This window comes from Myxococcus sp. CA033 (assembly GCF_013336625.1).
Lineage (GTDB): Bacteria > Myxococcota > Myxococcia > Myxococcales > Myxococcaceae > Myxococcus > Myxococcus llanfairpwllgwyngyllgogerychwyrndrobwllllantysiliogogogochensis.
In genome coordinates this window covers 171,481-228,349 of sequence record NZ_JABUMU010000008.1, presented here as the reverse complement: position 1 = coordinate 228,349, position 56,869 = coordinate 171,481, and the positions used below count along the sequence as shown (strand labels likewise).

The 56,869-nt window shown below is 69.6% G+C and carries 51 protein-coding genes (2 of these 51 running past the window's edge); 20 read left to right on the top strand and 31 right to left on the bottom strand.

Annotated features, from left to right (window positions below):
- The 7 genes from HUA78_RS21675 to HUA78_RS21645 all read right to left on the bottom strand — a co-directional run.
- Positions 1 to 465: the 5' end (the start) of a DEAD/DEAH box helicase gene (locus HUA78_RS21675; protein WP_174477054.1), read on the bottom strand. Its footprint begins 1,029 nt before the window's first position; only the first 465 of its 1,494 coding nucleotides appear in the window; the start codon lies at positions 463 to 465; its stop codon lies beyond the left edge, outside the window.
- A gap of 303 nt (positions 466 to 768) precedes the next feature.
- Positions 769 to 2,874, bottom strand: coding sequence for an elongation factor G (fusA, locus tag HUA78_RS21670; RefSeq protein WP_174477053.1), 2,106 nt, complete (start codon positions 2,872 to 2,874; stop codon positions 769 to 771).
- Between the two features lie 479 nt (positions 2,875 to 3,353).
- On the bottom strand, positions 3,354 to 4,109 hold the full coding sequence (locus HUA78_RS21665; RefSeq protein WP_217442549.1) for a hypothetical protein: 756 nt from the start codon (positions 4,107 to 4,109) through the stop codon (positions 3,354 to 3,356).
- Complete coding sequence (locus tag HUA78_RS21660; RefSeq protein ID WP_254623828.1) at positions 4,106 to 4,879, bottom strand: hypothetical protein; 774 nt, start codon at positions 4,877 to 4,879, stop codon at positions 4,106 to 4,108. Before HUA78_RS21660 ends, HUA78_RS21665 begins: the two co-directional genes overlap by 4 nt.
- A 2-nt stretch (positions 4,880 to 4,881) precedes the next feature.
- Positions 4,882 to 5,361 (bottom strand): hypothetical protein, encoded by a 480-nt coding sequence (locus HUA78_RS21655; RefSeq protein ID WP_174464227.1) that lies wholly within the window; start codon positions 5,359 to 5,361, stop codon positions 4,882 to 4,884.
- A gap of 104 nt (positions 5,362 to 5,465) precedes the next feature.
- Positions 5,466 to 6,662 (bottom strand): cyclic nucleotide-binding domain-containing protein, encoded by a 1,197-nt coding sequence (locus HUA78_RS21650; protein WP_174464228.1) that lies wholly within the window; start codon positions 6,660 to 6,662, stop codon positions 5,466 to 5,468.
- A 156-nt stretch (positions 6,663 to 6,818) separates the two neighbouring features.
- Entirely contained in the window at positions 6,819 to 7,307 is a 489-nt protein-coding gene (locus HUA78_RS21645; protein ID WP_174466377.1) for an FKBP-type peptidyl-prolyl cis-trans isomerase, read from the bottom strand.
- Between the two features lie 169 nt (positions 7,308 to 7,476).
- Between HUA78_RS21645 and HUA78_RS21640 the strand changes: the two genes are divergently transcribed.
- The 8 genes from HUA78_RS21640 (at position 7,477) to HUA78_RS21605 (ending at position 14,449) form a co-directional block, all read left to right on the top strand.
- Positions 7,477 to 8,670: a metallophosphoesterase gene (locus HUA78_RS21640; protein ID WP_174477052.1), complete on the top strand. Its 1,194-nt coding sequence runs from the start codon at positions 7,477 to 7,479 to the stop codon at positions 8,668 to 8,670.
- A 115-nt stretch (positions 8,671 to 8,785) separates the two neighbouring features.
- Positions 8,786 to 9,328, top strand: a complete 543-nt coding sequence (locus HUA78_RS21635; protein ID WP_174456855.1) for an RNA polymerase sigma factor — start codon at positions 8,786 to 8,788, stop codon at positions 9,326 to 9,328.
- Positions 9,328 to 9,993 carry a DUF1109 domain-containing protein gene (locus HUA78_RS21630; RefSeq protein ID WP_174477051.1) on the top strand — a complete coding sequence of 222 codons (666 nt, stop codon included), beginning with the start codon at positions 9,328 to 9,330 and terminating at the stop codon, positions 9,991 to 9,993. Before HUA78_RS21635 ends, HUA78_RS21630 begins: the two co-directional genes overlap by 1 nt.
- Positions 9,990 to 10,319 carry a Carotenogenesis protein CarS gene (locus HUA78_RS21625; RefSeq protein ID WP_174464231.1) on the top strand — a complete coding sequence of 110 codons (330 nt, stop codon included), beginning with the start codon at positions 9,990 to 9,992 and terminating at the stop codon, positions 10,317 to 10,319. Before HUA78_RS21630 ends, HUA78_RS21625 begins: the two co-directional genes overlap by 4 nt.
- Before the next feature lie 158 nt (positions 10,320 to 10,477).
- Positions 10,478 to 11,641 carry a hypothetical protein gene (locus HUA78_RS21620; RefSeq protein WP_174468427.1) on the top strand — a complete coding sequence of 388 codons (1,164 nt, stop codon included), beginning with the start codon at positions 10,478 to 10,480 and terminating at the stop codon, positions 11,639 to 11,641.
- Between the two features lie 29 nt (positions 11,642 to 11,670).
- Positions 11,671 to 12,429, top strand: a complete 759-nt coding sequence (locus tag HUA78_RS21615) for an RNA ligase family protein (RefSeq protein WP_174468428.1) — start codon at positions 11,671 to 11,673, stop codon at positions 12,427 to 12,429.
- Positions 12,426 to 13,622: a non-canonical purine NTP pyrophosphatase gene (locus HUA78_RS21610; protein WP_174468429.1), complete on the top strand. Its 1,197-nt coding sequence runs from the start codon at positions 12,426 to 12,428 to the stop codon at positions 13,620 to 13,622. Before HUA78_RS21615 ends, HUA78_RS21610 begins: the two co-directional genes overlap by 4 nt.
- Positions 13,619 to 14,449: a nucleotidyl transferase AbiEii/AbiGii toxin family protein gene (locus HUA78_RS21605; RefSeq protein ID WP_174468430.1), complete on the top strand. Its 831-nt coding sequence runs from the start codon at positions 13,619 to 13,621 to the stop codon at positions 14,447 to 14,449. Before HUA78_RS21610 ends, HUA78_RS21605 begins: the two co-directional genes overlap by 4 nt.
- Here HUA78_RS21605 and HUA78_RS46570 read toward each other — a convergent pair.
- Both HUA78_RS46570 and HUA78_RS21595 read right to left on the bottom strand, forming a co-directional pair.
- Positions 14,433 to 16,208: a hypothetical protein gene (locus HUA78_RS46570; protein ID WP_254623827.1), complete on the bottom strand. Its 1,776-nt coding sequence runs from the start codon at positions 16,206 to 16,208 to the stop codon at positions 14,433 to 14,435. The genes HUA78_RS21605 and HUA78_RS46570 overlap by 17 nt on opposite strands.
- A gap of 59 nt (positions 16,209 to 16,267) precedes the next feature.
- Positions 16,268 to 17,419 (bottom strand): AI-2E family transporter, encoded by a 1,152-nt coding sequence (locus HUA78_RS21595; protein ID WP_174468431.1) that lies wholly within the window; start codon positions 17,417 to 17,419, stop codon positions 16,268 to 16,270.
- A 153-nt stretch (positions 17,420 to 17,572) separates the two neighbouring features.
- Here HUA78_RS21595 and HUA78_RS21590 point away from each other — a divergent pair, with 153 nt between their 5' ends.
- Positions 17,573 to 18,010, top strand: a complete 438-nt coding sequence (locus HUA78_RS21590; RefSeq protein ID WP_141649536.1) for a hypothetical protein — start codon at positions 17,573 to 17,575, stop codon at positions 18,008 to 18,010.
- A 28-nt stretch (positions 18,011 to 18,038) separates the two neighbouring features.
- Here HUA78_RS21590 and HUA78_RS21585 read toward each other — a convergent pair whose 3' ends face one another.
- The 7 genes from HUA78_RS21585 to HUA78_RS21555 all read right to left on the bottom strand — a co-directional run bounded on the left by HUA78_RS21585 (position 18,039) and on the right by HUA78_RS21555 (position 24,423).
- The gene (locus tag HUA78_RS21585; RefSeq protein ID WP_141649535.1) at positions 18,039 to 18,155 is read right to left on the bottom strand and encodes an aminopeptidase; all 117 of its coding nucleotides are present in this window, start codon (positions 18,153 to 18,155) and stop codon (positions 18,039 to 18,041) included.
- Between the two features lie 43 nt (positions 18,156 to 18,198).
- On the bottom strand, positions 18,199 to 19,578 hold the full coding sequence (locus tag HUA78_RS21580) for a P1 family peptidase (RefSeq protein WP_174477050.1): 1,380 nt from the start codon (positions 19,576 to 19,578) through the stop codon (positions 18,199 to 18,201).
- 160 nt (positions 19,579 to 19,738) lie between these two features.
- Entirely contained in the window at positions 19,739 to 21,985 is a 2,247-nt protein-coding gene (locus HUA78_RS21575) for an ATP-grasp domain-containing protein (RefSeq protein ID WP_141647264.1), read from the bottom strand.
- The gene (locus HUA78_RS21570) at positions 21,970 to 22,584 is read right to left on the bottom strand and encodes an RDD family protein (RefSeq protein WP_141647270.1); all 615 of its coding nucleotides are present in this window, start codon (positions 22,582 to 22,584) and stop codon (positions 21,970 to 21,972) included. The genes HUA78_RS21575 and HUA78_RS21570 overlap by 16 nt, the downstream gene beginning before the upstream one ends.
- Positions 22,585 to 22,607: 23 nt before the next feature.
- Positions 22,608 to 23,006, bottom strand: coding sequence for a hypothetical protein (locus HUA78_RS21565; protein WP_246137646.1), 399 nt, complete (start codon positions 23,004 to 23,006; stop codon positions 22,608 to 22,610).
- A gap of 174 nt (positions 23,007 to 23,180) precedes the next feature.
- The gene (hemB, locus tag HUA78_RS21560; RefSeq protein ID WP_254623826.1) at positions 23,181 to 24,149 is read right to left on the bottom strand and encodes a porphobilinogen synthase; all 969 of its coding nucleotides are present in this window, start codon (positions 24,147 to 24,149) and stop codon (positions 23,181 to 23,183) included.
- Between the two features lie 64 nt (positions 24,150 to 24,213).
- Entirely contained in the window at positions 24,214 to 24,423 is a 210-nt protein-coding gene (locus HUA78_RS21555; RefSeq protein WP_141647261.1) for a hypothetical protein, read from the bottom strand.
- 238 nt (positions 24,424 to 24,661) lie between these two features.
- On the opposite strand from HUA78_RS21555, the gene HUA78_RS21550 reads away from it, so the two are divergent.
- The 4 genes from HUA78_RS21550 (at position 24,662) to HUA78_RS21535 (ending at position 31,040) form a co-directional block, all read left to right on the top strand.
- Positions 24,662 to 25,612, top strand: a complete 951-nt coding sequence (locus HUA78_RS21550) for an ABC transporter ATP-binding protein (RefSeq protein ID WP_371745626.1) — start codon at positions 24,662 to 24,664, stop codon at positions 25,610 to 25,612.
- Entirely contained in the window at positions 25,609 to 26,445 is an 837-nt protein-coding gene (locus HUA78_RS21545) for a hypothetical protein (RefSeq protein ID WP_174456654.1), read from the top strand. Before HUA78_RS21550 ends, HUA78_RS21545 begins: the two co-directional genes overlap by 4 nt.
- 1 nt (position 26,446) lies before the next feature.
- Positions 26,447 to 27,619 carry a hypothetical protein gene (locus HUA78_RS21540; RefSeq protein ID WP_254623825.1) on the top strand — a complete coding sequence of 391 codons (1,173 nt, stop codon included), beginning with the start codon at positions 26,447 to 26,449 and terminating at the stop codon, positions 27,617 to 27,619.
- A gap of 172 nt (positions 27,620 to 27,791) precedes the next feature.
- A complete protein-coding gene (locus HUA78_RS21535; protein WP_174477048.1) occupies positions 27,792 to 31,040 on the top strand; it encodes a fused MFS/spermidine synthase in 3,249 nt (1,082 codons plus the stop codon).
- Between the two features lie 168 nt (positions 31,041 to 31,208).
- Here the strand turns inward: HUA78_RS21535 and HUA78_RS21530 are convergent, their stop codons facing one another.
- Together HUA78_RS21530 and HUA78_RS21525 are read right to left on the bottom strand one after the other, a co-directional pair.
- A complete protein-coding gene (locus HUA78_RS21530; protein WP_174477047.1) occupies positions 31,209 to 32,354 on the bottom strand; it encodes a DUF1015 family protein in 1,146 nt (381 codons plus the stop codon).
- A gap of 67 nt (positions 32,355 to 32,421) precedes the next feature.
- Positions 32,422 to 33,657: a hypothetical protein gene (locus HUA78_RS21525; RefSeq protein ID WP_246137641.1), complete on the bottom strand. Its 1,236-nt coding sequence runs from the start codon at positions 33,655 to 33,657 to the stop codon at positions 32,422 to 32,424.
- Between the two features lie 192 nt (positions 33,658 to 33,849).
- On the opposite strand from HUA78_RS21525, the gene HUA78_RS21520 reads away from it, so the two are divergent.
- Together HUA78_RS21520 and HUA78_RS21515 are read left to right on the top strand one after the other, a co-directional pair.
- Entirely contained in the window at positions 33,850 to 35,316 is a 1,467-nt protein-coding gene (locus HUA78_RS21520; RefSeq protein ID WP_174477089.1) for a deoxyribodipyrimidine photo-lyase, read from the top strand.
- Positions 35,317 to 35,420: 104 nt separating this feature from the next.
- Positions 35,421 to 35,741 carry a polyhydroxyalkanoic acid system family protein gene (locus HUA78_RS21515; RefSeq protein ID WP_141647258.1) on the top strand — a complete coding sequence of 107 codons (321 nt, stop codon included), beginning with the start codon at positions 35,421 to 35,423 and terminating at the stop codon, positions 35,739 to 35,741.
- A gap of 12 nt (positions 35,742 to 35,753) precedes the next feature.
- Here HUA78_RS21515 and HUA78_RS21510 read toward each other — a convergent pair whose 3' ends face one another.
- The 6 genes from HUA78_RS21510 to HUA78_RS21485 are packed head-to-tail and all read right to left on the bottom strand — an operon-like array spanning position 35,754 to position 42,990.
- A complete protein-coding gene (locus HUA78_RS21510) occupies positions 35,754 to 37,547 on the bottom strand; it encodes a CheR family methyltransferase (RefSeq protein WP_174456657.1) in 1,794 nt (597 codons plus the stop codon).
- Entirely contained in the window at positions 37,541 to 38,539 is a 999-nt protein-coding gene (locus HUA78_RS21505; protein WP_174456859.1) for a chemotaxis protein CheB, read from the bottom strand. Before HUA78_RS21505 ends, HUA78_RS21510 begins: the two co-directional genes overlap by 7 nt.
- A gap of 34 nt (positions 38,540 to 38,573) precedes the next feature.
- On the bottom strand, positions 38,574 to 40,832 hold the full coding sequence (locus tag HUA78_RS21500) for a hybrid sensor histidine kinase/response regulator (protein WP_174456658.1): 2,259 nt from the start codon (positions 40,830 to 40,832) through the stop codon (positions 38,574 to 38,576).
- A 39-nt stretch (positions 40,833 to 40,871) separates the two neighbouring features.
- Positions 40,872 to 42,119 carry a methyl-accepting chemotaxis protein gene (locus HUA78_RS21495; protein WP_174477046.1) on the bottom strand — a complete coding sequence of 416 codons (1,248 nt, stop codon included), beginning with the start codon at positions 42,117 to 42,119 and terminating at the stop codon, positions 40,872 to 40,874.
- Between the two features lie 5 nt (positions 42,120 to 42,124).
- Positions 42,125 to 42,511 (bottom strand): Frizzy aggregation protein FrzB, encoded by a 387-nt coding sequence (locus HUA78_RS21490; protein ID WP_141649263.1) that lies wholly within the window; start codon positions 42,509 to 42,511, stop codon positions 42,125 to 42,127.
- Positions 42,508 to 42,990, bottom strand: a complete 483-nt coding sequence (locus HUA78_RS21485) for a chemotaxis protein CheW (RefSeq protein ID WP_141649264.1) — start codon at positions 42,988 to 42,990, stop codon at positions 42,508 to 42,510. The genes HUA78_RS21490 and HUA78_RS21485 overlap by 4 nt, the downstream gene beginning before the upstream one ends.
- 170 nt (positions 42,991 to 43,160) lie before the next feature.
- Between HUA78_RS21485 and HUA78_RS21480 the strand changes: the two genes are divergently transcribed.
- A complete protein-coding gene (locus tag HUA78_RS21480; RefSeq protein WP_174477045.1) occupies positions 43,161 to 44,027 on the top strand; it encodes a response regulator in 867 nt (288 codons plus the stop codon).
- A gap of 110 nt (positions 44,028 to 44,137) precedes the next feature.
- On the opposite strand, the gene HUA78_RS21475 is transcribed toward HUA78_RS21480, so the two are convergent.
- Positions 44,138 to 45,439: a radical SAM protein gene (locus tag HUA78_RS21475; protein WP_174456659.1), complete on the bottom strand. Its 1,302-nt coding sequence runs from the start codon at positions 45,437 to 45,439 to the stop codon at positions 44,138 to 44,140.
- A 200-nt stretch (positions 45,440 to 45,639) separates the two neighbouring features.
- Between HUA78_RS21475 and ald the strand changes: the two genes are divergently transcribed.
- The 4 genes from ald (at position 45,640) to HUA78_RS21455 (ending at position 50,534) form a co-directional block, all read left to right on the top strand.
- On the top strand, positions 45,640 to 46,764 hold the full coding sequence (ald, locus tag HUA78_RS21470; protein ID WP_141648080.1) for an alanine dehydrogenase: 1,125 nt from the start codon (positions 45,640 to 45,642) through the stop codon (positions 46,762 to 46,764).
- 244 nt (positions 46,765 to 47,008) lie between these two features.
- On the top strand, positions 47,009 to 47,650 hold the full coding sequence (locus tag HUA78_RS21465) for a sigma-70 family RNA polymerase sigma factor (protein WP_141648079.1): 642 nt from the start codon (positions 47,009 to 47,011) through the stop codon (positions 47,648 to 47,650).
- 23 nt (positions 47,651 to 47,673) lie between these two features.
- On the top strand, positions 47,674 to 48,555 hold the full coding sequence (locus HUA78_RS21460) for an anti-sigma factor (protein ID WP_141648078.1): 882 nt from the start codon (positions 47,674 to 47,676) through the stop codon (positions 48,553 to 48,555).
- A gap of 212 nt (positions 48,556 to 48,767) precedes the next feature.
- The gene (locus HUA78_RS21455) at positions 48,768 to 50,534 is read left to right on the top strand and encodes a response regulator (protein WP_174477044.1); all 1,767 of its coding nucleotides are present in this window, start codon (positions 48,768 to 48,770) and stop codon (positions 50,532 to 50,534) included.
- Positions 50,535 to 50,618: 84 nt separating this feature from the next.
- On the opposite strand, the gene HUA78_RS21450 is transcribed toward HUA78_RS21455, so the two are convergent.
- The 6 genes from HUA78_RS21450 to HUA78_RS21425 all read right to left on the bottom strand — a co-directional run.
- Positions 50,619 to 51,761, bottom strand: coding sequence for a hypothetical protein (locus HUA78_RS21450; RefSeq protein ID WP_174477043.1), 1,143 nt, complete (start codon positions 51,759 to 51,761; stop codon positions 50,619 to 50,621).
- Entirely contained in the window at positions 51,758 to 52,528 is a 771-nt protein-coding gene (locus HUA78_RS21445; RefSeq protein ID WP_141648083.1) for a type III pantothenate kinase, read from the bottom strand. Before HUA78_RS21445 ends, HUA78_RS21450 begins: the two co-directional genes overlap by 4 nt.
- Positions 52,529 to 52,583: 55 nt before the next feature.
- Positions 52,584 to 53,603 carry a biotin--[acetyl-CoA-carboxylase] ligase gene (locus tag HUA78_RS21440; RefSeq protein ID WP_174477042.1) on the bottom strand — a complete coding sequence of 340 codons (1,020 nt, stop codon included), beginning with the start codon at positions 53,601 to 53,603 and terminating at the stop codon, positions 52,584 to 52,586.
- A gap of 98 nt (positions 53,604 to 53,701) precedes the next feature.
- The gene (locus HUA78_RS21435; protein WP_371745625.1) at positions 53,702 to 54,352 is read right to left on the bottom strand and encodes a hypothetical protein; all 651 of its coding nucleotides are present in this window, start codon (positions 54,350 to 54,352) and stop codon (positions 53,702 to 53,704) included.
- A complete protein-coding gene (locus tag HUA78_RS21430; RefSeq protein WP_174477041.1) occupies positions 54,330 to 55,244 on the bottom strand; it encodes a HEAT repeat domain-containing protein in 915 nt (304 codons plus the stop codon). The genes HUA78_RS21435 and HUA78_RS21430 overlap by 23 nt, the downstream gene beginning before the upstream one ends.
- 67 nt (positions 55,245 to 55,311) lie before the next feature.
- On the bottom strand, positions 55,312 to 56,869 hold the 3' portion of the coding sequence (locus HUA78_RS21425; RefSeq protein ID WP_254623824.1) for an HTH domain-containing protein. It continues 608 nt past the right edge of the window; 1,558 of the gene's 2,166 nt are visible here — the last part of the coding sequence; the start codon falls outside the window, past its right edge; it ends in the stop codon at positions 55,312 to 55,314.

Here is a 56,869-nt window from a genome sequence, read left to right as displayed (position 1 = left end):
GTCGAGCACGAACACCTCGAGCGAGCGCAGCGACACGTAACCCTGGTCCATCAAGTCGAGCAGGCGACCAGGCGTCGCCACCAGCACATCCACGCCGCTCTTGAGCGACTGCACCTGCGCGCCCTGGCCCACTCCGCCGAAAATCACCGCGTGGCGCAGCGGCAGGTTCTTGCCGTACGTCGCGAAGCTCTCGCTCACCTGCCCCGCGAGCTCTCGCGTGGGAGTGAGCACCAGGCAACGCACGGGACGCGCGCCCCCGGTCGGCGCCTTGGCGGACAGACGCTGGAGAATCGGCAGCGCGAACGCCGCAGTCTTCCCCGTGCCCGTCTGGGCCACGCCGAGCACGTCCTTCCCAGCCAGGGCGTGTGGAATCGCCTTCATCTGGATGGGCGTAGGCGTGGTGTACCCCTCCGCCTTGACCGCGCGCAGGAGGGTGTCGTGAAGCTGCAATTCGTCGAAAGTCATGGATTCCTAGTCGAAGTGAGTCTGCTTCCTCGCCAGGCAAGGAAGCCCGCGCAGCGAGCCCAATCGAGTTCAGTATCGAGGGCACCTGGCGGTGCGCGGTCCGGCCCGGCCGGCCGACCCGCTTGAGAATGTCGGAGAACAGGGGGGTCCTCCCGCCCATTCCACGCATTCGGCCGCGGACCCTGCCCTCTCCCGGGACGGATGTCCCGTGAAATCGAGCCCTTGACAGCCGCTTTTGTGGGGTGTCGGGCGAACGAAGAGGGCCCCGAGGCGTACAGCCCCGGGGCCCTCCTCACCCTTCCGTCATGCCCGTGCTTCGGACAGTGACGCCTGGAGCACTTCTGGCAGGGGCTCATACGTCCCCAGCCGCATGCTGGCCTGGGCCCGGCCCTGCGTCCTGCCCCGCAAGCCCGTCACGTAGCCAAAGAGGCTGGCCATGGGCACCCGCGCGGACACCACGCGGGCATTGCCCCGCGTCTCCATTCCCAGCACCCGGCCCCGCCGCGAGGCCAGGTCTCCCAACACCTCGCCCACGTACTCCTCGGGCGTGGTGACCTCCACGTCCATCACGGGCTCCAGCACCTGCACGCCCACCCGCCGCACCGCCTCCTGGAGCGCCAGGGAACCGGCCATGGAGAACGCCTGGGGCGTGGAGTCGCGCACGTGCGTGTCTCCATCCACCAGCCGGACCTCCACGTCCACGAGCGCCACGCCGTCCCGCACGCCTCGCTCCATGGCACCCGCCACACCCTTCTGGATGGCGGGCACCAGCTCCCTCGGAATGGAGCCGCCCTTCGTGTCGTCCACGAAGACGAGCCCCGCGCCACGCGCCGCCGGAGCCACGTCCAGCACCACGCGCGCATACTGTCCGGGCCCGCCCGTCTGACGGACGTGCCGGTACTCCTGGCGCACGGCGCGCTTGAGCGTGTCGCGGTAGGCCACCTTGGGCTGTCCCACGCGCGCCTCCACGCCGTACTCCGTCCTCAGTCGGTCCACGACCACCTCCAGGTGAAGCTCACCCATTCCGGACAGCAGCACCTGGCCGCTCTCCGGGTCCACGCCCACGCGCAGCGACGGGTCTTCCGCCGCCAGGCGATGCAGGCCCTCTTCCAGCTTCGGCAGCTCCGCGGGCGACTTCGCCTCCACGGCGAGGTGCACCACGGGCTCCGGGAAGCCGAGCGACTCCAGCACCACGGGTGCCTCGGGGTCGCTCAGTGTGTCTCCCGTGCGCACGTTCTTCAGGCCGAGCGCCGCCGCGATGTCTCCCGCATGGACTTCCGAGACGTCCTCCCTGCGATTGGCATGCATGAACATCAGCCGACCCACGCGCTCCCGCTTGCCGGTGGCGGGATTGAGCAGGACGGTGCCTGCGCGCAGCGTGCCCGAATAGACACGCAGGAAGACGATGTTGCCCACGTTCTTGTCACTCATCATCTTGAACACCAGCGCGGCCGGAGGACTGTCGTCCGTTGGCTCGCGCGAGGCACGTTGCTCCGTGCCCGGAACGAGTCCCTCCACCGACGGAAGGTCCGAGGGCGCGGGCAGGTAGTCGACGACGGCGTCCAACAGCATCTGCACTCCCTTCTTCTTGAACGCCGAACCGGCGAGCACCGGCACCAGCGTGCGCGAGAGGGTTCCCGCGCGCAGCGCACGCACCAGGTCGTCCTCGGTGATGTCTTCCAGACGCCCGTCCACGAACTTCTCCATCACCGCGTCATCCACGTCCGCCGCCGCCTCGATGAGCCGCAGCCGCAACGTCTCCGCCCGCTGCCGGACGTCCTCCGGCACGGACAGCTCCTCGCGGTACTCACCGGCCTCTCCGTCGAAGTGGAGGGTCTTCATGCGCACCAGGTCCACGAGGCCACGGAACTCCGACTCCTCACCCAGCGGCAGCTGCACCGCCACGGCGCGAGCGCCCAGGCGCTCACGGATGGACTCCAGGCTCATGACGAAGTCCGCGCCCACCTTGTCCATCTTGTTGATGAACGCGATGCGCGGGACGCCGTAGCGGTCCGCCTGACGCCACACCGCCTCCGACTGGGGCTCCACGCCCTGGCTCGCATCGAACACGGCCACCGCGCCATCCAGCACGCGCAGGGAGCGCTCCACCTCGATGGTGAAGTCCACGTGTCCCGGCGTGTCCAGGATGTTGATGCGATGAGGCGTGCCCGCGGAGGGCCCGTGACGAGGTGACCAGAACGCGGTGGTGGCCGCGGAGGTGATGGTGATGCCGCGCTGCTTCTCCTGCGGCAGCCAGTCCATCTCCGTGGAGCCATCGTGCACTTCTCCCGTGGAGTGGATGCGACCGGTGAAGAACAGGACGCGCTCGGTGAGCGTCGTCTTGCCCGCGTCGATGTGCGCCATGATGCCGATGTTGCGGTACCGCTCGATGCGAGTGCTGCGGGACATAAAAGACTCCTGTTCCCGTCGGGCAGCGAGGCCCACGGGTGGCGATGGATGAGAGAGGAGCCGGTTGGAGACACGACGGGCGTGGAGCCGTCAGGCGCACGCACGCGCGACATGCCGGAGGGGCTCGAAAGGCCCGCTCAGGGACGCGTGAGGACACACGACGGCTCAGACGGAGCCAGGGCGGAACCGGGCTTCACGACACGCGGGAACCAGCGACCCGCGCACCGGAAGGACTCCGGCCCGCCTGCTCAAATGTCGAGCAGAACCTCGTGACGGGGGGAAAGGCACACGTCCGCCGCCGGCGCGGGGAAGCGCGCAATCAGCAGGGCAGTGAAGGAGACGGGCCTCATGATGCGAATGAGTTAAGACAGACGACTGCCATTGTCAACTCACGGCCCTCGATATCCCCCTGAAGCCCCGTGCGCAACGCGCGCGCGGCCCGCGCATCGGCGTGGCGACTTCAGGGGAAGAGGCCTGGCTCAGAGCCCCGCGTCCTTGCAGAGGTCGTCCTGCAACTCGGTCAGCGCCTTGCGGGCGCGCATGGGCTGGCAGGTGTTCTCCAGGAAGTAGGCGGAGCCGCCCACCGTGGCCGCCTTGAGCTTCGCGCCCAGAGCCGCCCAGCACCGCTCGAAGGCCACCTTCTTCGCCTCCGCCGCGCGAGCGTCCGCCACGGGCAGGTCCAGCGCCGCGAGCACCGTCTCCCCGAGCGCCTCATCCTTGCAGACGCCGGAGTCCTTCCGCTCCCCCACCGCCAGGGCGAAGAGGGGCATCGCCACGTATGCGAAGCGGCCTTGTCTCACGAGCCGGGCGGCCTTCAGCGCGGACTCCGGCCCCGTGCCCACCGCGAGCTGCTGATACGTCTCGACACAGTCGCGCCCCTCCTGCGCGAGGCAGCGCTCCAGCCCCTTCACCGCGCTCGCGTCACGCGCGGCGGTGTAGGGAGTGGCCTTGGCGAGGAATGCATACCGCTGCCCCAGGGTCCGGGCCTTCCTCGCGGCGGCGAACGGCTCTTCGTCGGTGGGCGTCGCCGCTTCGACCTCCGCTGTCGCGGCATCCGTCACCAGATTCCGCCACGAGTCCGTGCGCGTCGCGGCGGGAACATCCTCCGCGCGCTCGAGCAACTCCGCCCAGGCCTTCTGTGAGGCCAGGGCCTGGAGGTCCGCGAGCGTCGCCGGGGGCCGGGCCGCGCCCACCGTCGACACCAGACACGTCAGCACCACCGCGCGTCGAATCATCGTCCGAGACTCCTGCCGAGGAACGCCGCCCCATCGGCCGCGCCCTCGCGGTGGGTGGTGAAGACGAGCGTGGACCCACTGCGATCCAGCGCGAGCGCGGGACCGAAGCGACACGTCAACGCCGTGACATCCTTCAGCGCGGCACAGCGAGCCCGCGCCTGGGTGAGCAGCGGCGCACAGGCCGCCCAGACATCCACGTCCGCCATCACCTCGTCACTGAACGTCTTCCAGTCGAAGGTGAAGGTCGCCGTCGTGCCACACGCACCGCGCAGCGCCGTCAGGGCCTCGGCGGCGCGCGCGGTGTACTTCTTTTCCAGGTGGGGCCACGCCTTCTTCTCGAAGGCGGCGAGCCTCCCTGACTCACGTTGCAGGGAATGCGCGGTGAGCACCTCGGAGGCGGACACACGCTCCGTCGCCTCCGGGTTGAACCGCACGCGGAAGGCAGGCTTGCCCGGAAGGAACACGTCGTAGACACCGCTTTCGCGCTCGGACGCCAGCACCCAGTCCGCGCCGCGATGACGGGCCACGTAGTCGACACCCTCTCGCGTGCCGCGCACCTTGCAGCGCACCGCGAGGCCGTCATGTTCGGAGTCGGCGCCCCGGACCTGGAGCACCGCCTCCGACGACTCGCGCGGAGCCAGCGCGACGACATCCAGCGTCTGACCATCCTTGCCCCGGTACACCTTGAGGGACAAGGCATCCAGGGACTCCGCCGCCACGGCCCCAGAGGACAGGAGCAGCGTGAGCACCATCGCCAGCTTCCGCGCCATACTCAGTTCAGCGCCTTCTCGAGCACGGCCTTGGTGTTGTCCTCGATGTTCGTGTGGTCCTTCCCCATGCGGTACGTGAGGGTGCCCTTGTCGAGCGAGATGTTCGCCTGCGTCGCCCCGTTGACGCTGGTGTCCTTCTTGTCCGCGGGCTTCACGCCGGCGAACAGGCACGACAAGCTGGTGACCTTCTTCGCGATCGACTTCTTGTACGCCGGGCGCTCACACAGGCTCGTCACCCCGTTGATCGCCGCTTCACAGTACGAGCTGAAGCTCGTGCCCGACCAGTCCTCCGGCTTGAAGTTCTGGAAGTCCGTCTTCACGGCGAGCTTCGTGCCGCACTTTTCATTGGCGGCCTTCAGCGCCTCGGCGGTCGACTCCTCGAAGGAGGCCTTGGCCTCCTCCTGCGCGGGCTTCAGGTCCTCCTCGGCGAAAGCGGACATCGACAGCAGGGTCACGACAGCGAACACGAGCTTCGAAGACATGCGGTGTCTCTCCTTGAAGTAGCGACATTCGCGAGTTTCGAAGTCTCCGGCTCCTGATGCAAGATTGGCCGAGGTCAACCCTACCTACCAGCGGGGGGCGCCCCTCAGATGCTGAGGGCCCGCACGCGCGCGGCGAGGTTCTGGGTGAAGAGCCGGTAGATGCGCAGCGCGGCGGCCTCGTGCGTGTCCAGGTAGTGCTGGAAGCCGGCCCGGGTGATGCGCAGCGCTCGCACGGCCGTGCGCGCCTTCACCCGCGCGGACACGGGCGCGTCCTGGACCAGCGAGATTTCTCCCAGGTACGCCCCGGGCCCCAGCGTGTTGAGCCGGCGCGCGTCGTCCTCGGTGCCGCTGAAGACATCCACCGTGCCCTCCAGCAACACGAAGAGGCCCACGCCCGCGGCGCCCTTCTCCAGCACCACCGCGCCCGCGGGGATGAGCACCTGACGGGCCACGCGATACAGGTCCTTCATGTCGTCCAGCGACAGCTCGCCGAAGATGGGAATCGCCTTGAGATACCCGTACCCGTTGGCCTCGGGTGAGGAGCTCTGGGACGGCAGCCGCGCGATGACGGCCTCCGCCTCCGCGTCCATGCCCATCCGACGCAAGAGGCGCGCCTTCTCCGCGGCCAGCGCCGGGTCGCCTCGCGCGACCTCCGAGCCCCGCATCGTGTCCGCGAGCAGCGCCAGCGCCCGCCGCGTGAAGCCCTCCGCGTCCAGCAACATGCACATGCGCAGCACCGACTCCACGTGCCGCGCGTCCCCCGCCGGCACGCTGCCCAGCGCCTCGACCTCCGCGTGGGGTTGGCCCAGCTCGCGGTAGATGAGCGCCGCCTCGTACGGACGACCCAGGCGGACCAGGCACTGGGCCACCGCCTCGCGCGAGCCCAGGCCCCGATACACCTCCAGCGCCCGCTCCAGCGCGCCACCGCGCTCGAAGGCCGCGGCGGCCCGGTCCGCTTCACCCGCGCGCAGGAAGGCCTCCGCCGCGTCCACGTACTGGCCTCCCTGGACGTAGAGCGCCGCCATGCGCGCATCCTCGCCACAGCCCACCAGGAGCCGCGCGGCACCGGAGAAATCCCGAGCCCACCGCAGCACCTCCGCCAGTCGCTGGCGCACCTCTGGAGGCGTTAACGCCGCGTCACGCAGCAGGCGTTCCCGCTGCGCCGCGCCCAGCTCCTCGTAGAGCCGCGCGGCCGTCGCGGCCGACTCCAGCCCCATCAGGGATTGCAGCGCCTGGAGCGTGCCCTCCGCACCAGCTCGTTCCCCGCTCGACTCGGGCACTTCCGACTCGGACCCCGCCATTGCGCGTCCCCCTGGCCGGGAGATGAGACCCCCACGTCGACGACCCTACCCAAGGGCCTCGACGTCCCGGCAGACGTGCGCCGGCTATATCACCCCTCGCGGTGCCCCGGAGAGGCGGGTTCATGGGGTCCGCGCGCGACGACGGCGGCGCGGGCTTCAGCGGACGACGATGAGCTCCGTGTCGAAGATGAGCACCGAATACGAGGGAATGGCGCCGGGGCTGCCCTCCGCCCCGTACGCCAGCGACGAAGGGATGACGAGGCGCCGCTTGCCGCCCACGCGCATGCCCGCGATGCCCTGGTCCCAACCGTCGATGACCCGCCCCTGCCCCAGGATGAAGTCCAGCGGGGACTTGCCCTCCGACGAGTCGAACTTCTGACCGTCCGGCAGCCAGCCCGTGTAGTGCACATAGACGCGCCGGCCCGCGGTGGCCGCGTCGCCCGCGCCCGGCTCCCCGATGTCCTGGAGATAGAGGCCGCTGGGCAGCAGCGTCATCGCCGCCAGGTCCACGTTCAGGCTCTCCGCGTACGTCACCTTGGTGGGGTCGCCATTGTCCGGGTTGCCCAGCGGCGGCGTATTGGGGTCCTCGCTTCCACAGCCCACCAGGGGGAGGAGCAGGGCGCAGAGCAGCAGGGAGCGAAGCATGGGGGTCCTCGAGAAGAAGGCCGGAGTCCGGCGATGAACGAGCCCCAGCCTGCCCCGGAGCGGCGGCCCGCGAAAGCAGAAGCGTGACCGCCTGCCTGCCGACACGGGCACCACACCCGTCGCGAAATGCACGGGCGCCCCCGACAGGCTTCCGCTATGCAGGAGCGCGATGCCACGCTGGCTCAGCCTCCTCATCTTCTTCGTCCCGGTCCTCTCGCTGCTGGCGACCGCGCACGTCTACCTCTACCGCCGACTTGTCCGAGACCAGACCGCGCGACGGGGGCTGCGCCTCGGCGCCCAGGCCGTGTTCGGCTTCGGCTTCCTGGGGGCCGTTGGCTTCCGCTTCCTCGGCACGCTGTTTCCCTCCGAGTTCGTGCGCATCCTGGGAATCGGCCTGCTCGTGTGGATGGGGCTGGTGTTGTACCTGCTCCTCTTCACGCTGGCCGTGGAGCTGGTCCAGCGCGCGGTGCGGTGGCGCGTCCGCCGCGACGCGTCGCCCCCGGAGCAGCCCTCACAGCCGCCTTCTCCCGAGCGCCGGGCCATCCTCACCGGAGGCCTGGCCGTGGGCGCGGGGCTCGCGGGCGCGGGCGTGAGCACGTTCGGGGCGTGGCGCGCGTTTCACCCACCCGACGTGCGCGACATCCCAGTGCGCCTGCCCCGGCTCCCCAGGGCCCTGGACGGGTTCTCCCTGGTGCAGCTCACCGACATCCATGTCGGAGACGTCCTCCAGCGCCACTTCGTGGACGAGCTGGTGGCGCGCACCAACGCCCTGAAGCCAGACGTCATCGCCATCACCGGGGACCTGGTGGATGGGTCCGTCGAGAGCCTGGGTGCCTTTGTCGCCGGCTTCGGAAGGCTGCGTGCCCGGAATGGAGTGTTCTTCGTCACGGGCAACCATGACTACTATTCTGGCGCATCGTCATGGGTGGCTTTCCTGGAGACTCTGGGCATCACCGTGCTGCGCAACCGCGCCGTGTCCATCGGCGACACGGGTGCGTCCTTCACGCTGGCGGGCGTGGACGACTGGAGCGCGGCCCGGATGGGCGAGCCCGGGTACGACCTGGATGCCGCCCTGCGCGGAGTGAGCCCGGACCAGGCCTCCGTCCTCCTGGCGCACCAGCCGTCCAACTTCGACGAGGTCGCCCGGCGCGGCGTGGGACTCCAGCTCTCCGGCCACACCCATGGCGGGCAGATGTTCCCCGGCAACCTCGTGGGCGACGCCATCTGGGGCAGCCGCAACGCGGGCCTCAGCCGCACCGGCGACTCCCAGCTCTACGTCAGCCGGGGCTGCGGCTTCGTCGGGCCCCCAATGCGCGTGGGAGCACCGCCGGAGATTGCTCGGCTGGTGCTGCTGCCCGGGTGAACACTCCCGGCGCGGCGCTCGACATCGTCCGTGATTCCGCCGGGTTGAGAGTGAAGGACCGCGCGAACTCCGCGCTGGAAACACATTTCAGGGCGGGCCGTCCATGAGCCGGGTGATGGGGAGTCCCTCGGACGAAGAGCTCATGGAACGGTTCTGCGACGGAGCACCAGACGCCTTCGAGGCCCTCTTCGCTCGGCATTCCGGGCGGGTGCAGGGCTTTCTGACGCGGATGGTTCGCGACGGCCCGCTCGCCGAGGACCTCTTGCAGACCACGTTCCTGTCCGTCATCCGAGCCCGGGGCCGCTACGAGCCCGGAACCCGCTTCATCCCCTGGCTGATGACCATCGCCGCCAACGCCGCGCGAGACACCCTGCGTCATCGCCAACATGTGGAGTCCTACTCCTCGGGCGAGGGCACAGCGGGCCCCACATCCGCCCCCCCACCCTCCGGGGACCCCTCCCTCCGCCGGCACCTGCTGGACGCGCTACAAAGACTTCCCCCCGACCACCGCGAGGCCGTGGTGCTCAGCAAGGTGGAAGGCTGGTCGTTCGACGAGATCGCCGCGCTCCGGGGAATCAGCGCGGGCGCGGCACGACTGCGGGCACACCGGGGCTACGAAAAGCTCCGTGAGCTCCTCAGCGGGCTGGGAGAGGCGTGATGAAGGCGCCCATCGACATCGATGCCCTGCTCAACGAGACGCCTCGCACGGACAGCGCCTCGCTCGAACGCGCCCTCGCGAGCGCGCGCGGAGAGCTGGCCCTGCGCGAACCCGTGCGTCGCTGGCGCACGCAGGCCGCGTGGCTGATGGCTTCGTCCGGAGGCCTGGCCATGGGAGTCGCCGGAGTGATGCTCGCCAGTGGCGCGCTCACGGGCCCCGCGCTGCTGGAGCGTGTTCCCCTGCTGCTGCTGTTGCTGGCGACGAGTGCCGTGTGCGCCTGGGGCGCGCTGTCTCCACGAGGGCACGGGTTGCGTCGAAGCGGCGTGGGGCTGGCGATGGCCTGCGCGGCGACGCTCGTGCTCGCGCGCGGCTCTCCCAGCACCACACCTTCGCTGCCAGCCTGGGTCTGCACAGTGAGCCACCTGGCCGTCGGCGCCGCTCCGCTCGTGGTGGCGCTGTGGATGTTGCGCGGCGCGGCCTTCCAGCCCCTGCGTGCCCTGAGCGCCGGGCTGTCCGTTGGGACGACAGGTGCCTTCGTCGGCGAGCTGGCCTGCGAGCAGGACTGGCGTCACGTCGCCAGCTACCACCTGTTCGCCTGGGGGCTCATCTGCGTGATGGCCCTCGTCCTGTCACGTCACCTCAAACCCCGCTCCTACGCCCCATGACCCTGGACCCCTCTCTCATCGTGAGCACTGACGTGGACGGAGCGCCGGTGCGAATCGGAGAGCCCGTCACGGTCATCAGCGCGTCGTCGGACGGAACCATCAGCCCGGGCTTCCTCGGTCGCACCGGCACCGTCGTGGCCCTCGTCTACGACGACCCTGGCCTCCAGTACCCCTCCGACCCTCTCATCCAGGTGCGTGTCGACGGGCTGGGCGAAGACCTCTTCTTCCCGGACGAGTTGGAGCCCCAGTGGGCCCTGCAACGCGCCGCCCGCCAGCGCCGCGAGGACCGCGAGCGGGCCGTGCCGGGAACGCATCGCGTGCAATAGCCAGCACCGCGACAAGCCAGGGCGACAATTCCTGGATTATCAAATTAAGATGAATTGCAGGTCAGGACTCACCCATACTCCCGTGCCACTCCATCGGAGGGGCCTCCGCGCCGGTGGAACGTGCCCGTGGCGGAGGCTGAACGCAATCGGGGGAGTCCATGAGAACCGTTTTCCTGAAGTGGGTGCTGCTGGTCACCTGCCTTCAAGGCCCGTTGGCCTCGGCGCAGGCGCAGATCTCCGTCTGGCATGCCTTGAATGGACAGACAGAGGCAGCCTTCAACAGTTCGGTCCAGCGCTTCGAGGACAACAATCCCAGCCACACCGTGGCGGTGTCCCAGTTCTCCAGCCAGGAGGACCTCTACACGAGCCTCATGGTCGCCGTGGCCGGAGGCAACGCCCCGGACGTGGTGGTGGGCAATCACACGATGGCGCCCGCGCTCCTGGAAGCTGGCATCGTCGCGCCCTATTGCATCCCCGGTGAGTGCCCCGAGTGCGAGTCGGCGAATCCTCCCCGTTGGTGCGCCTATGCCTCCAATGGGCTCTACAACGACTTCTCTTCCTACAGCGGTTATGGCGGCTTCGAGGCGAGCATGATTCCAGCGCTTCAGCTGGACTCCAACCGCTGCGTACAGGAGGACTGCGCGGAGTGCGCCGCCCCCACGCCGACGGGCTTCGCTCGCCCCCTGTACTGCGATTACATCCATCGGTCCTCGAACCTCGACATCTTGCAGGCGGGGTTCGCGGTGTGGAACGACGAATGGGAATGGGTGTTCCCCATTGGCAGGCCCGCCTGGTGGAGCCACCTCGCCTACGCGGTGGACCTGAGCTGGCTCGAGCAAATGGGCCTCGAGATGCCCGCGACGATTCCCGACGCGGAAGAGACCCAGTCCCACGCCAGCGGCATCCACGCCTACGACCTGGATGGTGAGTACTGCGGCACCGTGCCCTACCGCTTCAAGATACCCGGGTGGGTGGGTGGCCCCCTTCCGGACCCCTGGGAGAATGCGAACATCTTCATCGTCCCCTCCGAGCAGCTCGCGTTCCTGTCCGAACACCGTCCGGGCTTGCAGGCCGCCGTCATCGAGGGGCACCGACCGGAGATCATCGTGACGGGCGCCTTCGTGCTCTCGACCACCCAGGAGCGGAGCGCCGCGCTCGAGTTCATGTACGAGCTGGGAAGTGACGAGACGCAGCTCGAGGGCGCGCTGGGCACCACGTTCCTGCCCACGAACAACGGGGCCTTCGAGAACACGTTCGACCTGGTGCCTGGACTCCGGAACTCCGCGCTGGGCGGCGTGCTGGCACCGAGCTATCAGCAATAGTCCGAGGGTGAGGGCATAGTCAGGGGGTGGTGACATCCCCTGACGACGCTCCGCGCCCGCTGGGTCGCAAGGCCTACGGCTCGATTCCCCACCTGCCTGGCTCCCGCACCGGCCCCGCGGACAAACACCTGTCACTGGAGCTGGCGCACATCTGCACCGAGCGCCTCCGCGACGCGCGTGATTCCGTCATCGTCCTGGAGAAGCTGGACGGCTCGTGTGTCGCCGCGGCCCGGCTGGGAGACGAGGTCATCGCGCTGGGACGCGAGGGTCGGCTCGCCGCCCACTCTCCCAATGAGGCTCGTCAACTCTGGTCCTCGTGGGTCTCTACCCACGCCGAGCGCTTCAAGGCCGTGCTCCAGCCCGGCGAGTGGCTCGTGGGCGAGTGGCTCGCGCTCGCCCACGGCACCCGCTATGCGCTGGCGCACGAGCCCTTCGTCGCCTTCGATTTGATGCGCCAGGGTGCTCGCCTGCCCTGGGCCGAGCTCACCTCCCGCGTCCGCGCGGGTTGTTTCACCACGCCGGGCGTCATCCACGAGGGCGGCCCCTTGAATATCGACACAGCGATGGCGCTGCTTCCAACGGGCGGGTTCCACCACGCCCTGGACCCCGTCGAAGGGGCCGTGTGGAGGCTCGAGCGCCAGGACGGCGCGGGTGTCAGGGTGGAGCTGCTGACCAAGTATGTCCGTCGCGACAAGGTGGATGGGAGCCTCCTGCCGGAGAACACCGGGCGTCCCGCCATCTGGAACTGGCGCCCCGCGGCGCTCCCATCGAAGGAAGTGCTCCCGTGACTCGGGCCCTCTTCGTCACCGGTAACCAATACAAAGCCGACGAGGTCTCCCGCCTGCTGGCCGGCCTCGACATCACCTGGAAGAAGCTCGCCCTGCCGGGGCTCACCTCGGCGGAGGACGGCACTTCCGCCCCGCTGGACCTCGACGGCATCGCGAAGCGCAAGGTGCTGGCCGCCCATGCACACCTCGGCGAGCCCTGCTTCGTGGAAACCACCGCCCTGGAGCTGGACGACGGAGAGTGCTTCACCGGCGCCCGCTTCAAGAAGGAGCTGCTGGCCCTGGGTGAGCGCGCCTTCTTCGCGAAGCACGGCGGCCGCCGGGGCCGCACCCGCGTGGCGGTGGCCTTCTCCGAGGAAGGGGACCCGGACCGCGTCACCCTCTTCGAAGACGCCATCGAAGGCCTGCTGCTCGCCGCGCCCCGGGGCGACGGTGGCTACGGCTGGGACGGCGCGTGGTTGCCAGACGGATACCAGCGCACGCTCGGGGAGATGGCTCGCAACAAGTTCTTCCTCAACATGCGGCACCGCCCCTATCTGGAGCTGGCCGACCGACTGCGAATCGCATCTCCGGGTGGCGCTTACGAGGCGCACCTCACCGTCTCCGCCCGCACCGAGGAGGACCTCCAGCGCTTCCGCGCGTTCTGCGACGCGGCCTCGGTGAAGTGCATCTTCATCGAGCTGGGTCGAGGCGCCGAGCCCTTCCAGCCCATGACGGCCTCCTACCACCACGGCACGCTCCGACAGGCGCTGGAGGAAGTCAGGGGCATGGCGCGCGCGCTCGCGAGCGAGGGCTTCGACGTGACGCGTATGAAGCTGGAGGCCCTCGGCAAGAACCGCGACATGCCCGAGGACGATGAGACCGCGCGCGCCCAGCCCGCCAACTACTTCGAGTTCCACGTGAAGGCCCTCATCCCCGCGAGCGGCGAGGGACTGGACACGCTGCATGCCCGCTGCACGAGGCACGGCGCCCACCTGTCACGCAACGCACGCAAGCTTCGCGAGGACGGCGCCAGCGAGCGCTTCGTCACGCTCCGCGTCCACCACCTGGGCAAGGCGAACGCCGACGCACGCTTCAACGCACTCCTCGAAGACCTCTCCGGGCTGGGCCTGACGCTGACGCAGCGACTGCGGGAGTTCACCGTCTACGACTCCAACCTCGGGCTCGACCGGGGCTGGCTGGAGACCTCTTCATGAGCGCGCACACCCTTCCCCTGCGCGCGGGAATCGCCGTCCTGCGCCGCCTCGCGCGCTCGCCCGACGCACCCGAGCTCGTCCTCCGAGGTGGGCTGATGATGCGCCGCTGGAGCGGCCCGGTGCCTCGCCCCGTCGAGGACCTCGACTTCCTCGCGGGCTTCCCCTTCGACACACGCGAGTCCGTCGACCGGATGGGGCGGTTGCTGCGGGATGACACCGGAGACGGCTTCACCTTCGGCGCCCTCCGCTCCGAGGTCATCTGGGAGGAGACGGAGTTTCCCGGCGTGCGTGTCCACGTGGAGACTCAGTTGCCCGGGGTGCAGTCACCCTTCGAGCTGCGCATCGACCTGGGCTTCGGCGACCCGATGGATCCTCCTCCCGAGTGGATCGACTACGAGTCCCCGGACGCGGCTCCCGCACACGTCCTCGCCTGTCGCGCGGAGACACTGTTCGCGTGGAAGGTGCATGGCCTCTTCGAGCGCGGCAAGGGCCGCTTCCGCCCGAAGGACCTCTTCGACGTGTACCTCCTCACGCGGTACGCGCCCCTGGACGCCGCGCTCCTGCCTCCCGCGCTGCGCCTCGCGTTCGACGCACGCGGGGACTCGCTGGCGCTGATGGAGCGGCTGGTCGACAACGACTTCGGTCGCAGCCCGTGGAGCCTGGAGAAGTGGGCGCGCTACCGGGCCAGTGAACCGGAGGGACGCCCCGAGCAGCTCGCGGACGTGGTGACAGCCGTCGCCCAGGCGCTGCGCCCCGTGTGGGAGGTGGCGCGAGCACTACCGCCCTCGCGCCCCGAAGTCGCGCGCCGTGTCAGTACGACGCGGTGAGGCCCCAGTGGATGCTGGAGTACGTGTCTTCGGCCACGCCCCCGTTGTCCCAGCCCGTCCGCGTGCCAGGGCCACTGAAGGTGTCCTTGTAGCGCGACACCTTGAAGCGCACCTGGTAGCCGAACGGGCCCCACAGCTCGCCGGCCACGCCCAGCTCCGCTTCCCAGCCGAACGTCGACACCGAGGTACCGTAGTCACTCACTTCCAGGTCCAGCGCTCCGCCCTCGTCGTCGAAGCCATGGCCGGGCTGAGGGCTGATGAAGAGCTGTCCCGCCGCCTCCAGGCGCACCTGGCGAATCAACGGCACCGACACCTCCAGGCCCACCGCGGGATACAGGCGATGGGTGCCCGACAGCGGGCTGTCCGCGGACTCGTCCACGTCGAAGGAGCGCGTGAGCAGGCCCGCACGCGCGCCCGCGTAGCCGAGCAACTGCGACGAGCCCAGGCCGAAGTAGTAGCGATACATCGCCTGCGCGGTGAGGACCGAGTCGGTGGCCACCACCTCGCGCGTGACGGACTGGCCCGCGTCGTTGAACAGCGTCACGTTCGTGGACGCGTACCCGCGTCGATAGCCCAGCACCGCGCCCAGGCCCCGCAGCGGCGAGGCGTGTCGGGCCAGTGGCAGCAGCTCCAGCTCCGCGGAGATGCCCAGGTACGGCACGGTCGACTCGTAGTCCGAGCGGTCCCCGAGCTGCTCATCCTCGCTCTTCCGGTCGAACTCGTCGCAGGACTTCACGCCCGGACGCGCGCAGTACTTGCGCCACGTCGTCGTGCCACCCAGCGTGAGCCGGGCCAGCGGCGGTCGCACCGGCTCATTGCCCACCGTGCCACCCGAGCCGGTATCCAGCGCCACCTCGAGGAACGGGTCCGTGGTGGTGTGCGACTCCGGGTCCTCGTCCATCGGCGGGGGACCGTCTGTCGGCTGCGGACCGATGGCCACGACCTCCGGCGTCTGCTCAGGCACCTTCGCGGGGCGCTCCGCCGGGGGAAGCGGCTTCGGCGACTCGACGGGGCGCTCCGCGACGGGAGCGGGCACCTCCGGCCTGGGAATCATGATGGAGCCGCCCTCGCCCGGGGCGGGCGGCGGCTTCTTCGGCGGCGGGGCCTCGGCCACGACGGGAGGAGGCGCCACCGGCTCGGCGGGCTGGATCGGCTCGGACGGAGTGACACTCGCGGGCGGCTCGAAGGCGCGGGGAGCGCTCGACAGCGACCCGACAACGGCGAGCACGGCGCTCTTCGCCTCGGCGGAAGACAGCTTGCCTCGGGTCAGCTTCACGTCCTTCTCACCGAGCACGGCGCCGCTCGCATCCAGCACTCGCACCGTCAGGCCCGAGGGGCCCACCGTGCCCGTGACGGCCGCGTCCAGCTTCATCCTCGGCGCCACGGCGACGAGCCCTGCATCCGTGAAGAGGGCGGCGCCCTTCAGCCCGTCCTTCTTCGCCAGCGTCGCGTACTGCTTGAGCGACTGCACCTTCACCTGCTTCGAGCGGCGAAGGGCGGACTCGAGCTGTCCGCGCACCTTGCCGCCGCGATCACCCTCCACCGTCAGCACGACGAGGCGCTTGGGCTCCTCCCTGGGCGCGGCCGCCTTGCGAGTCTTGACGGCCTTGGGCTTTGCCTTCGCCTTGGGCGCCACCACCTGGGCTGGCGCCGCGCGCTTCTTCTTGACGACCTGCGCCGACGCCCCCGGAGAGGCCAGCGCCACCGCCACGAAGAGCACCAGGCCCCAGCGAACCATCGCGTGTTGGGTGTTCATCATTCAGGAGTGGAAGGTTCACCCACCCCGCACGCGAAGTCCAGGCTTGCCCGGCCGTCCGGTCAGGCGTTGAGGTGCGCCGGAGCTCCCACCACCGTCTGGCCGGACGCGGAGGACGGCTCCGAATCCAACCCACCGAGGTCCTCCGAGCGCTCCGTCTCCGCGACGTATTGCGCGCGGCCGATGCCCAGGAAGTCGCGGCGGTAGATGCGCACCATGGCCATGAAGATGGAGGCGATGAGTGGCCCCACCAGCAGGCCCATCATCCCGAACACCGCCAGCCCGCCGAACATGGAGAGGAAGACGAGCAACGGGTGCAGCGCCATGCGAGAGCCGCACAGCCGGGGACGGATGACGTTGTCGATGCTCCCGACCAGGAACGTCCCCCAGGCCAGCAGGAAGACGCCCTCGCTCACCTGGCCCACCGCGATGAGCACCGCGCCAATGGGGCCCCACACCAGCGCCGTGCCGCCCACCGGCACCAGCGCCACCAGCACCATGGCGGCGCCCCACACCCCGGCATGCGGCACACCGGCGATGAGCAGGCCCACGAAGCCCACCGCGCCCTGGATGAGCGCGGTGATGGTGTTGCCGTAGACAATCGCGTAGGCGACGTCGGTGAACTCGCGCGCGAAGGCCTCGAAGTAGCGGCGGTCCAGCGGAATCAACCGCATGACCTCCGCCACCAGCCGGCGACCATCCAGGAAGAAGTAGTACATGGCCACGGTCATCAGGAACATGTTGATGATCAGCTCCGTGCCCGCGCCCACCACGTCCTTCAGGAGCGCCGCGCCGCCCGTCACCGCCGCCATCAACGTGCGCTCCGTCTCCGCGCTCTCCAGATCCAACCGGATGTAACGGCTCAAACCCCGGGGCAGACTGGACGCGAACTGGTGGCGCAGGTCCACCTGCTCCAACAAATCTTGCGCCTGCCCCACGAACTGGAACACCTCACGCGCCACCATCCACCCCACCAGCGCCAGCGGTGCGAGGATGAGGAAGAACACCGTGAGGGTGGACAACCCGGCGCACAGGGGCTTGCGGCCCCGCAGCTTCTGACACAGGTAGTCCTGCACCGGCATGAACAGGACCACCAGGAAGCCGCCCAGCAACACGGGCATCAGAAACGGCAACAGAATCCTGGAGAACAGAATCAGCGCGAGCGCAAACAGCGCCGCGAACACGTAGTTCGACCACCGCCGCGAATCAGCCACCGCCCCACCCCACCCCGCCCGACGAGCCCACCGACCACCCCCAACCTAGGAATCGCGCTTCCCGACGGGAAGTCCGACATCCCGCACATGAAAACACCGACCCTGAATTCTGGACGTTTCACCCTGACTGGCGTCGCGGTCCTCGCCCTTGCCATGGGCCTGGCCGCCCCGGGTTGTGGAGATGGCGCCACCCCCTGCACCGAGTGTCCGCCCCTGGAAGGTCGCTACCGGATGGCCTTCGGCGACGGCGGCGTGCCGGCCGACTGCACCCTGCTGGGCGTGGAGCTGCCCCGGGGACGGCCGCTGGACATCACCCGCTCCGGCGACAGGCTCATTGGCAACCTGGAGGGCGTGGGGCTTCTGGGGAACGTGTCCGCGGAGGGCTCATTCACCCTCGCCGGCTCCCTGGGCGGAGCCATGGATGGCGGGAGGATGGACACCCTGAGCCTCGCCGGTCGCTACACGTCCTTCGAGGGGGACGGCGGCACGGCGCGACTCGATGGGACGTATACCGGCAACTACTCTCGCCCGAGCGGAACGGCGCCCCAGCGGTGCAGCGTCATCGTTCCGTTTTCGGCGACCCGGGAATAGCGCCACGGGCCGCCAACGGAGGACGGGCCTACTTCTTCTTGCTCTCGGCGGCCTTCGCTTCGGCCTTGTTCTTCTTGGCCCGCTTCTTCCAGGCCTGCTTGATCTTCATCTGCACGCGGCGGTGCTTGCTCTTGCTGCGGGCCATCGTTGACTCCTGTGCTCCGGTGTGGAGACGTGAAAAGAGGCGCTTAACTATCAGAACCCGAGGGGCTGCCGGAAGAGGAACCCTCCGAAGGCTGGGAAGGGGCCTGCTCGGCCCCCGGCTCCCCCCCGGAATCGACCTCCGGGGCGGGCCGGGTCGGGAAGGGAATCCCCTCCGCCCCCCGGACCTGGGTGGGTCGGGCGGTGGACACCGTCACCTCCCCCTCCCGGTCCTCGTCGGTGGGCTTCTCCCGTGAGGCGGGGGCGCTGCTCTGCTGGGGCCGCTTCTTCACCGAGGCGAAGATGGGCTTGCAGGCGTCCACGAAGCGGCGGACCTCGTCCAGGGGGAGCGCCGGGCAGTGGTTCCCGTTGGCCCCCGTCATGGAGGTGGCCATGCAGATGGCGTTGAGGATGGCCTCCTCGGTGGCCTCCATCACCGCCTCGTAGAGCGGATCCAGCCGCTGATCCAGCAGGAGCTTGAGCTTGTAGACCATCTTCTGCGTGCGCCGCGGGATGATGTTCGCGGTGGAGAAGCCGACGACGATCTCCCCCGAGCCGTGCGCCGCGTAGCTGCCCACCCGGCCGATGCCCAGGCCCACCCGCTTGCACAGGCGGTTGATCTGATGGCTCAAGAGCGGCGCGTCCGTGGCCACCACCGCGATGATGGAGCCGTAGGTCTTGCCCCGGGTGGGCGCGCCCTTGAACTTCTCCGCCAGGACCTCCCCCACGGGCAGGCCGCCCACGCGCAGGTTGTGCATCTTCCCGAAGTTGGACATCACCAGCACCCCCAGCGTGTAGCCGCCGAGCACCTCCGGAAGCTTGCGGGAGGACGTGCCGATGCCGCCCTTGAAGTCGCACGTCACCATGCCGGTGCCGCCGCCCACGTTGCCTTCGGCCACAGGGCCGGAGGCGGCGTTGCGGATGGCCTCGAAGACGTGCTCCTCGCGCACGTGCCGGCCGGAGATGTCGTTGAGCCAGGAGTCGTCGCACTCACCGACGACGGGGATGATGACGTCGTGCTCGTCGCCGATGCCCGGGTAGCGCTCCACCAGGTGGCGCGCCACGCCGTCCGACACCGCGCCCACCGCCATGGTGTTGGTGAGAAGAATCGGCGTCTCGATGAGGCCCCACTCCATGAGCTGCGTCATGCCGGAGACCTCGCCCGCGCCGTTGAGCACGAAGCCTCCGCCCGTCATCCGCTCCATGAAGATGTTGCCCATGTTGGGCATGATGGCCGTCACGCCCGTGCGCACCGGACCGTGGCCCGGCCTCAGCGGCCCGTCGCCCTTGATGAGCGTGCAATGGCCCACGAGCACGCCCTCCACGTCGGTGATGGCGTTGTATTTCCCGGGCTTGAAGCGGCCCAGCGGAAGACCCAGCTCGCGAGCGCGAACCCGCGGTCCCTTGTACTCGGGGATGTGCACCATGCCGGGCACACTAGCGGACCATCACCCACCGTCAACCACTCCGAACGCGTAATAACTTCAGGCGCACGAATGAAAACGCGGCCTCGCTCCGCGTGAAAACGGGAGCGGGCCGCGTGCAGGTCCGCGAGGCCCCGAACATCCGGGGCTTCACGCGCTGTCGTCAGGCCTTGGCTTCGATGCGCGGGGGCGCGTCACCGTGCTGCGAAGTCGTACCGTTGCCGTTCCCCCCGTTGCCGTTGCCACCGTTGCCGTTCGGCGTGGTGACGACAGGAGCCGCGACCGGCGCCGGGACGAGCGCGCCGGGCTCGTCCAGCGGGTGGGCCTTGTGGTGGTGGTGCGGCACGGTGGAGGCGTGCTCGGTCGCGGCGCGGCGGGCCTCGCGCTCCTTGTAGCGGCGGATGGCGGGGGCCATGATTTCGCCGATGAGCGCGCGGTAGTCCATGCCCGCGCCCTGCGCGATGAGCACCAGGTCGCTCCAGCCCGGCGTGAGGCCCGGCAACGGGTTGCACTCGATGAAGTAGATGCGCCCCTTGTCGTCCATGCGGAAGTCGATGCGCGCGACGTCGCGGCACCCCAGCGCCATGAACGAGCTTCGCGCCGCCGTGCGCAGCTTCTCCAGCAGCGAGGGCTCCAGCTTGGCGGGCGCGTCGTAGCGGATGCGGTCCGTCCAATCGAGCTTGTGCTGGAAGCTGTAGACGGGGTTCTTCTCGCCCTTGTCCAGGAAGACGATCTCCATGGGCGGCAGCACGCGCGGACGGCGCTCGCCGAGCAGGCCCACGGTGAACTCGCGCCCGCCGATGTACTCCTCGATGAGCGCGGGCTGCTGGTACTTGCCGGCGATTTCGCGCACGACTTCGCGCAGCTCCGCCTCGCTGTGGCAGACGCTCTTGGTGACGACGCCCTTGGAGCTGCCCTCCGCCACCGGCTTCACGATGAGCGGGAAGGACGTGAACTCCTTGTTGAGCCGCTCCTTGCCCGTGGCCATCAACTGGAAGTTGGGCGTGAGGATGCCGGCCTGACGGACGATCTTCTTCGCCAGCGCCTTGTCCAAGGCAATCGAGAGTGTGGCCGGATCGCTGCCCGTGTACGGGATGTCCAGCAGCTCCAGCATCGCGGGCACCTGGCTCTCGCGGTTGCGGCCCTTGAAGCCCTCGGCGATGTTGAAGACGATGTCCAACGGCGTGCTGGAGAGCACCGTGGGCAGCTCCGCGGTGGCCTCCAGGTCGATGACCTCGTGACCCCAGGACGCAATCGCCTCGCGGATGGCCTGCAGCGTGTTGGGCGAGTCGTACTCCGCCTCGCTGTCCTCCACCGCCTCCGCGTTGGCCATGGGCTTCACGCGCTTGACGTTGTAGGTGAAGCCCACGCGCAAGGGCCCCGTCTTGCGAGCGGGCTTGCCCTGCCGCCGCGCGGAGTCCTTGATTTTGTACCGCTTCGCCGCGCTCTGGATGATGGAGTTGATGACGCCATCCAGGTGCAGCCCGTCCAGCTCCGCCGATGCGTAGATGCCCGCGCCCGGCTCCAGGCTGGGCAGCGCGTTGATCTCCAGGAAGTACGGCACGCCCGCGTCGCTGAGCCGGAAGTCGATGCGGCCCAGGTCGCGACAGTCGAGCGCCTGGTAGATCTTCTGCGCCATCTTCCGGATGTCTTCCGCCGTACGGAGCGGAATCTGCGCCGGAGCGCGCACGGTGACGGCGTTGTCCTTCTTCGTCTTCAGCTCGTAGTCGTAGATGGCGTACCGGCGGCCCGCGGTGACGGCCGGGTCCACCACGTACTCCACCGGCGTGAGGACGCCGTCGTAGTCGTTGTCCACCGCCGCCAGGAAGGGCACCGCCAGGTCGCGGCCGGGGATGTACTCCTCCACCAGCACGCCCGCCGGGTACTTCTCCAGCGCGTTGGCCACCTTGGCGCGCACCTCGTCCAGCGTCTCCGCGATGGAGTCCTGGGTGATGCCCTTGGAGGAGCCCTCGAAGTTGGGCTTCACGATGACGGGGAAGCGCAGGTTCTCCGCGGTCAGCTCGCTGAGCTTCTCCACGTACTGCCAGCCCGGAGTGCGAATGCCCTGCTTGGCCAGGACGAGCTTGGTGAGCTGCTTGTCCAGCGTCACCGCCAACGCGTACGCGTCCGAGCCCGTGTACGGGAAGCCCAGTTCGTCGAAGAGCGCGGGATAGAACGCCTCGCGGAAGCGCCCCCGGCGTCCCTCGGCGGTGTTGAAGATGAGGTCGGGGCTGTAGGCCTCCAGCCGCGCCACGGTGCGCGAGGCGGGACCACTCACCTCGAAGCGCTCCAGCCGATGCCCCAGCCGCTCGATGGCCGCCGCCAACGCGTTGACCGTCTCCTGGGTATCGAACTCCGCTTCCTCTTCCGAATCAGACAGCCGCAGGTTGTGGGTCAGCGCGATGCGCACGGGAGCCCCCTTCTCTTCTTGAGCGAGCGACCGCGGCGCATCTTCGCCGCGGACATGAGTCTGCCCGGTGCACGCTGGTGCGCCACGGGGTCGCGGGCTGCAACGGTTGCGCCCGCCACAACCTTCCCATCCACCACCTGCGTCTGCGCCCAGGTGTCACCGAGCCGCCAGCCGAGCGGATCTCTCACCACGCGCCACGCCTCGATGCCGCCAATGACGACGAGCCCCGCCACCGCCGCCACCGCGCCCAGCGGCGCCGGCATCATCCCCAGGAGGACGATGAGCGACAGCGGTGCGTTGCGAAGCGTGCTGTCCCGGTGGCGCGCCGCCGAGCGCGTGGGCAGATGCATCACCTTCACGCCGAAGATGCGCTTGCCCACGCTCTGGCCCTGAATCATCCCGTCCGCGAGCAGGAGGAACAGCAGCGCCACCACGGCGCCCGCCGCGCCACACACCACGTACAGGCCCCAGGCCACGCCCACGTCCACCACGCGCGCGCCCAGCCGCAGCCACAGCGACGCCTTGGGATACGGCGAGCCCGGCGCGGCGTCCTCCACCACCAGCCGCAGCGCACGCCCACCTCCCCGGCTGGAGGCCATGAAGATCCGCTCGCGTTGCGCGCTCACTCCTCGGGCTCCAAGGTGAGACCCTCCTCGTGCGGCTCCGGCTCGTCCAACCCCGCCAGCCGCGCGAGCCGCTCATGCGCGCTCAACGGATGGAAGGGAGCGTGGGAACCCGAGGCGGGCGCCCAGGCATTCCCCGCCGCCGTCGGTCCCGACTCGGACAGCCGCAAGAGCTTCGAGCGCGCGGCGTCCACGTCCGGCTCCGCCGCCACACCCTCACGCGTGAAGAAGAGGAACGCCATGGCCGGCCGCTTGGAGGACTCGCGCATCGCGAACTGCACGCCGTCCAGGTTCCAGCCCTTCGCCGTCCACTCATTCAGGGTGCGCTCCAGCGCTCCCTCGTCCACCGTGGACAGCTCCACCACTTTGTACTGCAACGAAACAGAAGTACGAACCACGGGGGAACGCCCGGTACCGGGGCGCCGAGCCGAGCCGCGCCTGCGTTGGGGCGGGGGCTTCTCCGACTTGCGTCTGGGACGCTTCTTCTTGGTGGGCATCGTGCGCGAGCTATTTGGACGCAACACCCGCGGCGGATCAAGCGGCAACCCGCGCGCGGGGGTGGCGGCTGTTGCCTACAGGAGCTTCGCGGCTTCCAGCGCGTGGTAGGTGATGATGAGGTCCGCGCCGGCACGCTTGATGCCGGTGAGCGTCTCCAGCATGACACGCTCGTAGTCGATCCAACCGTTCTGCCCGGCGGCCTTGAGCATGGCGTACTCGCCGGAGACGTTGTAGGCGGCCAGCGGCAAGTCGAAGCGCTCGCGCACGGCGCGGATGACGTCCAGGTAGGCCAGCGCGGGCTTCACCATCAGCATGTCGGCGCCCTCCTCCACGTCCAGCGCCACTTCGCGCAGGGCCTCGCGCACGTTGCCCGGGTCCATCTGGTAGCCCCGGCGGTCGCCGGACTTGGGAGCGCTCTGGGCGGCCTCGCGGAAGGGGCCGTAGTAGCCGGAGGCGTACTTGGCCGCGTAGGAGAGGATGGGGATGTCGGTCAGGCGCACCTCGTCCAGCGCGCGGCGGATGGCGCCCACCCGGCCGTCCATCATGTCCGAGGGCGCGATGATGTCCGCGCCCGCCTGGGCGCAGGTGACGGCCATCTGCGCGAGCAGGGGCAGCGTGGCGTCGTTGACGACGTGGCCCCCCTCCAGCACGCCGCAGTGGCCGTGGTCGGTGAACTCGCACAGGCACACATCGGCGATGACCTGGAGGTCGGGCTCGGCGGCTTTGATTTCGCGGATGGCGCGCTGGACGATTCCGTCGCGCGCGTAAGCCTGGGAGCCGAGGGCATCCTTGTGGTCGGGGATGCCGAAGAGGATGACGGAGGGCACGCCCAGCGACTTCGCCTGGCGGGCCTCGGCGACGGCGTGCTCCACGGACAGGTTGAAGATGCCCGGCATGGAGGTGATGGGACGGCGCACGTCCCGGCCTTCCACGACGAAGAGGGGGTAGATGAAGTCCCCCGGGTCCAGGCGCGTCTCGCGGACCATCTCACGCAGGACGGGCGAACGGCGCAGGCGGCGGGGGCGATGGACGGGATGGGCCATGGTGGACGTCGATATAAACCGACGACGCCCGACCTTCATCGTTTCCGTGTGGCCGCCCGGCCGCTCACCCTGCGGCGGGCCGCCAGCTGTACTGATGGCGCAGCCGCTCCCGGGCGTGGCGCTGGGCCCGCACCTCCGCGATGTCCGCCTCGTGCAGCGCCCTCGCGTAGCGCACCCGCGCCGCCTCGGTGCCCGCCGACAGGCCGCGCTCGGCGGCCACCAGCTCCCGACGGGCTTCGTCCCGTTGCTGCTCCACGCGTTCTTCGTACGTCATCATTCCTCCTGCCTGGGGTGTGCCGTGGGGGATTGCACGGGACGGACCACCCGCAACCCCACCGCAAGCTGGCGAAACGACGAGGTGTCGCGGCGCGGCAGGGACGGCAGGCGTGCGAAACCCATTTCCCAGGGCCGCGAAAACGCCGTCGCGGAAGACAGCGGCGTGCGCCCGCCCGGCCGCCCTTTCCGACCGTCCGCTCGGAAGCAATCGCCGCCCGCCCCGCTCGTCTACATTCGTGACCGTGACAGACAGCACACCCGCCATCGAAGTGACGAACCTGAGCAAGACGTATCGCCGCGCGTTCCGGAAGACAGGGACCGTTGCCCTCAAGGGCATGGACTTGTCGGTTCCCCAAGGAAGTGCCTTCGGGTTGATTGGCCCCAACGGCGCCGGCAAGACGACCTTCATCAAGAGCATCCTCGGCATCGTCCAGCCGACGGAGGGCACCGTGCGCGTACTGGGGGGCTCCCCCGAGGACGCCCGCATCCGAGCGCGCATCGGCTACCTGCCCGAGCGCCTGCACCTGCCCCACGCATGGACGCCCACGGCGTTCCTCGCCACGGTGGGCCGGCTCAAGGGGCTGGCACCGGATTCGGCGGGGAACCTGCGCCTGCTGGAGCGGGTGGGCCTGTCGGATGCCGTGGGCCGGAAGATTGGTGGGTACTCCAAGGGCATGCGTCAGCGGCTGGGTCTGGCGGCGGCGCTCATCGGGAAGCCGGACTTGCTGGTGCTGGACGAGCCCACGGACGGCATCGACCCCATGGGGCGCATGGAGGTGCGGCGCATCCTCCAGGAAGAGGTCCAGCGGGGCACGACGCTCTTCCTGAACTCGCACCTGCTGGCGGAGACGGAGCGCGTCTGTGATCGGGTGGCCATCCTCGCGGACGGGCGCGTGCTGCGTGAGGGGCGACTGGACGAGCTGGTGAGGGGCGAGTCGCGGTGGTTGGCGCGCTTCGCGCCCGGGGTGAGCGTGGAGGCGCTGACGCAGGCGGGCTTCGTGCAGGGCCGGGCCGACGGCGTGTACCACGTGGACGCGGGGGACCCCGCGGTGCTCAATGTCGCGCTGGACCGGGCGCGCGCGGCGGGGGCGCTGCTGGTGGAGCTGCGGCGAGACGGCATGGATTTGGAGTCGGTGTTGCTGGGCACCGTGGGCGCCGGGGCGTCGCGGGTGGAGGTGGCGGTATGAGACCGGTGCTGGGAATCGCCGGGTACGTGTTGCGCGAGGCGGCGTCGCGCAAGTTCATCCTCGCGTTCATGGTGGGAATCACCCTGGTGCTGGCGGTGGTGGCCGTGAGCCTGCGCCTGGAGGTCATCGACGGGGCCCTGGCGGCCTCGCGCCTGTTCGGCAAGGAGCTTCGCGGGAACATCCAGTCCATCGACGTGGCGCTGCGCCCGGTGTACCAGGCGGCGGCGTTCATCGTGTTCTATGGCGGCATCCTGTTCGGCATCGTCGCGTGCTCGGACTTCGCGCCGGGGTTGATGTCGCCGGGGCGCATCGAGCACCTGCTCGCGCTGCCCATCCAGCGCTGGCACCTGCTGGCGGGGACCTTCCTCGGGGTGATGACGCTCGCGCTGGGCGGAACGCTGTATGGCACCACGGGGCTGGTGCTCATCTTCGGTGTGAAGGCGGGGTACTGGACGGTGGGGCCGCTGGTGGCGGGGCTGATGGCGTGCGTGGGCTTCGCGGCGGTCTACGCGGTGATGTTGACCACCGCGACGCTGGTGCGCAGCGCGGCGCTGTGCGCGGCCGCGGGCTTCGCCTTCATGGTGGGAGGCATCATCGCCGGACACCGGCAGGACATCTCGACCTTCTTCGAGGAGGGCTTGAGCCGGAGCGCCTTCCTGGCGGTGACGCTGGTGCTGCCCCGACTGTCCGCGCTGGCGGAAGCGGCGGGAGACATCGCGTCTTCCACGCCCCTGGAAGTGCGCTCACTGGGGACACTGCTCCTGGGCGTGTTCGTGTTCGGGCTGGGGGCGCTCGCGGTGGGCTTCTGGCGGTTTGAAGGAAAGGATTACTGACATGGAGAAGCGCCAGAAGCGGCGGGTGTGGTTGGTGATGGCGGCGCTGCTGTTCGTCGTGGCCGCGCTGCTGATGTTCCTGGGCCAGGGCGAAGAGAAAGGGGCCGCGGCCCTCGAGGTGGACTTTCCCCGACGGATGCGCGCGCCGGACCGCGAGCGCGCGGAGCGCCGGAGGACCCAGGTGCTTCCGACGCTGGCACCGACGGACTCGGGGACGGCGGCCGAGCCCTCGCGTCCCAGGGACCCGCTCCTCGCGGCGCTGCCGCGTGGACCGGGCAAGACGGCGGTCATCATCGAGGCGAACGCGCTGAGGCACTCGCCCATCGGCGGGCTGCTGCTGGACTGCCTGATGCGGGACGGCGGCAAGCAGTTGGAGGAGTTCCGCCAGAAGAGCGGCGTGGACCCGCTCCAGGACCTGGACCGGCTGGTCGTCACGGATGAGGGGATGATGCTGTCGGGCAACTTCGAGAACGCGCGGTTCAAGGAACTGCTGGGCGAGCGCGTGTCCGCCGACTACGGCCAGGGCGCGAGGGTGTACGAGGCGGGCGAGTCCAGCGTCACCAACCCGGACGGCACCACCGTGAAGCGGCGGGACACGTCCGCCATCGCGACGTGGAACAACCAACTGCTCGTGGTGGGCAAGTCGCCAGACGAGGTGAAGGCGGCCATCGACCGCGTGGAGGGGCGCGGGCCGGACGAGCCCCCCGCCATCTCCGAGAGCAGCACGTATGGCGAGATGTACGGCGTGCTCTCCGTGGAGATGATCGCCCGGCTGTTTCCTCCGGAGCAGGCCGCGCTGGCCCAGCGGCTGCGCGACGTGGCGCAAAACGTGGAGCTGCACCTGGACGCCAGCTCGGACGTGGCGTTGGTGGCGGAGGTGAAGGGCCCGAGCGCCGACGACGTGACGGACCTGGGCAAGTCCCTGGGCGCCGCGCTCTCGCTCGCGCGCATCAAGGCCCAGGCGGGTGAGGACAAGGACCTGGCCCAACTGCTCGACTTCGCCAAGGTGAAGCCCGACGGAGACTCCTTCACGCTGGAGATGGCCGTCCCCCTGGCCGTCATCCAGGAGCGCCTGGCCTTCTGTCGCGAGGAGCGTCGGGCCGCCGAAGGGGGCCGCGCCCCCGAAACGGGAACTCAGGCGGGGGTCGAGCAGGCCCCGGCGCCCGCGAGGTAGTCAGGCCGCTCACGTCGGGCCTCCTCCCCTCCTCGGAGCCACCGAGCGGACGCCCCCCGAGCGGACGAGGGGTCGGGCATTGTGGCCAAGCCGCTGTGATCTCTGCGACACTTCGTCGCGCCCGGCCTGCCTCACTTCTCGAGGCAGCCCAGTCCGACGAGAGAACCGCTTGATGATTTCGCGTGTGTCGAGGGTGGCCCCGCTGCTGTTTGGCTCGGGCCTGTGCGCCCTTGTCTACCAGACGGTCTGGCTGCGGGAGTTTCGTCTCATCTTCGGCGCCAGTACGGCGGCGTCGGCGGCCGTCCTGGCCATCTTCATGGCGGGCCTGGGCCTGGGGGGAGTCCTCCTCGGCGCTCGCGCGGACCGGCAGCCGCGTCCCCTGAACTTCTACGCCAACCTGGAGTTGCTCATCGCCGGCACCGCGGCCCTGAGCCCCTTCCTCGTCGAGCTGGCGCGCGCGGTGTACATCGGCGTCGGCGGCACCACCATCCTCGGCATCGCGGGGGGCACGGTGGTCCGGCTGGTGCTCTCCGCGCTCGTGCTGGCCGTGCCCACGGTGCTGATGGGCGGAACGCTTCCGGCCGCGGCTCGCGCGGTCCAGTCGGATGAGGACCCGGCCCGCCGCCACCTCGCCGTCCTCTACGGCGTGAACACGCTCGGCGCCGTCACCGGCGCGGCGCTCTCCACCTTCTTCCTGCTGGAGGTCTACGGCAACCGCACCACCCTGTGGATCGCCTGCCTCCTCAATGCCGCCGTCGCCATCACCGCGCGCAGCGTGAGCCGGTCGATGGAGCCCGCCGAGGGCACCGCGCCCCCGAAGTCGGAGGCCCCGTCGACCGAGGTCGTCGCCCCCGTGGCCGCGAGCCCTGCCGCACCGCTCACGGTTCCCCTCTCCGCCACGCGCTACGCGCCCCAGTTCGCGCTCGTGTCCGCGATGCTGGTCGGCTTCGCGTTCCTGCTGATGGAGCTGGTGTGGTACCGGATGCTCGGCCCGATTCTCGGCGGGACGACCTTCACCTTCGGCCTCATCCTCGCGATGGCGCTCCTGGGCATCGGCCTGGGTGGCGCGACCTACTCCATCGTCTTCCGTCACCGCCCCGCCACGCTGTCCGGGTTCGCCCTCACCTGCGCGGCGGAGGCGCTGTTCATCGCCCTGCCCTTCGCGATGGGAGATCGCCTGGCAGTCGTCGCCGCGCTGCTGCGCCCGCTGGGAGGCATCGGCTTCGGTGGGATGATGATGGGCTGGGCGCTGGTGGGCGCGGTGGTCATCCTTCCCGCCGCGTTCGTCTCCGGCATCCAGTTCCCGTTGCTCCTCGCGCTCGTGGGCAAGGGAAGTCACGACGTGGGCAAGCAGGTGGGTCAGGTCTACGCGTGGAACACGGTGGGCTCCATCGTGGGCTCGCTCGCGGGTGGCTTCGGCGTGATTCCCCTCCTGACGGCGCCGGTGACGTGGCAGCTCGTCGCGGGCATCCTCGCCGTGCTGGGGCTCGCCTCGGCCACGCTCTCGCTGCGTGTCGAGCGACTGCGAGCGGGCCTGTGGATACCCATCTCCGTAGCCGCGCTCGCGCTCGTGCTGCTGACGGCCCACGGCCCCACCGCGGCGTGGCGGCATGGCAGCGTCGGCGCGGGTCGCTCCGGGCTCAAGGACCCGACCATCAACCACATCGATGCCTGGGTGCGCGAAAAGGCCCGCGGCATGGTCTGGGAGAAGGACGGCGTCGAGAGCAGCGTCGCGCTCAACTCCGCGAATGGCCTCTCCTTCATCGTCAACGGCAAGGTGGACGGCAACGCCATTGGAGACGCCCCCACGCAGGTGATGAGCGGGTTGCTCGGCGCCCTGCTTCACGCGGACGCGAAGAACTCGCTCGTCATTGGCCTGGGCACCGGCAGCACGGCGGGCTGGTTGGGCGCCATTCCCAACATGGAGCGGGTGGACGTGGTGGAGATCGAGCCCGCCATCCTCGAGGTCGCCCGGCGGTGCCATGCGGTCAACTCGAACGTGATGGACAACCCGAAGGTCCACACGGTCATCGCCGATGCACGAGAGGTGCTGCTAACCACCCGGCAGCGCTACGACATCATCTTCTCGGAGCCCTCCAATCCCTATCGCGCGGGCATCTCCAGCCTCTTCACGCGTGATTTCTATCAAGCCGTGAAGGAGCGCATGGCGGAGGGCGGCATCTTCGTCCAGTGGCTCCAGGCGTACGAAGTGGACGCCCTCACGGTGCAGAGCGCCTATGCGACGCTGGCCTCGGAGTTCGAGGCCGTGGAGACCTGGCAGGTTCACTCCGGTGACCTGCTGCTCGTGGCGACCCGCAAGCCGATGGTGCACGACATCGCGCGGCTGCGCGCCCGCATCGCCGAGGAGCCCTATCGCACCGCGCTACGCGCCACCTGGCGCACGGACGAGGTCGAAGGCGTGCTCGCGCGCTACGTGGCCACTCCGGCCTTCACCACGCGCGTGGCGGAGGCAAGCCAGGCCCTCATCAACACGGATGACGTGTCCTTCATGGAGTTCGCCTTCGCGCGCAGCCTCGGACGCGATGCGGGCTTCTCGATGCTCTTCTTCTGGAAGACGACACACAACCTGGGGACCGGCCGCCCACAGGTTGTCGGCGAAGTGAACTGGGAGCGCGTGGGGCTGCACCGCGCCTGGACCAGCACCCCGCTCTCCCGCGCCGAGTCCAGCAGTGCCTCCGTGAAGGCGCGCGCGCCCTTCATCGACGCGTACACCCGGAACCAGCTCCCCATCGCTCGCGCGCGTTGGCAGCAGGCGCGCTGGGAGCCCATCGGCCCTCGCGAGCAGTTGGCCCTCGCCAGGGTCCTCGCCGCCGCGGGTGACGAAGAGGCATTGAAGTACACCGCCCCCCTTAGAGCCAGGTTGCCGGTGGAGGCGGACATGCTGGAGGGAATGGTGCACCTGCGCCAGAAACGGTTGGAAGAGGCCACCACCCTGTTCGAGCGCGGCTTCATCGCCATGCGAGACGACCCGTGGCCGGCGCCGGAAATCGTGGCCGACATCATCCCCCAGCTCGTCGGCATCGCTCGCGCCGACAAGGCCCTGGGCAAGCGGCTCTTCGACGTCCTCGCCAAGCCCTTCGCGGCGGAGGCCCTGACGGTGGCGCGAGAGGAGACCCGTGTGGAATTGGCGCAGGTCCTGGACTGGCTGGGGTTGTGCATCGAGGTGCTCGCGCCCATCGAACCGCTGACCATCTGGGACAGCAGGCAACTTGATGATCGACGCCGCTGCTACGCGCACCACGGGCATCCCCTGGCGGCGGTGGCCGCGGCCGACCTGGCGCGACTGCTCGCCCAGGCTCCCTCGGTGTTCATGCTCGAGGCCGTCCAGCTTCCGGAGGCCCAGACGCCCACGGAGTCGGCACCTCCCACTCCGCCCCAGGCGGGCGAGTCCGCGCCGTAAGGCAGGTGGCCTGAAACACCAGGCGCCCAGCCGCGCGTCCAGGGATGCCTCACCCGGCCTTCCCTGGCGCGCCGCATGCGCCGGCGCTTCGGCGATTCACACCACCATCAACAGCACTTCGGGCGTGAAGGCGTTCGCGCCGCCTGGCGTCAGCTCCCTCACGCGAAGCTAGGTGTCGGTGTCGAGGAACAGCAGACCCGCGGGAGGGAGCGGGTCCACCCGCAGGGTCCGCGACGGCAGCGTGGCCTGCGCCTCCATCACCGCGCGCACCTCCCAGATGGGCGGCGGATTGAGCGCGAAGCCCGCCTGGAACGTCCCCGACTCCACCCCCTTCACCAGGGACTCCAATCCCTGCACCGGGAAGACGTGGGGATGTCCCGCCGCCTCGGGGTCCTGGATGCCCAGCACCGTCCGCAGCACCAGCGCGTTGAGCAGCGCCAGGTCCAGGCTGCGCAGCGTCGGGTTGCGAGGCGCGCCCTTCAAATGGGCCAGGTCCAGCCCCTGTCGGAAGCGGAGGATGCGCCCCCGCCCCCCGGGCAGCACCAGCAACACCGCGTGGTGGCCGGAGATCAGCGTCGCGAGCCGCTCGCGCGCGGCCACCAGGCCCCGAGGCGTGTCGAGCGGCTCGTCCAGTTCGTACACGCGCGCGTACGCCGTCACCAGCGTCAGGAAGGTCTCTTCCTTGAAGGTCGCCACGCCCTTGAGCGCGCGGTGGATGGGCAGCAGCTCCAGTCCCGGGTCCGACAGGGGGACCACCGCGGCCAGCGTCGGCCCGCTCTCCGCCAGCGCGGTGAGCGGGCGCATGGGCGCCTCGTCCAACACGGCCTGGATGCGCTTGGACACGGGGGAAGGCTCGATTCGGCGCAGCACGAGGGTGCGGCCGTCAAACTCGCCTTCCCACACGAGGACGGAGCGCTCGCTTGCCTCGGCGAGCAGTCCTCGGAACACGCCATGGTCATCCGCGGTGAGCGTGACGGCCGGCTCGGCCTCCCAGGAGCGGGGGCGATACGGGTCGAACTCCAGCGGCGTCCCCGCGTCCTGGCGCAGCGCGCACAGGAGATAGCGCACCGGAGGGCCTCCCAGCTTGCCCGCCTGGCTGTGGACCTCCACCAGGTACAGGGCGGGCCGGGCGTCGCGCAACAGGACGCCGGACTCGCGCTGTCGGCGCAGCTCCGCGGAAGGGTTGGCGGCCTCCAGGAGGGGCCGGACGTGGGAGGGCTGGGGCACCGCGTTGCTGCGCGGCACGTAGCCGCTGGGCTCGAGGGTCCGAGCCAGCGGGGTCAGCAGGGCCGTGAAGGGATGGACGCGCGCCATGTCGACGGAAGGTGGTGTCTGCCACCTCGCGTTGCCACGGCGCCCGCTCGCTCGCCTGGGGGCCCGTCTACCACCAGACGTTGCGGTACGGCCGGTCCTTCGCCGACGACTTCAGCGACGAGCGGTCCACGCTCTCCTCCCACAGCAGGCTCACCGTGGTGATGGCGCCCGCCGAGCCGAGGAAGGACAGCACATACGGCGTGGACTGGTCGAACCCGCCCAGCACCAGGCCGGAGATGAGCAGCACCGCCGCGCCCACGCCCGCGCCGAAGAGGTCCGCTCGGAGAATCTGCGACGGCGTCGGGTCATACCGCATGGTGGCCAGCGCCAGCGCGCCCGCGCCGATACCGGGCGCCAAGAGCAGCGTGTCTCGCCACGTCTTCGAGGAGATGTCCGTCCCCGAGAAGTGGATGACGGCCAGCAGCAGCGCCGCATAGGCCGCGCCCCAGCCCGCGCCGGAGGCCATCAGCAGGCCGTCGTTGAGCGGAAGCTGTCCGCCCCCGAGCCCCGCGGTGAGCCACGCACCCAGCTCCGCGCCGAGGAACGCCGACCAGGTCAGCACCCCCGGATCCTGGGTGAAGAGGTCCATGAAGCCGGCCATGAACATGCCGCCCACCACGGAGTTGCCCATGCCAAAGGTCGACATCGGCCGGTCCACCCAATTGTTGAATTGCCACCACGCGGAGGCACCGAAACCCAGACCCGCGCCAATCAGCGTGCCGGCCAGCATCGCCTCGCGCGAGCTCTGGTCGAAGCTGAAGTCATTGGCGAACGCCTGCGTGAAGAAGCCACCCAGCGCGCCCAGCGTGGTGTGGTGGGCGATGAACTTGAAGCTGCCCGGGCCCGACAGGAAGGGCCCCAGACGCTGGCGGCCGTCCAGCACGGCGCCACTGTCCACGTAGTCGGCCTGAACGGGCGTCGACGCCGGGGACAGGGTGGGACGCAGGCCATCCTGCGTCACCGGCGCCAGGGGCGAGGTGCGCGACGAGTCCGGCTCCTGGGCCAGCGGCGCATCCCGCGTGGGGACATTGCCTTCGTCCGGTGGGGAGGCCTGCTCCTGCTGCGCGGAGATGGGCTGCCCATACCCGGGCTGGCCGGCCGCGGAGTCCCCGGGCTGTTGCTCCGTGGATGGAGGGGACGACGGCTCCGAGGGCGCGGCTTGCTGTGAGGGGTACGAGGGCTGCGCCTGGGACGGCTCCGTGTACGGATACGAGGAGCCCGTCTGTGCGCGCGCGGCCTCGGGCGAAGCGAGCACGAGCGCGAGGACGGCGGGAAGGCAGATCCAGTTTCTCAGAAGTGACACGCAAGCAACTCCTTGGGTCCGTCCGCCACAAGACCACAACCCACGTCCCCGTGGTGTTTTTTGCATCCACCTGGGCCCACTCGCCACGACGGAAGCGCCCCAGGTGGGTGGAACCGTCATGAGCACGGCATTCCTCCGCGCGTGCTTCAATTCTTTCGCGACGCGGATGGCGGTCGGGCATCCCTGCGCATCATGCCCATCGGGTTTTCGTGGTCCGAGCTCGACGTCGACTCCGCGCGCATCCTCGTCGTCAAGGACGTGCCCCTGCCCGACGCCAGTCGAGACTTCGTCTTGTACTGGTGCATGGTGAACCATCGCGCCGAGGAGAACCACGCGCTCGACACGGCCATCGCCCTGGGCAACCACCTGCACCTGCCCGTCGTCGTGTATCACGCGCTGCGCCCGGACTATCCCCACGCCTCGGACCGGCTCCATGCCTGGGCACTGGAAGGCATGGCGGACCTGACGTCGGCCTTCGCGTCGCGCGGGCTTCCGTACTGGGTGGAGCTGCCACGCCATGCACGCGAGCACCACCCGCGCCTGGCGGAATTGGGCAAGCGCGCCGCCGCCGTGGTGACGGACTTCTTCCCCACGTACATCATCCCCGGGCACCTGCGCGGCGCGGCCAAGGCGCTCCACGTGCCGCTGTTCGCGGTGGATGCCTCCTGCGTGGTGCCCATGCAGCGCATCCCCACGCTCCAGGCCGGCGCGTACACCCTGCGGCCGAAGCTGCAGAAGCTGTGGCCGGAGTACCTGGGCCGCACGCTGCGCTCGCGCCACCTCGAGGCCGCGGCCGCGGGGCGCAAGCTGTCACCGGACTTCGACGTGGCGGACGCACGCGAGGCCCGCCAGTCCCTGGCGAGCTTCCACATCGACCACGCGGTGACACCGCTCACGGAGCGCGGAGGGCGCAAGGCGGGCCTCAAGGCGCTCGACGCCTTTCTGCACGAGAAGCTGGAGGGCTACGACGCCGGACGCAATGACCCGGGCCTCGCGCGCCAGTCCGGCCTGTCCCCCTTCTTCCACTGGGGCAACCTCTTCCCGGGCGAGGCGGCCCGCGCCGCCATCCGAGCGCGCGGCACCGACGACCCGAACGTGCGCGGCTTCCTGGAGGAGCTGCTGGTGCGGCGCGAGCTGGGCTTCAACTTCTGCTTCCACACGCCGGAAGCGAAGCAGCTCTCCGTGGAGTCCTTGCCCGGCTGGGCGCGAGAGACCCTGTCCACGCACCAGAAGGACGCGCGGGAGCACCTGTACTCGCTGGAGCAGTTGGAGCACGCGAGCACGGCGGATGGCCTGTGGAACGCGGCGCAGCGCGAGCTGGTGGAGCGGGGCCGCATCCACAACTACCTGCGCATGTTGTGGGGCAAGAAAATCCTGGAGTGGAGCCCCACACCGGACGAGGGCCTTCAGCGCATCGCCCACCTGAACGACAAATACGCGGTGGACGGCAGAGACCCCGCGAGCGTGGCCAACTTCATGTGGGTCCTGGGGCTGCATGACAGGCCCTTCCAGGAGCGCAAGGTGCTGGGGAAGGTGCGGCCCATGAGTTCGCCACGCACCGCGGAAAAGTATGACCTGGCGCCCTATATGGCGCGCTGGGGACGGCCCGGGGACCCGCCGGTGAAGCTCAAGCGCGCCCGGCGCGTGGCGGACCGGTGAGCAAGGCTGTTGACATCCGCGCGTCCAAAAGTGACACGGCGGTTCCCTTCCCGTCTCACCGCCACTAAACGCAAAGGTGGGACAACGACGCCAGGAGCCGCGCCATGGGCATGATGAAGTTCGATATTCCCCACTCCCTTCCGAAGGACGAAGTGAAGAAGCGCGTGGAGCAGCTCCTTCAGTACTGGGGTGGCAAGTACGGAGTGAAGGCGGACTGGCAGGGCGAGGGCGCCAAGATTGTCGGCAAGGTGATGGGCATCCAGTTGGACGCGTCCTTCAAGATCACCGACAAGGCCGTCGAGGGCGAGGGCACGGACCCCGGCATGCTGCTGCGCGGTCAGGCCAAGTCCTACCTCCAGAAGAAGTTCGGGTCCGTGCTGGACCCGAGCAAGTCGCTGGAGCAGGTGAAGAGCACCCTGGACTAAGGGCGCCGGGCTTCAGTGCGGAGGCTGTTCCTCCAGCGCGGCGAGGGCGTAGCGCGCCGCGCGGGAGATGGCCTCCGCCGAGTCGGGCATCTCCGGGTAGTGCCCCGCCAGCGTGCGCTGCGGGAAGCGCAGCTGGGCAATCGCGTTGCGATAGCTGCGACGCGCCGCCTCCGACTCGTGGCTGCGCTCCTGCACCTGGGCCAGCAGGTAGTGGCCGATGGCCAGCGTGGGCTCCAGGAACAGCGCCTTGGCCAGCTCCGAGCGCGCCTCCTTCAGCTCCCCGGCCTGCAGCGCCGCCACCCCGCCAAACACGCGGGCCTCCACGCACAGCGGCTCGCGCAGGATGGCCTGGGCAAAGGCCTCGCGCGCCTCGGGAATGCGCCCCGTGAGCGAGAAGAGGTTGCCCAGCGTCAACAGCGCGTCCAGGTCGCTGGGCTCATCCACCAGCAACCGCTGAACGCCGGAGATGGCGGCCGGGAAATCCCCCAGCGTCATCTTCCGCACGGCCATGGCCAGCCGCTCCGCGGGAGGCAGCAGCTTGGGCCACGCGGAGGGCACCGGCAGCTCACCGGTGACGGTGCGCGCGGGCGCGGACACCGCGGGCAGCTCCACGGTGGGGCGCGTGCGAGCGGCGTCCGAGGTCCCCACCGCGGGCAGCTCCACGGTGATGCGCGGACGGCCCAGGTCATTGACCCGCGACGTCGTCGACGACGACGGGGTCGACGCGGAGGAAATCCCCGGCACGGGCGAGGCGGCGGGCAGCGGCCCCACGGCGGGAAAGGACCCTGAGAGTGCGCCGGCCCCCCGGACCGAAGAGGCCTCCGCCGCGTTGCGAGGACGGGCGCCGAAGGCCCCTTCCACGGGCGGCCGCGCGTACACGGCCGGGGAGAACGGCTCCGGCTCCGGGGCGCGCTGGGACTGCTCCGCGGTGCCGGGATACGGATGGATGCGCAGGGGCGGCGGGCGGTAGCCCTTGTCGCTCGGCGGGCGCCGGTACACGAAGGCGCCGTCCACTTCGATCATCTCGAAGCGGTCATAGACCTTGAAGAGGCTCTCCGAGTACCCGAGGAAGAGCAGCCCACCGGGCCGCAGCGCGCTGAGGAACCGGTCCATCAGCCCACGGATGGTGGGCAGGTCGAAGTAGATGATGACGTTGCGGCAGAGGATGAGGTCCAGCGAGTTGAGCGCGACCTTGTCGAAGACGGGCACGGCCAGGTTCTGCCCGTCGAAGCGGATGTACTCGCGCAGCGCGGGCAGCGCCTCGTGGCCATCCTCGACGGGACGGAAGAAGCGGCCCAGGCGCTCCGGCTGGATGCTGATGCTCCGTCGCAGGGAGAAGCGCCCCTGCCGCGCGGCCTCCACCGCGGCCAGGTTCAAGTCCGTGGCCCACAGGTCCACCTCGGCGGACAGCGCCCCCAGCTCCGCCAGCACCATGGCCACGCTGTAGGGCTCCTCGCCCGTCGCGCAGCCCGCGGACCAGACGGACACCTTGCGCATCTCCCGCCGCGCGCGCGCCAGCAGGTCCGGCAGCACGCTCTTCTCCAGCGCGCGGAACTGCTTGCCGTCGCGGAAGAACTCCGTGTGCCCCACCGTCACCAGCGGCAAGAGCGAGCGCAGCTCCTCCTCGCCCCCGGCTCCCGTCAGCCGCTGGAGGTAGCGCTCCGGCTCCTCCACGCCCAGCGCGGGCATGCGGGTGGACAGCGCCAACCTCAAGCTGTGGAACCCATCCGGGGTAATCTTCAGCCCCGCGCGCTCCAAGAGGAGCGCCGCGAGCTGCTGAAGCACTTTGTTGCTCACGTTCAGCACGCATCCACCCACTGCACCAACGTGGGGCCAATTCGCTCCAGCGGCAGCACTTCCTGCGCCGCCCCGAGCAGCACCGCCTCGCGAGGCATGCCCCATACCGCGGACGTCCCTTCATCCTGAGCGATGGTCCGCCCTCCCCGCTCCCGGATCTCCTTCATCCCCCGCGCTCCGTCCCGCCCCATCCCCGTCAGGATGACCCCGACACAGCTCGAGCCGAAGGCCTCCGCCGCCGAAGTGAGCAGCATGTCACACGAAGGCCGGAAGCCCCGAAGCGCGGGTCCCGAGTCCAGCTCCAGCCGGCCCTCGGGTCGCACCAACAGATGACTGCCCGACGGTGCGATGTAGACCGTCCCCGGCACCATCACCATGCCGTGCTCCGCCTCTGTCACTCCCAGCGCCGTCTCCATCGTCAGCCAGTGCGCGAGGCCCTCCGTGAAACCCTCGCTGATGTGCTGGCAGTAGGCGATGGGCGCGGGAAAGTCTCGTGGAATCTTCCGCAGTACCTGTGCAACGGCCTTCGGACCGCCCAGGGACGCGGCGATGGCCACCAGGGGAAAGGGCGGCGGGGGCAGGTCCTCCTTGGGCAGCTTCGCGGAGGAGCGCGTCTGGCGCACGGCCTTCACCTGGGCCAGCAGCACCAGCTTGCGCGCGATATGGGCCCAGAAGTCCGCGCCGGGGATGGCGGGGCGCTCCACCACGTCCAGGGCCCCCAGGGCCATGGCCTGGAACGCCTCCTGGCCGGACAGCGCGCCCGGATGCAGCGCGAGGACGGGCACCGGCCGCCCCGCCATCACCTGCTCGATGGCCTCCAGGGCCTCCAGGCCGGTGAGGTCCACCAGCAGCACGTCCGGGAAGTGGCGCTGCACGGCGACGAGGGCGCCAGGGAAGTCGATTTCGGCGGGCCCCACCGGGACGAGCGACTCGCCGTCGAACAGGCCACGGGCCGCGAGCGCGCGCAGCCCCTTGCCCACCATGAGCACTCTGAACGCCATCCCCGCCGCGGCCGTGCCACCCAAACGTCGCTCCTCAGGTCAGCCGGTCAATCGCCTGCGCGAGCACTTCCACGCCCAGCTCTCCCTTGACGAGATAGGCATCCGCGCCCGCGTCCAGGCCGCGCCGCTTGTCCTCGGGCGAGGCGAGTGACGACAGGATGATGACGGGGATGCGCGCCACGGCGGGCGTCGACTTCAGCCGCCGCGCGAGTGAGAAGCCGTCCATCTTCGGCATCTGCACGTCGGTGAGGATGAGGTCGTAGCTGTTGTTCTGCACCTTCCCGTAGGCCTCCTCGCCGTCCTGGGCCTCCTCCACCATGTGGCCCAGCGCCTTGACGAGCGCGCCTTCCGTCGCGCGGGCAATGGGAGAGTCGTCCACGAGCAGCACCCGGAGCCGCTTGGCCGCTGGCGCCTGGGTGACGGGCCGCGCCATGCGGCGCACCTCCGTCATGATGTCGGGGACATGCAGCAGCACGGCGATGCGGCCGTCCTCCAGCGCGGCGGTGCCGGCGATGAAGGGCGCGCCCTTGAGGAACTCTCCGCCGCAGGGCTTCACGGCCACTTCGCGCTCGTCCACGAAGCCGTCCACCACGAGGGCCGCGTGGTCCTCGCCATGGCGCACGACGACGGCGGGGGGCCGGTCGAACCGGTTGCCACCGTTGAGGCCGAGCAACGGCCCGAGCGCCACGAGCGCCGTGGGCTTGCCCCGGTGCCGCACCGCGAGGGTGCCGAAGATCTCCAGCCGGTCATCCGGCTTGACGCGCATCACCGCCTCGACGTCGGCGGCGGGCATGCCGTAGACGTCGTCGCCCAGGCGCACCAGCAGCACCTTCATCAAGGCGAGCGACTGGGGCAGCCGCAGGGTGATGGTGGTGCCACGGCCGATGCGGCTGTTGACGCCCACCGAACCGCCGAGCGTCTCCACCTTGCGCTTCACCACGTCCATGCCCACGCCGCGGCCGGACAGCTCGCTGACCTGCTCGCGGGTGGAGAAACCGGGACGGAAGATGAGCTCGATGGCCTCTCGCTCCGACAGCGCGGCGGCCTGCACCGCGTTGATGAGGCGCTTGTTGACGGCCACCTGGCGCAGGCGCTCCGGGTCAATGCCGCGCCCGTCGTCCTCCACCTCGATGTGGAGCATGTCGCCATCCACGCGCACGCGGATGCGGACACGGCCCGTGAGCGGCTTACCGAGCTGCTGGCGCGTGTCCGGCGACTCCAGGCCGTGGTCCACGGCGTTGCGCAGGAGGTGCACCAGCGCGTCGCGCACGTCGGCCAGCATGGACCGGTCCACGCCGATGTCGGCGTTCTCGATGAGCAGGTCCACTTCCTTCGTCTGCGTGCGCGCCATGTCCCGCACCGCGCGCGGGAAGGCGTCGAACACCGTGGACAGCGGCACCAGGCGGGCCTCCGCCACGTGGTCCGCCATCTTCGACAGGTTGCCGTGCAGGATGTTGATGCCGTCGTCGTTGCGCCGCACGAAGCGGAACGCATCGTCGCGCAGCATGTGGAGGTCGCTCTCCACGCGGTCCAACACCATGCGCACTTCGTTGGGAATCTCCACCTGCTCGGCCAGCCGCAGGAAGCGATCTCCCAGGCGGCTGAAGCGCTCGAACAGCGCCTCCGTCTCCGAGCTGCGCAGCCGACCCCGGGCGCTCTCCACCAGCAGGTCACCCGCGAGCAGGCCCAGCGAGTCCAGCACCTCCACGTTCACCCGAATCGTGCGGTCGGCGATGGCCGACTTCGCCGCGCTCGGAGCCTCCTCCTCCCCACCACGGGCCGGAGGGTGCGCCACGGCCGGAGCTTCCACGGGCGCCGGCCGGGGAGCCGCCACGGAGGGCGGCGCGGCGACAACGGGCGCCGCCACTGGAGGCGGCTTGGGCTTCGCGACATGAATGGCGGGCGCGGCCTGGCCGGACACCTCCGCCATCGCACGCACGATGTCCTCGCTCGCGGACGTGCCGGTGTTCGCACCGGACATGTCCTCGATGAGATCGGACAGGACATCGCAGGCACGGAGCATGACGTCCGTGGCGATCTCCGTGGCCGTGCGTCCCTCGCGCTCGGCGCGCAGGACGTCCTCCGCCGCGTGAGCGAGCTGACCGATGGCGGCGAGGCCCAGCATGCGGGCCTCTCCCTTCATCGTGTGCAGCTCGCGCGCGACGTCGTCCGCGGCCTGATCCGCGGTCTCCTTCTCCAGGTCCAACACACCCAGTTGGATCTTCTGGAGGCGGTCGGCGGTGACCTCCTGGAACTTCTTCAGGAGGGATTTCTTGAGTGCCTCGGTATCCATGGGCGGTGAGCGCTGCGCACCCTCCCCTTCCCAAAAGAGCTAGTCGGCCTTGAAGCGCTTGATGAGCTCCGCCAGCCGTGCGGCCAGCTGAGTGAGCTCCGCCGCCGCCCCCGTCGCCTGCTTCGACGCCTGGGTCGTCTGACGCGTCACATCTTCAATCTCCGCCATGGACGCCACCACCTGCTCGGTGGCCGTGCGCTGCTGCTGGGTGGCGAGGTTGATGACGCGGGCCGCGTCGCTCGTCTCCTGCACGCCGGCGAGGATGCCTTCCACGGCCTGGGCCGCGACGGCGCCCAGCTTCTCACCGGACTCGGTGGCGGACTTGGACGCTTCGGCGGCGCCCGCGGCGGCCGCGGTGGCCTCGCGGATCTCCGTGATGAGGTTCTTGATCTCCTTGGTGGAGTCCAGGACGTTCTCCGCCAGCCGGCGCATCTCCGCCGCGACGATGGAGAAGCCCTTGCCCGCCTCACCCGCGCGGCTGCCTTCCAGCGCCGCGTTCAGCGCGAGCAGGTCGGAGCGGTCGGCGATCTCGTCGATGACCTCCACCACCGTGCCGATGCGCTCCACGCGCTTGGACAGCTTCGCGATGGAGTCCGCCACGGCGACGCCGTCGCTGCGGATCTGCTGCATGGCCTGGATGAACTCACCGATGGCGCCACGGCCCGCGCGCGCCGCGCCGAGCGTCTCTTCCGCCACGCGCGCCACGCTGCCGGCGTTCTCGGCGATCTGCGCGGAGGCGTGCTTGAGCTCCTCCATGGTGGCGGTCGTCTCGTGGATGGCCGCCGCCTGCTCCGTGGAGGACGTCTCGTGCTGGGTGGACGCCGCCAGCACCTGGTTGGCGGACGAGGACAGCCGCAGCGCCGCCTCGTTGATCTCCCGCACGAAGGTGCGCAGCGTTTCAATGACCTTGCCGAAGCCCTCCAGCAGGGGCCCGAGCTGGGGGTCCTCGGTGGTGGTGTTCCACCGGGACAGGTCGCCTTCGCGCACCAGGCTGATGAGCGCGTCGAGCGCCTGATCGATCTCCTGCGCCGCCACGTGCTTGCGGTGCTCGGAGCTGGCGAAGTTGTCCAGCACCTGGTTGAGCAGGTGGGCCATCTCCTCGGCGCCCTCGCCCACCAGCTCCTTGGGGACGCGGGCCTGGAGGTTGCCGGCCAGCACCGTCAGCAGCGTGTCGGTGAAGGCCTTGAGGGGCGCCGGCGGCGCGGCGGCACTCGCCTTGTTGGCGGGGGCCTTGCGCGCGGAGCGGGCCTTGGACGCGGGCTTCTCGTTGGGGGTGTCCAGGGACATTGCGGTCAGTGCCTTCCTTGAGAATCTTGGGTCCTGGCGGTCTCCACCAGGTCAATCAGCAAAACGGTGCGGGCTTCTTCCAGGCACACACCGACGGCATAAGAGGCCGCGCCCGCGGTGGGGGGCATGCGGCGAAGCTGCGTCACGGGGATGGGGCGCACGCCCCGGACGGTGTCCACCTTCAGGTGGCCTTCTCCTTCCGGGGTGTCGAACACGAGCGCGCGGTGGCCTCGGGAGAGGCGCCCCAGCTCCGGCAGGGTGATGTCCTCCGGCAACGAGCGGTCGATGCGCAGCACCTGCGACGCGTCCGTGCCGAAAGTCCCACTGCCAATCTCGAAGAAGAGGATGTCCACCTCTTCGACCTTCTCCTCCACGAGTGACTCGTCGTTCATCGAGCCACCGCGCGCTGCCGGGCCGTCTGCAGCAGCTTGTGGAAGTTGAGCAGGTTGATGCCGTCCTGGGTGGTGCTGCCCTGCACCACGCCGAGCAGATGCTCCGCGGCGGCGTCTCCTCCGAGCGGCGGAGGGAGGATGTCGGAGACCGGGATGCGGCGCAGGCCCAGCACCGTGTCCGCGACGACACCGGCGACGATGCTGCCGGTGACGCCGATGAACAGGCGGGTGCGGGGACCGATGCGCGCCTCTCCCTTGGAGAGGAAGCGCAAGAGGTCGACGACGGGGAGGACCTCACCGCGATGGCCGGTGACGCCCATGATGAAGGAAGGAGTCCTGGGCAGGGGGGTGAGCAGCCCGGCGCGGAACACCTCGAGGACGTTCTCGCTGGGCACCCCGAACCGCAGGTCTCCCACCCGGAAGCAAAAGAACTCCTGCTCCGGCCGGGCCTGAGCGGCCACGGCACGGTCCGGAGCCATCCGGAGTGCTCGCTGGAGGGGAGTCGAGGTCGTGGTCAAGGCGTCGGAGTATCCGGAGGGGACGAAAACCGGTCAAGGGGAGGTCGCATGGAGGCCGGCCGCTCGCCGTTTCGATGGTCCGCGCTGAACCAAAGGTGTAGGGTTGCACCCTGAATCCTTTGAGGAGGACGATGTCGCGCGTACTGGTCATTGATGACAGCCCGATGCTGGTGGAGCTCACCGTTCGGGCCCTCACCGCCGCCGGCTACCAGGCGAGCGGGGCCCAGGACCTGGCGAGCCTCGACCAGAAGCTCACCGAGGGACCGTTCGCGCTCATCCTCATGGACGTGAACATGCCGGAGATGTTTGGCGACGATGTCGTCGAATACCTGCGGCGTCAGAAGAAAGTCACCGCGAAGCTGGTCCTCTACTCCGACATCTCGGAAGCGGAGCTGGCCGGCAAGACGAAGGCGTCCGGCGCGGACGGCTACATCCTCAAGAGCGGTGGCCTGGAGGCCGTGCTCGGAGGAGTGATGGGGCTCATCGGGGCTCCGGCCCTGGGCGTCCCCGCCGCCGTCCCCCCTTCCCCGGCCACGTCGGATGCCCCCCAGGCAGCCGCCCCGGCCGCCGCCCCTGTCGCCTCGACGGGGCTCAAGGCCGCCCCCAGCACCGGTGGGCGCAAGCCGCGCATCCTCATTGTCGACGACAGCGAGATGACCGCCCGAATCATCGAGGCGGATCTGGTGGCGAAGGGCTTCGAGGTCCATGTCGCGGACACCGCCGACAAGGCCACGAAGATCATCCTCAAGAAGCAGACGCGTCCGGACCTGGTGCTGCTGGACGTGCGGATGCCCAACGTGAACGGCGAGCAGTTCTGCCGCTTCATCAAGAGCAACAGCCTCTTCAAGGGCATCAAGGTGCTCTTGTGCTCCGGCGAAAACGTCGAGGAGCTCCAGCGCATCTGTCGTGAGGCCGGCGCCGATGGCTACATCCCCAAGGATGCCGTCATGGGGAACCTGGTCGCCAAGGAGCTGATGCCGCCTGGCGGCGGCGAGTAGCCGACACGAGGGCCCCACCCGGCCCGCATGCGTCCGTTCTCGACGAAGCCCGCCAGGAGACACACGGGCCCGCCTCACGCGGGCCCGTCCCGTTCGGCGAACTCCGGGCTCTACCGTCCCGCGGCGTTCTCCCGCTCTTCCAGCCCGCGCGCGAAGTTGCCGATGATGAGCCCTGGCCGTGCCGCCTTCAGGCGCTGGAGCAGTTCGCGGATGCCCACCGGCTCTCCGCCCGCGCCCACGTCCCGCGCCGCATCCAGGTACTGGAGCGGGTCGATGGCCAGCGAGCGCGTTTGCACCTGGTCCACCTTGTACTTCTTCACCAGCCGCTCCAGGGCCTTCACCTCGCCCTCGCGGTCGGTGACGCCGGGAAACAGGAGCAGGTTGAGCGCCAGGTACGCGCCGCGCTCGCGAGCGAGGGCAATCGACGCCTCGACGTCCTCCCAGCCGTACTTCACCGGCTTGTAATAGGCCTCGTACAGCCCCTTCGACGCCGCGTTGAGCGACACGCGCACCGCGTCCAGGCCCGCGTCGAGCAGGGCCTCCAGGCCGCGCGTGAGGCTCGCGTTGGTGTTGATGTTGATGGAGCCCTTGTCCGTGCGCGCGCGCATGTAGCGGATGGACTCCGCGATCTGCTTCCAGCGCGTGAGCGGCTCGCCCTCGCAGCCCTGGCCAAAGCTCACCATGGTGCGGCCGGGCGCGTTCTCCAGATGGAACAGTCCAATGGCGCCCATCTCCTCGGCGGTGGGCCCGTCATCCATCCGCTCGTGCGACGCGGGCGGGCCGCCCGCCGGCTGGTCGGAGATGCAGCCCACGCAGCGCGCGTTGCACATGACAGACGCGGGGATGGCCGCCTCGTCGCGGACATAGAAGGTGTTCTGCGACGTGAAGCACCGGTACAACATCGCGCACGTCTTCAGCTGCTTGAGCACGCGGTTGTCCGGGAAGCGCGCCAGGTGCTTGTCCACCAGCGCCTTCATGTCCGGCGTCGAGTAGCGCTCCGGATCCCAATGCGAGCGGCGGTCCGTGTGGATGGCCCACGCCACCGGGCCGTCCTTGCCCCACGCCGCCGCCGTATAGGCCCACTGCGGTAGCACCGGCCCGTTGCCCTTCACCTCGCCCGGCAAGAACGTGCGTGTGTAGCCCGGCGGCAGGAGCGCGCCCACCGCGTTGGGGGTGAAGGTCTTGCCGCCCACGTTGATCTCCCGCACCAGCTCCAGCTCCCCCGTCCGGGGGTCCTGGCCCACGGGGAGCCTGCCCGGCAGGTGGACCAGCCGCCCGGCGGACGGCAGGGGGATGGGCTTGTCCTGCGGAGGAACGAGTTCCTCGCCGCTGCGCAGCGTGGCCAGCAGGTAGGGGTGCTCCATCACCTTCCCCTTGGGGTCGGCGAACAGCAGCTTGGGCGCGGACGTCATGTGACGCTAACTACCACCAGCCCCCCTTCTCTTTCGACGTCGAAGCGCGATGAGACGCGTTGCATTCAACGCCACGCGTCATCCCTCCGAGGTAACAAAGGCTCACCGGTGACATGTGTCCGGCTTCGGCGGATGCCTTGATTCCCTCGGGAGGGCTCGTTAGGGTCCGCGCGCTTTTTCAGTCCCTTTCGGAGGCAGTCGTGATCGTCGGAGTTCCCAAGGAGATCAAAACCCGTGAGTACCGCGTCGGCATGGTGCCTGCGGGCGTGCGCGCGCTCACGAGCGCGGGCCACACGGTGTTGGTCGAAACGAACGCCGGCGTCGGCTCAGGCATCCCCGACTCGGAGTACCAGCGCGTCGGCGCGCAGCTCATCGCCAGTGCGGACGAGGTGTGGAAGCGCGCGGAGATGATCGTCAAGGTGAAGGAGCCCATCGCGCCGGAGTACGAGCGCATCCAGCCCGGGCAGATCATCTACACGTACTTCCACCTGGCCGGCGTGGACCCGGAGCTGACCAAGACGCTGGTGAAGAAGAAGGCGGCGGCCGTCGCGTACGAGACGCTGCAGCTGGATGACGGCAGCCTGCCGCTGCTCAAGCCCATGAGCGAGGTGGCCGGAAAGATGGCCATCCAGGTCGGCGCGGCCTCGCTGGAGAAGGCCCACGGCGGCAAGGGCATCCTGCTGGGCGGCGTGCCCGGCGTGCGCCGCGGTCGCGTCACCATCATCGGCGGTGGCGTCGTCGGTCTGTGCGCCGCCAAGGTGGCGGTGGGCATGGGCGCCGAGGTCACCATCCTCGACGTCAACCTGGAGCGCCTCACCTACCTGGATGACGTGTTCCTCGGCCGCGTCAGCGTGCTGGCCTCCGACACGGAGAGCATCGCGACGTCCGTGCGCGAGGCGGACCTCGTCGTTGGCGCGGTCCTCATCCCCGGCGGCAAGGCCCCCAAGCTCGTCTCCGAGGCCCTCATCTCCGAGATGACCCCCGGCGCGGTCGTCGTCGACGTCGCCGTGGACCAGGGCGGCTGCATTGAAACGTGCAAGCCCACCACCCACGACAACCCCACGTTCGTCGTGCACGGCGTCGTCCACTACTGCGTCGCCAACATGCCCGGCGCGGTGCCCCAGACGTCCACCTACGCCCTCACCAACACCACCCGCCCCTACTCGCGGAAGATCGCCGACCTGGGCCTGGTGGAGGCCGTGAAGGCCGACCGCGCCCTCGCGCGTGCGATGAACACCTACAATGGCCACGTCACCTACGAGGCCGTCGCCAAGGACCTGGGGTACGACTACCGCCCCATCCTGGACGCGCTCAGCGGCAAGTAGCCTGTAGAGCGGCCTGACAGACAGGGCCCCACCCGGAGGGGAGGCGCGGATGGCGACATCCCGTCTCCCCTTCGTTATTGAAAGTGGGGAATAAAGTGCCCCGTCCGGAGTCTGGCGTACCCGAAGCGACCGGACGGGCGGGTGTGACTGGGAAGCCGTTGTTGCGACTTCTGTTCCCATGCATACATTGATGGGCAGGCGACAACTCATTCCCCAATTGTTTCGGGCCTTTGGAAGGCGGGACATGTTGGATTTCAGACAACCCAACCGGACGAAGCAGGAATTCGAGGAACTGGCGCTGGCCCACCTGGACCCGCTGTACTCGGCGGCCCTGCGCCTGACGAAGAACGAAAGGGATGCAGAGGACCTGGTTCAGGACACCTGCATGCGGGCCTACCGGTTCTTCGACAAGTTCGAGCGGGGCACCAACATCAAGGCCTGGCTCTTCAAGATCCTCACCAACACGTTCATCAACCGCTACCGGCGGAAGGTGAAGGAGCGCACGGTGGTGGAGGGCGTGGAGCGCGAGGCGGTCCATGAGCGCTTCGTCAGCCGGGACGCGACGGACTTCGCGGCCAACCCGGAGCAGTACTTCTTCGACAGGCTCCTGTCGGACGACGTGCTGCGCGCCATCGACTCGTTGCCCATCGACTTCCGACTGGTGGTCATCCTCGCGGACCTGCAGGAGTTCTCCTACAAGGAGATCGCCGAGATTCTCGAGTGCCCCGTGGGCACGGTGATGAGCCGGCTGTTCCGCGGCCGCAAGCTCCTGCAGAAGACGCTGCGCGAGTACGCGGTGGGCCAGGGTGTCTTCCGACACGAAGGCGAGGGCACCGATACGCCGGCGAACCTCGAAGAGTATCGTCAAAGGAAGAAGACGGGGTAGAAACAGGTTCCTACCGCGCGCCCATGAACTGCCAGGAACTCGAACGGCTTCTGTACCCGTATCTCGACGGCGAATTTCAGCCGGAGGAGCGGGTCGACCTCGAATCCCACCTCACCACGTGCGCCGCTTGCCAGGGGCGCGTCGAGGATGAGCGGAACATGCAGTTGGCCCTTCGCAGGGCCGCCCGTCACTCCGTGAAGCAGATGCGCGCGCCGGACTCCCTGCGCGCGGGTATCGCCCGGGGGCTCCACCAGGAACACCGTCGCGCCCAGTACGGCGTCTGGTTGCGCGCGGGCGCCGTCGCGCTGGTGGTGGTGACGGTGACGGGGGGCTGGTCCACGTATCAAGCCGGGCAGCGGCAGCGGCAGGCCCGGGAAGAGATCATCAAGCGTCACTCGCGCGGACTGCCGTTTGAAATCGCCTCGTCCGCGCCCGAGCAGTTGGAAACCTGGTTCAAGGGCAAGGTGGACGCGCGCGTCGCCCTTCCCCAGCTCCCCAAGGCGAAGCCCCTGGGTGGCCGCATCTCCATCCTCAACGGCCGGGAAGTCGCGTACATCAGTTACGAGACGCTCCCCGACGACGGCGAGCCCACGCGCCGCCTGGGCGTCTTCGTCCTCCCCGACGAGGACGGCCCCCGGCCCCAGGCGCTGCCCGCGGTGGAAGTCGACTCCGCGCAAGGCTTCAACATCGTCACCTGGCGGGACCACGAAATCGTCTACGAGATGGTCACCGACATGGACGAGCGTGACATCCTCCGCATGCTGGATGAGCGCGAGCACGGCACCACGGTGGCGAGCACGCCTCGGACGCTCGAATCCGCTGACGGGAATTACTCGTATCAAACACTCCCGCGGCCCCAGCGCTCCCGTCCCGCCGTCTCCGCCGAGCCCGCTTCGTATCCCTGAGCAGAAGCGCGCGGCGTCCCCTCGTGTTCGAAGCGCCTCACGTGAGTCGCGCTGGAAGCGGCCGCCCGGCTGCCCGGCGAGCGGAATTCCGTGCGGCCCGAACATTTGACGGTCCCTGACATGGCCGATAGCCTCGATGGCACTTCTTTCCTCGCGTGCCACCGTCACTCGTGGCGCCCGCGCGCGCCGCACCCAGGTCGGGCCGTTCCTACATGTCCAAGAAAATCCTGATCGTCGAAAAGAGCGACACCGCCCTCGCCGCCACCCTGCGGCCCGTCCTGGAAGGACGGGGCTTCACGGTGGACGACACCGCCGACGGCAAGGGCAGCGTGGAGCAGATTCGCCGGGACCGGCCCGACCTCGTCGTGCTGGCCGTGGAGCTGTCCGCCGGGCAGAACGGCTACCTCATCTGCGGCAAGCTGAAGAAGGACGATGACCTCAAGAACGTCCCCATCGTCATCATCGGCAACCCGGATGGTTTCGCGCAGCACCGCAAGCTGAAGGCGCACGCGGACGAGTACGTGGCCATGCCGGTGGACGCGCAGCTCCTCACGGACCGCGTGGGCGCGCTGATTGGCTTCCCGGAGCTGCCCGTCTCCGAGGACGTCGTGGACGAGAGCCTCACCCTGGACGCGCTCGGCGACGAGCCGATGACGGCGGACTTCGGCGAGGAGATCTCCGTGGACACGGGCGAAGAGGAGCCCGCGGTCGCCGGCGAGGAGCTGGACCTGGACGCGGCCTTCAACGACATGTCCTCGCCCGAGCCGGAGCCCGCCGCGCTCGTGGAGGAGGAGCCCGTCGAGGCGCCTCCCGACGCCGTCGTGGAGGGCGTGGAAGAGGACTTCTCCACCCTGGACTCGCTCGGCTCGGACGCGGATGACGCCCTGGACGCGCTGGATGACTCGGAGAAGACGGTGGTGGGCTTCATGCCCGTCCCCGCCGCCGCGCCGCCGCCCCCGCTGAGGGTCATCGAGCCGGCCAGGCCCACCACCCCGCCGCCCGCGCGCACCCCGCCGCCCGCGCCTTCCCGCCCCACCACTCCGCCCGTGGCCGCCACTCCGGCCGCCCCCGTCACGTCCGCCGCCGACGCCGCCGAGCTGCGCAACCTGCGCGCGAAGGTCGCCGAGCTCCAGGCGTCGCTCGAGGACTCGCGTGGCGTGGCCGCGCAGGCCGAGGACCGGGTGCGCGAGCTGGAGTCCGAGCTGGAAGGCAAGGCCACCGAGCTGGAGACCGCGCGCGCGTCCGTCGGGAAGAACGACAAGGACACCTTCGCCCTGCGCGACGCCGTCAACAAGCGCGACAAGGAAATCCTGCGCCTGAAGACGGAGCTGAACCAGAAGGACCAGGAGATCGTCGAGCTGAAGGACCAGCACCTGGAGCTGGAGCAGAAGTCCAGCACGGCCGAGTCCGAGATGGCCCGGCGCGACGCGCAGATCAAGACGCTCACCACGCGCGCGGACACGCTCGCCGCGGAGCGCAAGCGCGTGGACCAGCAGCTCGCCACCTCCAAGGACGAGGCGCGCGGCGCCACCGCCAGGCTGGCCACCGTCCAGGAGGAGCTGGATCAGCAGGCCGCACAGGTCGCCGGACTCAACGCGGAACTGGAAGAGCTGCGCAACCGCACCGGCCAGCTCGAGGCGGATGTGCAGGCCGCGCACGAGGAGGCCGAGGGCCTTCGCGCCCAGGTGGACACGGCGCAGCGCGAGGCCGAGGAACTGCGGGGCCAGCTGGAGCAGACCCAGTCGGAGCTGTCCGAGCAGGGCACCCGCGCGGCGGACGAGGCGGAGGAGCTGCGCAAGCGCATCTCCGAGCTGGAGGCCACCGCGGTCCGCAACGAGGAGCGCGTGACGAAGCTCTACGCGCGCATCAAGAACGACGAGAAGCTGCGCGAGAAGACGAAGAAGGCGCTCGTCATCGCCCAGCAGCTCCTGGAGGAGCCCGCCTCCGCCGTGGCCGACGCCGACGAAGCGGCGGCCTGAAGCGGCTGAACGCCCCGGGTCCTCCTGGGGCGGTTGAACCTTGGGGGTCGAGCCTCCCGTCTGGAAGGCTCCCCCACCCCGCGCCTACTTGTCCTCGGTCTTCTTGGGCGTGGTCTTCTTCTCCAAGAGCTTCTTGGCGAACGCCTGCACCGCCGCGGGCACGTTCTTGTCGCGGCTCAGGTCCTTGACTTCGTTGTCGCGCAGCGAGTTGAGGAATTTCATGGTGACGGTGAGCGGCACCTTGGGGTTCTTCACCAGGGCCAGCCGCACCTTCATGTTCTTCGTCCACTCGCGGTTGTTGTAGATGACGCGCAGGACGTCATCCATCATCGCGCGGTTGGCCGCGAAGGACAGTACCTCGCCGTCGGTGATGCGCGGGCTGCGGACGACGGCCACGGCCACCAGCTTGTTCGTCTCGCGGATGAGCGCCGTGCGGGCTTCCTTGTTGCCCAGCGTCGCCAGCTTGATCTTCTCCGCGATGGACATCTTCATCAGCCGCTGCGCCAGCGTCAGCCGCTTGCCCTCCTCCAGCGGCGCGGCGTTCTCGTCCGCCACCTCGCCCCCCATCTCCTGGAGGAGCTGATCCGCGGTGGGGCCCGGGTCCGGCGGAGCCTCGGCGGCCTCCGGGCCGAACAGGCGCACTCGCGCGGCCTTCATCTGCGGCACGTCCGCCAGCACCAGGCCACTGCGCACGGCGAAGTCACAGACGCTGTCGATGAGCGACACCTGCGCCTGCGCGTTGGAGCAGAGGCCTCGCAGGATGTCCTCGTGACGAAGCAAGCGAAGCTGGTTCTGGCCGATGATCTCCGCCAGCTTCGCGCCACAGTCGCGCGCCACCACCGCGACGGCGTCGTCGGGCGTGCTGGCGTTGAGGATGAGCATCTCCGCGTAGGCGGCCTTCTCCTTCAGGAGGCCCAGGAAGAAGCCCAGCACCTGCGGCTGCACCTCCTCGTCGCGCAGCGCGGAGCCGAGAATCCTGTCCGGAAGGCCCGCGGACGTCTTCGCCGCCGTCTCCCGCACGGCCTCGTCCGGGTCGAACGTCAGCATGAACAACGCGCCCAGCATGTCCGACGGGCTGAGCGGAACCAGCGACTTGGCGGCCATCATCCGCAGCGGCACCGGCGCGGCAGGGTCCACGTGCTTGCGCAGGTTGGGCGGCAGGAACTCCGCGTTGAAGGGGCAGCCCGGAGGCGGTGCTGGGATGCTGCTGGGGGCGGCGGTGGTCATGTCGCGTGGTTCCTTCCGTAGATGATGCGAAGGCCCTCGAGCGTGAGGAGCTCGTCCACTTCGTGGATGGCCTTGGATTCACTGGCCACCAGGGGAGCCAGGCCCCCGGTGGCGACGACCTTCACGGGCTGGCCCAGGTCGGCCTGCATGCGCGCGCAGATGCCGTCCACCAGCCCGACGTAGCCGTACACGAGGCCCGACTGCATGGAGTGCACCGTGTTGCGGCCAATGACGTGCGGCGGCCGGGCGAACTCCACGCGCGGCAGCTTGGAGGCGTTCTGGAACAGGGCCTCCATGGAGATGTTGATGCCGGGGCAGATGCAGCCGCCCAGGTACTCGCCCCGCGCCGACACCGCGTCGAACGTCGTGGCGGTGCCGAAGTCCACGACGATGACGGCGGAGCGGTGCTTCTCGTACGCGGCCACCGCGTTGACGATGCGGTCCGCGCCCACCTCGCGGGGGTTGTCGTAGAGGATGGGCATGCCCGTCTTCACGCCCGGCCCGACGAACATGGGCCGCATCCGGAAGTAGCGCTCGCTCATCTTCTCCATGCTGAACTGGAGCGGCGGCACCACGCTGGACACTGCCACCGCGCCGACCTTCGTCGCGTCGATGCCGCTGTGGGAGAAGAGCTGGCGCACCAGGATGCCGTACTCGTCCGAGGTGCGCCGGGTGCTCGTCTCCACGCGCCAGTGGTCGAGCAGCTTGCGGCCGTCGAACACGCCGAGGACGGTGTTGGTGTTACCCACGTCGATGGCCAGGAGAATCACGGCCCGCACTCTACTCCGAAGGTGACTTGTCGAGGACCGCCTTGCCCCGCGCCTACTTCGAGCGCGGCGACTGCCGGGGCCGCAGTTGCTCCACGTCGCCCGCCAGCACGCGCTCGACCTGCCCGGACTCCGTGCGCACCAGCAGCGCCCCCGACGGGTCGATGTCCACCGCCAGCCCCCGCAGCTCGTTGCGGTCCGTACGAACCAGCACGTCCTGCCCCAGGGTGGAGGACAGCTCCTTCCAGCGGGTCCGCACCGCGTCGAAGCCCGTCTCCAGATAGAGGTCCAGCCACTCCTCCATGCGCGTCCAGAGCTGGGCGGCGAACTGGGCGCGGTTCACCCGCTCTCCCCGGGCCAGCGACAGCGAGGTGGCCGTCTCCCGCAGCTCCTCCGGGAAGTGCTCGGACTGGCAGTTGAGGTTGACCCCCACCCCGACGATGACGAAGTGGACCCGCTCCGGCTCGGCCGACAGCTCGGTGAGGATGCCCGCGACCTTGCGCCCCGAAATCTGGACGTCGTTGGGCCACTTGATGGCGGCGTCGGTACCGGCCTCGCGCAGCGTCTCCGCCAGCGCCACGGCGGCCACCAGCGTCAGCTCCGGGGCCCGCTGGGGCGGCAGCTCCGGACGGAGGATGGCGGAGAAGTACAGGTTGAGCCCCGGCGGGGACACCCAGACCCGTCCCCGGCGGCCCTTGCCCGAGGTCTGCTGCTCGGCGACGACGACTTCGCCGTGCTCGGCCCCGTCCTGGGCCAGGCGGAAGGCCACCTCATTGGTGGAGCCCAGGACCGCGTGGTGGTGGAGGGTACGACCCAGGTCATGGGTCTCCAGCAGCGGCGCCACCTCCAGCGAGGTGAGTCGGTCTGGCACTTCCACCAACCGGTAGCCCCGGGCGGGGATGGCCTCGATGCGGTAGCCCTTGGTGCGAAGGGCTTCCACGCGTTTCCAGACGGCCGTGCGGGAAAGGCCCAGCTTGCCCGACAGGGCCTCGCCAGAGGTGTAGTCGTCACCACTCTCGGAGAGGAACCCCAGGATGAGTTCCTCTTGCGTCTGCTCAGTCGATTCCACGGGCACGGCGGCACCTCGCACGAGGCGCAAGGGTACGGACCGGCGGACGGGCTTTCAACTCGCCCGCCCCAACGCCTGCCCCTCCCTGTTCACCAGTCGGGCGGTCAGCCGGCGGGCGGGGTGCTTGCCCCAGAGGGACGGCTGCCCTCCAGTTCGTACTTCGTCAGCTCCAGGCGCGTCTGGGGGATGCGCTGGCTCGCCGTCTCCAGCGCGGTCTCCAGGAGCACCATGCCCACCCCTGGGGCGAACGTCATGGTGTTGATGAGCGTGGCCTGGGCATCCACCCGGTTGCGCCCCTCCACCTGGATGCAGGACGGGAAGCTGCCCGCGGGTGTGTCACACGAGCCCCCGGCCTGGACAATCTGGTAGCGCTCCGTGGAGGACACCGACACCACGTTCGTCCACGCGTGGCCCGTCTCCAGGGGCCCTCGCAGCAGGTAGCGCTTGGGGTCTCTCAGGCCATAGGCGTCCACGGCCAGCTGCCCACCCTGGTTGTCGTGGAAGTAACCCTCCTCCTGCTTGAGGATCTCCACGGTGACGAGCTTGTCGGCGCGACCGTTGACCCGGTACGTCCACCGGTTGCCCACCGCGAGCGGGTAGTAGTCCGAGACGTCGCCAGACGCGGACTGCTTCTCCGGCTCCGCCTCCACCCGCTTGGAGCAGCCGCTCCCCAGCATCAGGGCGGCCAGAAGGACGGCGCCACCCACTCCGAACGAACGCGTCATCTCGATGTCAGTCCGCGTGGTCCCGACCACGCGCCTCCGCGGTGATGTGCTTGCGTGATGCGTAGAGCGTCTCCAGGGCCTGCTGCGCCGCGGCTTGCACGGCGGGCGCGTCATGCCCCTGGGCCACCGTATACAGGTACGCCTCCGCCTCGGGGCCACCAATCTCCCCCACGGCGAAGACCAGCTCCTGCACGAAGCCGTTGTCGCGTCCCCGCGCCAGGTCAATCAGCGCAGGCACGGCGACGCGCGCCTTCATCTCCACCAGCGCGCCAATCGTCTTGCGCAGGACGTCCCCGTCGGAGGACTCCTTCAGCCGATCGATGAGCAGCGGCGCGGCGGCGGGGTGCTGACGCTCGGCCAGCGTGCGCAGGGCGAACTCGCGCACGCGCGTGTCATCCGCGCGCAGCTCCTGCACCAGCACCTCATCGGTGCGATCCAGCGCGGACAGCTGCATCACCGCCGAGTCCGTCACCTGCCGCAGCACGGACTCCAGCGCGGTGCGCATGGCGGCCTGTCGTCCGGAGGGCGAGTCCTCCAGCACCGGCGCCTCGCCCAGGCCCACCACCTCGTAGTGCTGCGGCAGCTCACCGCCGAAGCGCTCCAGCACGAGGTTGGCGCCCACCTCGGCGTAGCTGCGAGGGTCCCCGTCCTTCAGCACCTCGCGCGTGAAGGGGACATCCAGCGTCAGGCGCCAGGGACGCACCTCGCGGGGCCCCTCCTCGCCCTTCAGCTCGAAGCGACGGGAGGACCTCAATGCCTGGGTGAACAACGTCGCGACACCCTCGGGCGCGAGTCCCAGCAGGGCGTTGTCCCGCACCGTGGCGCCGGACACATCCACCGGCGCCACCGGGTAGCTTGGCGCCTGCGACCGGCAGGCGCCAAGGAGGACGACGCAGATGGCGAGCATCAAGGCCGGCTTCATCGCTCCCCCAGGCTAACACCCGGGGACAGCCCGTGCCGGCCAATCCCACCCTCCGCGACGAACCGTGTCAGCCCTCTCCCCCTTCGGACGGACTCCGAGCCGGAAGAGGCGCAGCCTCTCGCACCTCGTGCGACTCACCCGCCTGCGTCGACTCGGTGGCCGGCGGGGGCGGAGGAACATCCCGATGAGACTCCGTGGGCGAGGCCTCGGCGGCGGGAGCAATGCGCCCCTCCTCCGTGGACTCGACGCCAACCTGGGGCGCGGCGACAGCCTCCTCTTCGGAGACCCGCGCCGGAGCGGCGACGGTCTCGCCCTGGGTGTCGGCTCCCGCCTCGCCCTGAGGCGCGGCGGTGGCTTCGCCCGAAGGCGCGGCCTCGCCCGGAGCGACGGCCCCTGCTTCGCCCTGGGGCGCGGCGCCGGCCTCACCCGTAGGCGCGGCACCGGCCTCGCCCGTAGGCGTGGCACCCGCCTCGGTGCCCCGATTGCCACGGCCGCGGCGACCCCGACGACGGCGGCGGCGGCGCTTGCGGTCACCCTGCGCGGCATCGCCGCCTTCCGCGGCTCCGCCCTCGGGACGCGCACCCACGAAGGCGCTCGCGGCCTCGAGGTCGTCGTCCTCGTCGTCATCCCCGTCATCGCCCTCCTCGTCCTCGGCCCCCGTGGACTGCGGCGGGGACACGGGCGCGGTGGGGAAGCTCTCACGGCCCTCGGCGGCGGACTCTCCGCCTCCGCGTGCCTCGGCTCCCTCGGAGGAGACCTCGACCTCGTCACTCGGGCGGGCCTCGCGCTGCTTGTCGCGGTCTCGCTCGCGCTCCCGGCGACGCTTCTCGCGGGGAGGACGCTCCGGCCGCTCCGACGACGCGGCGGCGGCAACCTCCGGGGACTCGTCGTCGCGCGTCTGCTTCTCGCGCTGACGCTCCTCGCGGCGCTTCTGGGCCTCCTCGGCGTCCAGCTTCGCGGCCTCGAAGAAGGTCTCGTCGACCTCGTACAGCTCCACCCGGGTGATGGTGACGGCCGTCTCGGCCTCGAGGAACTTCTCACCCAGCGCGTCGCCACACCACAACATCACCAGCGAGCCGCTGGCCTGGGCCTCCGTGCGCGCATCCCCGCGCACGTCACCCGCGCTCACCAGCAGACCCACCTGCGCCGAGTAGTGGCTCAGGTCGCGACGCAGCTCCTGCACCGACTTGCGGTCGATGGCGGGCGCGCCCTTCAGCATGCGCACCGCGTAGCGAAGCTCCACGCTGCCCTCGCGCTTGCGCGCCGTGAGCAGGGGGCCTTCCTTGGAGCGCTTGGCCACCTTCAGCTCGCGGAAGCCCAGCCCGTGCATCATCTTCACCACGGACTTCTCGAAGGTGCCCACGTCCGCTTCGCCCAGGCGCTTGCGCAGCCCGCGCGCCACGGCACGGCGTGCATCCTTGAGCGACGTGCGCAGCGTGGCGAGCAGCGCGGCGTCGACCACCGGCTCTCCCGCCGCCGCCGTGGCCGCCGTACGGGCCAGCACCGGACGCCCGGCCTCCAGGGGAATGCCCAGCGCCTGCGCGAACGCGGCCTGCAGCTCCAGCGACGGAGCCTCGCTCGGCGAACCCGCGCGCTCCAGCGTCACCTCTCCGGAGTCCTTGTTG

Coding starts and splice junctions, on each gene's coding strand:
- HUA78_RS21450 (WP_174477043.1), bottom strand. CDS start 51,761: ATGACCACCGCCGCCCCCAGCAGCATCCCAGCACCGCCTCCGGGCTGC.
- HUA78_RS21480 (WP_174477045.1), top strand. CDS start 43,161: ATGTCGCGCGTACTGGTCATTGATGACAGCCCGATGCTGGTGGAGCTC.
- HUA78_RS21625 (WP_174464231.1), top strand. CDS start 9,990: ATGACCCTGGACCCCTCTCTCATCGTGAGCACTGACGTGGACGGAGCG.
- HUA78_RS21655 (WP_174464227.1), bottom strand. CDS start 5,361: ATGTCTTCGAAGCTCGTGTTCGCTGTCGTGACCCTGCTGTCGATGTCC.
- HUA78_RS21465 (WP_141648079.1), top strand. CDS start 47,009: ATGTTGGATTTCAGACAACCCAACCGGACGAAGCAGGAATTCGAGGAA.
- HUA78_RS21660 (WP_254623828.1), bottom strand. CDS start 4,879: ATGGCGCGGAAGCTGGCGATGGTGCTCACGCTGCTCCTGTCCTCTGGG.
- HUA78_RS21490 (WP_141649263.1), bottom strand. CDS start 42,511: ATGAACGACGAGTCACTCGTGGAGGAGAAGGTCGAAGAGGTGGACATC.
- HUA78_RS21620 (WP_174468427.1), top strand. CDS start 10,478: ATGAGAACCGTTTTCCTGAAGTGGGTGCTGCTGGTCACCTGCCTTCAA.
- fusA (WP_174477053.1), bottom strand. CDS start 2,874: ATGTCCCGCAGCACTCGCATCGAGCGGTACCGCAACATCGGCATCATG.
- HUA78_RS21475 (WP_174456659.1), bottom strand. CDS start 45,439: ATGACGTCCGCGCCCAAGCTGCTGTTCGCCGACCCCAAGGGGAAGGTG.
- HUA78_RS21635 (WP_174456855.1), top strand. CDS start 8,786: ATGGGGAGTCCCTCGGACGAAGAGCTCATGGAACGGTTCTGCGACGGA.
- HUA78_RS21515 (WP_141647258.1), top strand. CDS start 35,421: ATGGGCATGATGAAGTTCGATATTCCCCACTCCCTTCCGAAGGACGAA.
- HUA78_RS21555 (WP_141647261.1), bottom strand. CDS start 24,423: ATGACGTACGAAGAACGCGTGGAGCAGCAACGGGACGAAGCCCGTCGG.
- HUA78_RS21570 (WP_141647270.1), bottom strand. CDS start 22,584: ATGGCCTCCAGCCGGGGAGGTGGGCGTGCGCTGCGGCTGGTGGTGGAG.
- HUA78_RS21455 (WP_174477044.1), top strand. CDS start 48,768: ATGTCCAAGAAAATCCTGATCGTCGAAAAGAGCGACACCGCCCTCGCC.
- HUA78_RS21460 (WP_141648078.1), top strand. CDS start 47,674: ATGAACTGCCAGGAACTCGAACGGCTTCTGTACCCGTATCTCGACGGC.
- HUA78_RS21640 (WP_174477052.1), top strand. CDS start 7,477: ATGCCACGCTGGCTCAGCCTCCTCATCTTCTTCGTCCCGGTCCTCTCG.
- hemB (WP_254623826.1), bottom strand. CDS start 24,149: ATGGCCCATCCCGTCCATCGCCCCCGCCGCCTGCGCCGTTCGCCCGTC.
- HUA78_RS21530 (WP_174477047.1), bottom strand. CDS start 32,354: ATGGCGCGCGTCCATCCCTTCACGGCCCTGCTGACCCCGCTGGCTCGG.
- HUA78_RS21485 (WP_141649264.1), bottom strand. CDS start 42,990: ATGGCTCCGGACCGTGCCGTGGCCGCTCAGGCCCGGCCGGAGCAGGAG.
- HUA78_RS21430 (WP_174477041.1), bottom strand. CDS start 55,244: ATGAAGCCGGCCTTGATGCTCGCCATCTGCGTCGTCCTCCTTGGCGCC.
- HUA78_RS21520 (WP_174477089.1), top strand. CDS start 33,850: ATGCCCATCGGGTTTTCGTGGTCCGAGCTCGACGTCGACTCCGCGCGC.
- HUA78_RS21650 (WP_174464228.1), bottom strand. CDS start 6,662: ATGGCGGGGTCCGAGTCGGAAGTGCCCGAGTCGAGCGGGGAACGAGCT.
- HUA78_RS21605 (WP_174468430.1), top strand. CDS start 13,619: ATGAGCGCGCACACCCTTCCCCTGCGCGCGGGAATCGCCGTCCTGCGC.
- HUA78_RS46570 (WP_254623827.1), bottom strand. CDS start 16,208: ATGATGAACACCCAACACGCGATGGTTCGCTGGGGCCTGGTGCTCTTC.
- HUA78_RS21590 (WP_141649536.1), top strand. CDS start 17,573: ATGGGCCTGGCCGCCCCGGGTTGTGGAGATGGCGCCACCCCCTGCACC.
- HUA78_RS21630 (WP_174477051.1), top strand. CDS start 9,328: ATGAAGGCGCCCATCGACATCGATGCCCTGCTCAACGAGACGCCTCGC.
- HUA78_RS21500 (WP_174456658.1), bottom strand. CDS start 40,832: ATGGATACCGAGGCACTCAAGAAATCCCTCCTGAAGAAGTTCCAGGAG.
- HUA78_RS21505 (WP_174456859.1), bottom strand. CDS start 38,539: ATGGCGTTCAGAGTGCTCATGGTGGGCAAGGGGCTGCGCGCGCTCGCG.
- HUA78_RS21645 (WP_174466377.1), bottom strand. CDS start 7,307: ATGCTTCGCTCCCTGCTGCTCTGCGCCCTGCTCCTCCCCCTGGTGGGC.
- HUA78_RS21495 (WP_174477046.1), bottom strand. CDS start 42,119: ATGTCCCTGGACACCCCCAACGAGAAGCCCGCGTCCAAGGCCCGCTCC.
- HUA78_RS21580 (WP_174477050.1), bottom strand. CDS start 19,578: ATGGTGCACATCCCCGAGTACAAGGGACCGCGGGTTCGCGCTCGCGAG.
- HUA78_RS21665 (WP_217442549.1), bottom strand. CDS start 4,109: ATGATTCGACGCGCGGTGGTGCTGACGTGTCTGGTGTCGACGGTGGGC.
- HUA78_RS21585 (WP_141649535.1), bottom strand. CDS start 18,155: ATGGCCCGCAGCAAGAGCAAGCACCGCCGCGTGCAGATGAAGATCAAG.
- HUA78_RS21540 (WP_254623825.1), top strand. CDS start 26,447: ATGGAGAAGCGCCAGAAGCGGCGGGTGTGGTTGGTGATGGCGGCGCTG.
- HUA78_RS21535 (WP_174477048.1), top strand. CDS start 27,792: ATGATTTCGCGTGTGTCGAGGGTGGCCCCGCTGCTGTTTGGCTCGGGC.
- HUA78_RS21545 (WP_174456654.1), top strand. CDS start 25,609: ATGAGACCGGTGCTGGGAATCGCCGGGTACGTGTTGCGCGAGGCGGCG.